Below are 57,671 nucleotides of genomic sequence, written 5' to 3'. Positions count from 1 at the left end.
AGTTGTAGTTTTAGTTAGGTGATACAGCAATCGACTAAAAAAATTGCTTGTTTTTTAATGAAGTAAAAAGTAGAAAAGCTGTCATTTTTTGATTAAAAGTAGCCTATCTTTTTTTGTTTTAAGCTTCTGCCAATGCTTCTGCACCACTAGTGATTTCTGCTAGTGCGCTTGTAATCAATGCTTGTCTGCTTCTATTGTAGCTAATACGGAGTGTTTTTAAAAGGTCGTCTGCATTGTCGGTTGCTTGGCTCATCGTAACCATCCTTGCTGCATGTTCACTGGCACTGGATTCAATGAGCATATGGATGATTTTATGTTTAAGTACTTCGGGCATAAGCTGTGCGATAAATAGCGCTTGGGAAGGTTCGTAGATATAGTGGTGTGTTTGGAGGGGGGGGGGGGTATATGTTGCTTCTATATCAGGTAAAAAAGGTAAAAAGGGCAACACAGTTACGCCTTGTTTGCCAGAGTTTTTAAAAGCAGTATACACCAATACCACTTCACTATAGCTGTTTTGCTGAAAGGCTTCTATACAATAGGTAGTCAGCTTGGCACTGGCTTGATCATTCGGTTTTGCTAAAAGATCAACATAGTCTTCTATAATAGGTAGATTGGACTTTTTAAAAAATTGATGGGCTTTTTTACCAATTGGCAACACTTCTACAGCGATAGGTGACGCTTGTTGGCGTCTTTTGATATGTGCATATGCAGCGCTGAGTACATTTTTGTTAAATGCACCACACAATCCTCGATTGGAGGCAACTACTATCAATAATAGCCGTTGTTCTATCTTTTTTTGGCTTAAAGGGTGGACTGGATCGGTCTTATCCATATTTTGTAGTGCAGCATGCAACAATGCATCATGTTGCCTGGTATAGGCTTTTAAAGGTAATAGCACCTGCTGAATCTTATGCAATTTCGAAGCAGATACCATTTTCATCGCTTTGGTAATTTGTTGGGTAAAGGCGATCAGATTGATGCGGTCTACTACTTCTTTAAGATGTGCCATAGTGATAAGGTTGCTTTACGCTTAATTTAATCTGGAAAGGTGCTTCCATCGCCCTCTTTTTTATTTTAAGCACTGTATTTTATTACAAGAGGCGCTACTATTGCTACTAGTACTTCGGTCATTTGCGTTTCCCACTTTCCTGCTGTAATACTGGCAAGAATAGTAGGGTGTTGGCTGCGCAATAGGGCTAAAAACTCTTTTTCAAATGCTTTGACCTGATCTAATGGAACGGTATCCAAGTACCCATTCATAGCTATATATAGAATGGCAACTTGCTCTTCTATCGGCATAGGCGTATGCAAATTTTGCTTAAGCAATTCTTGGTTTTTACGACCTCTGTCGATAGCTTTTTTGGTAGTCGCATCTAAATCGGCACTAAATTTTGAAAAAGCTTCTAACTCAGCAAATTGTGCTTGGTCCAATTTTAAGGTGGCGGCTACTTTTTTGATCGCCTTGATTTGTGCAGCACCGCCAATGCGGGATACAGAAATACCAACGTTAATGGCAGGTTTGATGCCTGCATTGAATAAATTCATTTCTAAAAATATTTGCCCGTCTGTAATGGAAATAACGTTGGTGGGAATATAAGCGGATACGTCACCCATTTGGGTCTCTATAATGGGCAATGCGGTAAGTGATCCGCCGCCTTTGACTTTCCCAACTAAAGCATCAGGAATCGCTTCCATAGAAGCAGCCATTGCATCGTTGGCAATAATGCGTGCCGATCGTTCTAGTAAACGGGCATGTAGGTAAAAAATATCACCAGGAAAAGCTTCCCGGCCAGGTGGCCTTCTTAATAGTAGGGATAATTCTCTATACGCGACAGCTTGTTTGGAAAGATCATCATAGATAATCAGTGCATCTCTGCCTGTGTCTCTAAAAAATTCACCAATAGCTGCGCCTGCAAATGGGGCAAAAGATTGCATAGGGGCAGAAGCAGAAGAAGGGGCTGCTACGATCGTGGTATAGGGCATTGCACCATGGCGGGTTAAGGTGTCTACTACATTGGCTATAGCCGATGCTTTTTGACCAATGGCTACATAAATGCAATAGATAGGCTTCCCTTGCTCAAATAAGCTACGTTGATGGATAATGCTGTCTAGGGCAATGGAGGTCTTACCAGATTGCCTATCTCCAATAATAAGTTCTCTTTGTCCTTTTCCAATTGGAATCATTGCATCAATGGCTTTTAGCCCTGTTTGGAGCGGTGCATCTACTGGTTGACGGTAGATTACACCAGGACCGTTCCGTTCTAGCGCCATTTCAAAAGTTTCCCCAACAATAGGGCCCTTGCCATCTATCGGTAAGCCAAGGGTGTCTACCACACGACCTAGTAATCCTTCGCCTACTCGAATAGAAGCGACATTTTTCGTTCGCGTTACTACATCGCCCTCTTTGATGGAATTGGCTTCTCCTAAAATAACGGCACCTACCATATGCTCTTCTAAGTTTAACGCCAATCCTTTGGATCCATTCGAAAAAGATAGCAACTCTCCTGCTTGTGCATGTAAAAGACCGTAAATGCGCACTACGCCATCACCAGATTGAACAACTATACCTGTTTCTTCTAGTTCAGCTTCTGTTTTAAAATTGGCTAGTTGTGCTTTGAGTATTGCGGTAAGCGCATCTGTATTTATTTGTGCCATTGGTTCAAGTATATAATTTTTTCTGTTCCATAGAGTATGGTTGCATTTAACTAAGCCTGTCTATTTATCATAACTACTATAACCCTACCCCAAACGGCTTTGTAGGGTATGTAGCGCGTGCTGTATACTTCTGTCTAATTTTAATGTGCCCATTTGAAGAATATAGCCTCCAATAATAGAGGGATCAATTTGTTGTTTCATTACTACTTCTTTACAGGCTACCCATTTTTTTACCGCTTCTGTCAATTGTTTGATCAGCGCCTCTGGTAAAGCCGTGGCAGTGGTTAAAAGGGCAGATTGAATGCCTATATAGCTACGATAGGCTACCAAAAAAGCAGTTAAAATTTCCTTTAGTAAGCCAATTTGATTTTGATCAATGATGATTTCGAGAAAGCTCCATAGCATAGGGCTAAGGGGGTGCGTACAAATTGTTTTAAGTAGTTTTCGTTTCCCAGAACGGGGTATAGTAGGATTATTGAGTAATCCATCTAGTAGAGGATAGTCCCTAAACTGATTTTGCAAAAAAGAAAGGTCATTATGTATACTTGTCAGTATCTTATTTTGAATGGCTTGTGCTAAAAACAGACTGGCATATCGTGCTGCTATCTTCTTTTTTTTTAACATAGATCAGGGTTTGTTAGGCAGTTCGCTTGCCATGAGCCGTTCTATTAGCGCCCATTGAGATGGATCTTGACTTAATTCTTTGACCAATAATTTTTCAGCAATTTGAACGACTAGTGATCCAACATTGGCTTTAACGTTTTCAAGGGCATGTTCTTCTTCTCTAGTTATTTCTACTTTAGCTTCTGCCAACAAACGTTCTTTTACCACTAAAGCTTCTCGATGTGCTTGATCAATAATGGCCCGTTGGGTAACCAGCGCTTCACCAATAATACGTGCCCGTTCTAGATGGGCTTCTTCCGTAAGCTTGGTTCGGTCGTCCTCTAGTTGCTTGATTAATACTTTTGCCTCAGTGATTTTATATACCGCATGGGCGACTGCATCTTCTCGTGCTTGTAGGACTTCTAAAATAGGCCTCCAGGCAAATTTAGATAATACCAAGAGAACGACTAAAAAAGTTATGCTTTGCCAAAATATAATACCAAAATCTGGCGTTATTAAAGTCATAAAAGCTATAGTTGTAAGAAAATAGACTAGCCAAGTTGACTAAAACCATACTATTTGGTAGCGATTAAAAGACAAATTAGTACGCCAAATAGCGCAACCCCTTCAATAAGTGCACAAGCAATAATCATCGCAGTTTGAATCTTTCCGCTCATCTCTGGCTGTCTGCCTATAGCTTCCATTGCAGCGGCTCCAATTTTACCAATCCCAATGCCTGCGCCTAAGGCAATAATACCTGCACCAATACCCGCACTAAATAAATCTAATAGAACCAACATAAAAAATTTTGTTTAATTGTTAAAGAGGATAGGTAAATATATAAAATATTAACCAATACAACCCTATTAATGGTTGCCTTCATCAACAGCTTGTCCCAGATAAATGGCAGAGAGCAGTGTAAAAACATAGGCTTGTAAAAATGCAACGAGCAATTTGAGCAAAAACATAAAGGTTCCAAAAGGTACACTGACTATAAAGCCAATAGATATACTTTTCATGCTAAAAACAAGTCCTATAATACTTAATAAAATAATGTGCCCTGCTGTAATATTGGCGAATAACCGGAGCATAAGAGAAAAAAACTTCGTTAAAATCCCCAAAATTTCTACTGGAATCATTATAGGCAACAACCAATTTGGTACCCCTTCTGGCTTAAATATATGGCGCCAATAGGATTTGTTACCGTTGAAAATAGTGGTAAGCATGGTAAAAGCAGCCAGCACCAATGTAACTGAAATGCTTCCTGTTACATTGGCACCACCTGGCAATAGTCCCAAGAGATTATTAAGCCATATAAAGCAAAAAATGGTTAATAGATAAGGTAAAAATCTTCTACAGTGTTGCGGGGCTATATTAGGCATGGCTATTTCATTTTTTATAAAAGATATGATCAAATCTATACAAGCCAACCATCCTTTGGGTGGAGCAAGTGGGGCCCGCCGATAGCTGTTTGCCATCCATAGCAGTCCGCTTATTAGGAGTGTCATACTTAAAAACATAGCAGCTATGTTTTTTGTAATGGACAGATCTAAGACAGATCGGCTTGGATCTAGAGAATGAATTTTTTGATTCGAAAGAAAGTAGCCACGAAATGGAGTAGGCTGGTGGTTTTCACCATAAAAATGGGCAGAGGAGAAACATTCTATACCTTTATCTGAAGAATACAGTATAACGGGTAGGTATAGTTCAATATGTTTTCCAGCAATGCTGGCAAAGTGCCAACTATGCGCATCTGCAACATGCTCCATAACTGAATTTTCAGCTTGTGGCGCTGTGGCATGGCCACTAAAAGATGGCCAAGATAGGATAAAAGCCAATAGGTATTTTACCCAAGCAACTTTTTTTGATCCCATTTGTTCCTTTAGCATGGCATGAAATAGGCTAAATAATCTATACGGTAACATAAGCGGTCGCGGCTTAAAAGATAAATATTTATCCATGCTAAGGTACGCAGTTGCAAGGAATTTTTCAAAAAAATATTACGTGATCATCTATTTAACTTTGGCACACTACTGTAAATATAGACCATTAATCAAAAAAAGACCAATGGATACCAATGTCTGCTGCCTTTTTAAGTCCAGGATAAAATGGTGTGGCAAAGTAGGCAGATGGCTTATGCATAAAATCGTTGATAAAGCTGTATTTCAAAGAAACTTTTAAGTTATTAATACGGATATTGTAAAATAAGTCTATAATTGGGCGTCCTTGTGTAGCAAATTGGTTTTGGCGGTAAAATTGCTGTGCGATTACATCGTAACCATCTCCATAGTAAAGCTCTTTAAAATGCACATTGACACCTGTTTCTATATCCATCTTTTTATCGTAGGGCTGGTGTGCATAATAATAACGACCTGTGTACATATAGGGGGGTATATAGCCTTGAAAATTTTTTTTTCCCTTGCTGATATCCCATTGTATGGTAATATTCTGATCAAAATGGAAATAGGAAAAGAAGGAAAAATTTAAGTTCCCCTCTAAAGAAAAGAGGTAAATAGGGGTAGTGACCTGTATAGGCTCCGATATACAATGGTCGGTTCTATTTGGTAGTATGGCCTTGCGGTAGCAAATATAGTTGTTTAGCTTTTTAAGCGATAAAATGGGATGGATGCTTATATGAGGCCATTTATACCATACTGCTGTATCTATTGCTTCTGCAGATGGGGCTACAAAATCCTTATTCCATAACCTGTGTCTGCTGTAACCATAGGATACTATGTAAGGCACCTTATGCTTAATCGTATGACAGGAAACTTTTAAAAATTTATCTTGGTAAGCTATGTTTAATCTATGATAGCCTCCTTTTTCCAATAGATAAGCGCCATCTACATAAAGCGTACGATGGTTGGTAAAGTGCAACCGTGTATTAGCTCCCAGGTAGTGTTCTTTTGCTGCTTTTTCGTCCTTTAAACGACGATCATATGTTTTTGCATCATTCCCAGAGAAGTTATATGCTAGATCAATGGATTGGATTTTATAATGTACTGCATAGAATAGATTAGGTTGTTCTATATCTCCTTTAATGCCTATTTCATGGCCAACGGATTTTATGGCCACACGGTCTTCCTCTTTACCATCTTCATGGTCTTCTTCAGAGATAAACCCCAGTACTGTTTTGTCTAAATTTTTAATGGTACATAGATTTTTTGTACGGTTATAGTTCAACTCATGGTATAATTGTAGTGGTTTACTGAACTCGTAATGATGGTAGAGGTAAAAATTATGTCTAAGATCTTTATGCATTACTTTTTTGTCTATTTTGTTTTGCATATATGCCTCTTCTAACAAAGGAAAAGAAGAGGCATACCGTTTACTTGGACTTTTTTCATCAAACTTAAATTGATCTTTATCTTTCGTTGAACGTACGCCCCCCGTTTCTTTGGTCAGATACTGCTTATTCGACCCACTCATAAATAGATGATAGCGCTCATCTGAACTTTTAATATGGGTAAAAATATCAAAATGGGGAAAGCTGTTGATGATTTTATCATCTTTGCTATGGGGCCATTCTTTTTCTGTCATAGCACCATGCAAATTGATCCCTATGTGCCAGTTTTCAAGCAGCCGTTGGGTGTAACAGCCATCAAAGAAGAAACTACCTAAATTGGCCAGTACAATATTAAAATAGGCATATGCTTTGGCAGTAGAGTAGTAACGTATGTCTTGAGGTGATTGAAAGTAAAAGTCATAGGCTGAAAAGCCATAGATTGCACCTATATGCTGCGGTAACCTGTAAAATAGATGTTGAGCGGCTGTCCAGTGATTACCAAGATCTTGAAAATTGTAGTGATGACGTTCTGCAGCTGTAAAATGGTCCATCTTAGTGACCGATCGGTCGATGCGGTGATACTTTCTGTAATTTTGTTTTACGGCACGTGGTGTTATAAAAAAAGTAGTACTGGCTTCTACCTTTTTTTCTTCCGTTTTTTCAAAAACTTCTTCTGCTTTTTCACTTCCATAGGCACTAAATGATAGGATAAAAACCAAAAGAAATAGATTATACCGCCACTCAATCGAAAGATTTGCCATATTAATATTTTTAATACTGAAGTTACAAATATAATGACTTGTATGGAGCTACCATGGTATAGTGGACTAAAAAAATTGGACTAAAAAAATAGGAATTTTATTGGCTCTGTCGCGTCTGTAGTTGATTTTGTATAGGTTTCTCCTTAGTGTTAAAGTTTGGTTATTATGCGGCCATAACATAAGCTTAGCGAAGTTCTCAAAAGTAGATACCTGTTTTTTAGTTCCGATTAATTGTCTTTTTTGAATTATTCTAATATTTTCTATCTTTGCGCCTCTCATAGGCATCATCTCTTCCAATGGCATGGGTGGATATCACGTAGCGGTTATTTAAGCAAACTTGCAAAATTGTCTTTTGATAACTTGGCACATATTTTTCTTCCATCTGGTGTATACATGGTATTAGTAGATGAAAATAGTTGTGCCAACAGTGCGTCTATCTCGATTCCATTTAGTTTTATACCATGTGGTATACTGGCTTTTTTGGCTAATGCTCTGATAAAACATTCTGAAATTTCTAATTTTTGCTTGTTGTTGTTCCATTTAAGTTGTTCTATTACTCCTTCTAATAATTGCTTTGCTGAATGCTGTTTTAGTTCAGCTGGACAGCCATGAATAATAATAGTAGATTCCCCAAATGGATCAATGATAAAGCCCAATGAACGCAAAATAGCTTTATTGTCTAATAGAACCATATAATCTACACTGTTTACGCTTAGATATTCTGGCATAAGTAACTGTTGCGATGCACCATTTTTATTTTGAAAGTGGTCTATAAATTTATCATACAGCACCCGTTCATGAGCCGCTTGTTGATCAATTAACAGTGCACCAGACTGTACTTGAACTATAATATAGCTGGTATACAGTTGTATAGATTTACCTGCTCCCTCTTCGTAATGAACCGTTCCAATGTTTTGGCTTAAAGAAGAAGTTTCAGTCTCTGCTTTGTGATCCGGAAATAAACTTTGCCAATCTTTAGGTGATGTAAGGGATGTAGTAGAACCATCTACTTTAAATTGTGTATAATTTCGTTCTTTTGTTGAATGTGTAGAGGCTGATTCTACTTGGATAGGATTGCTAAAACGCAGCAAAGAAAAATTAGTATCTTGTTCAAAATCTAAAGAATCGACTACATGATGGGTAGCTAAACTTTTTTTAATCGCTGCTTGCAAAATTGCATAAAGTGCTTTTTCATCTTGAAATTTAATCTCTGTTTTAGTAGGATGTACATTTATATCAATTAGTTGAGGGTCAATGGTTAAATAGATGGCATAAAAGGGGAAACTATCTGCTGGTAACAGTCTATCGTATGCATATTTAATTGCATGATTTAAAAATGAACTTTTTACAAAGCGCTGGTTTACAAATAAAAACTGTTCTCCTCTTGTTTTTTTTGCTTGTTCTGGTTTTCCGATATAGCCTTGTATAGCCACAATATTGGTAGTTTCTTTACAGGGTATCAGTTGTTTTTTATAACTTTCTCCAAAGAGATGCACCATTCTATGGCTTAATTTTTCTGTTGATAGGTTATATATTTCTATATCATTGTGGTAGAGTTTCCATCCAATTTCTGTTCTAGCAAGTGCTGCATGTTGGACTTCTTCTAGGATATGTTTAAATTCTACTGGATTAGATTTTAAAAAGTTTCTTCGTGCTGGAACGTTATAAAATAGATTTTTTACACTAATCTTAGTCCCTGGTGATGTAGCGATTGCTTCCTGTTTTTTGATTTTAGATCCCTCTATAGCAATAAAAACTCCAGTAGTTGCTTCGTGTAAACGGGTTTCCATTTCTACTTGTGCTACCGCTGCAATAGAGGCCATCGCCTCTCCTCTAAAACCCATAGTTTGGATTTTAGATAAATCATCTGTATGGGCAATCTTGGATGTAGCATGCTTTTCAAAACACATTCGAGCATCAATTTCATCCATTCCTATCCCATCGTCAATCACTTGGATAAGTTGTTTACCAGAATTTTTTATAATAATTTTTATGTTTTTACTTCCTGCATCTATTGCGTTATCTAGTAGTTCTTTGACTACAGAAGCAGGGCGTTGCACTACTTCTCCAGCTGCTATTTGATTAATCAGTAAGTCAGAAAGCAGGTGAATGGTATGCATGGTAGTAATTGAATAGGATCAAGGATATGTGCGATATAAAAACAAATTCTATTTGCCCAATAGGTTGGACTTTAACTACTTATTGTAATTATATGGTTGGCTATTATGCCATATGGTGTTGCTTTTTACTGCATGTGATCGAAAAAATTAAACATGCTGTTTTGCACAATATAATAGCTGAGCATAAAACATTATAAAAACGCTTTGTCGTAAAAAGAGGCTGTCAACGGTTGGACAAGTTTTTGTAAAAAGCTATATAAGCTTGCAGCTTCTAGTTTTTTTTCGTACCATAAAGTTATGGCTTTTAGCTATGAAAGATAATCCTTTCTAGGAAAATAAAGGACAAACTGTACTTCCTAGTTTTTTTATTTTTAAGGTTATTTGGAAGGATTTGATATAACCTCTTTTATCAGCTCGTTTGGAGACCTACTTTCTATATAAGTAATGGTTTTTATATATAGCGCTTTATGATGCGTTATATATTATATATTTTTGATCCGTTTGTTTTAATTCCAGCTCACATATAGCAAATGGATTATTTACCCAATGGGCACAATGCGATCTGCAAAATGACGGTTAGGAAAAATCTATTTTGTGGGGCTGGTTTAAAATTTTATATGTTAATAAAAAATAAATTTACATGCACCGCAATATAAACAAAGTAAAATTAATACGCAAAGGAAATATTGGCAGAAGCCTATTTTTATCTACTATGGGTACATTTTTATTTGCTTTTAACTGTAATAAAGATGCACATGACTTTCGTGCAAAAGCAATTCAAAATCGTTTGGATCCCAATTTTAGATTATTTAATGAGCCATCAAGGGATCATCTTAGGTGCGCTTCTTCTATAAAAGAAGCGCACGATAGTGGGGTTATCTATAATGGTGCTATACAACGAGTAGTTGACTCAAATCCAAGTGAGTTATCTCAAGTAGTAGTGGCGCTTACAGATGATCTGAAAGAAGAGGTTGGAACTTGTAGCATAGCGATCCAAACAGATGATCTGAAAGAAGAGGTTAGCACTTGTAGCATAGCGATCCAAACAGATGATTTGCAAGAAGAGGTTGATTGTGATAGTCATAAAGATGAATTTTCCGATGGTGAGTGGGATCCTAAAGGTGATATAGATAGTTATCTCTATTCTGAACAAGATGAATATTTTCTTTGTTGATGACTTACCAGTTGATGAGCTATCTGCTTCCTTGATACAATATGATAAATAAAATCATGTTTATTGTTATCCTACAAATGTGGAGAATGCTCTGGGAACCTGAACTCTAATCCAGAGTTCAGGTATTTAATAAAATTTCATCTGACTTTTTTATCCTAAAATCTAAAAATATATTGCAACGGTCTCAAAATTTAAGACAAGGGAGAAAACTATATAAAATCAAATACAGACGCGACAGAGCCGTCTTATAACCCCCAATCTTATTCTGATGCAGAGTCAGCCATAACCAGTGTAGCCAGAAAAGCCAAGAAAGCTACATAACAGGCAGGTGCTATAGGGCTATGATAGCTATGAAAAAGATAGAAACAAATGGCAGTAGCAGATTTACCAAATAAACTGGTACCCAATACGGTAGCCAATCCTATGGTAGTATAAGGTGTTTCTATAGCTACTTGTTCTTTTGACCAAATGGTCAAAAAACAGCTAAAAACAACTCCTAAAAAAATGAGCCAACAATGTACTACTATTATATAAAATATAGAAGCGTTTTGTAATCCTGCAAAAAGGGGAATAATAGATAAAGCGATTAGACCACTGGCTACTCCCATAAGGTTATTGTGGTCATATCTTTGACCAACCTTACCGATCCAGCTCATGAGCAAGATATCCAATACCATAAAGATGGGGAGGTATTCCATCATAGTTCTATAGGTAACGGTAGTAACCATAGGCACAAAACTACTCATAAAAAGAAAGGGAATCGTATAGGCTACGTAACCAAAGCCAGAAACTATAGCGATGCGCATAATGGCTTTACGTGCTTTCCAAAGTGGTAGATAGGCGCATGCTTTTGGCGCCATAAAGTTGGATTTTTTTCCCGTTTCTGTTGCTTTTTTGCTAAAAAAAAGAATGTTGCATAACGTAGATAAGGCAGCTATTAAAAAGGGCAAACGCCAATATGGAAGTGGATCATCGATCCATGCAAAACAAATACTTACGGCACCAGCTAATAAAATACCCATCATTGAAGCAACTTCATAAAATGGTGCTAGCCTTTTAGCCTGTTGCAGGGTTACATCTTTCAGTAGGTAGATTTTGGAAATATTATATGCGCCAGCTGCACATAATTCTGCGCAAGCCCTAGCGAACCACAATAACACAACAGTCCATAGGGAGCCCTCTGTATAGGTGGGCAAACAGCCTATCCCCATTAAACTGATCCCTATACCCAAAAGGGTATAACGCAATACAACCATTTCTTTTTTATGGTGGGCCATATTGCTAAAAAAGAGGAGACCAAAAGGCTTGGCGACAAAGGAAATAACAAAAGGGCTATAGCCCCATATCAATTGGACCAATAGCTCTTTTTGGGGGAAAAAAAGAGGTGCCATAATCGGTACCAAGTAACCATATAACGCATTATCAAAATGGATCAAGAGATTTGCCACTCCTATACATAGTTGTTCTTTAGATAAAAGTGGCTTCTGTCGATCTGCCATTGTAGAAATGAAAATTTGATTGTGTAGAAGTCAATATTTGATCTTACAGAAAGTAAAAATTATAGTTTAATTTTTTGAAAAATTTATTATTCGAATAAAAAATTCTATATCAGTAAAAAATAATATTATATATAAATATTTTCTGCTGCGGAATATGAGTTATACTATATAGCTTTCATTTTTTTATAAATTATTTTTGTAGCGTTTCTGTTCAAACTTCACAAATAAATAGTATTTTCTTTACAACAAACAGGGGAGAACCAAACAGAATTTATAACACATCGCCTAGAACAATTCAAATGTGTCATTTAATCCATTCGCTTTGCTCGAACGAATGACAAATTGTTCCGGTTGACCGATAGAAGGAGGCATATCCGCATCCATAAATTTCATATATCGTCCCATAAATTGCAGATGAACCTGATCTAATGCACCATTCCGATGCTTCGCGATAATAACTTCTGCCAAACCGTGTGTAGGATTACCTAATTCATCCTCTGTTAATCCATAATATTCTGGTCTATATAAAAACAAAACTAGATCTGCATCCTGTTCAATAGAACCAGATTCACGTAAATCAGATAATTGAGGCCGTTTGCTTCCTCCACGGGTTTCTACCGCTCGACTTAATTGAGAAAGTGCTACCACAGCAATATCCAATTCTTTGGCTATACTTTTCAGTGCACGTGAAATCGAAGCAATCTCTTGCTCACGATTGCCTCCCCCTCTATGGGCATCGCCAGACATGAGCTGTAAATAGTCAATAACCACTAGCTGAATATTATGCTTAGCCTTAAGTCTTCTGCATTTGGTACGCAATTCAAAAACGGATAGTGCAGGCGTATCATCTACATAAATCGGGGCATTGGAGAGAGCAGCTGTCTTATGAAGCAATTGTTCCCACTCATGATCCATTAGTTTACCTTGTTTTATTTTTTCACCAGCTAGTTCTGCCTCAGATGAGATCAATCGATTTACCAATTGTAATGCTCCCATCTCTAAAGAAAAAATAGCTACAGGTGTCTTATGGTCTATAGCTGCATTGCGTAAAGCAGAAAGTACAAAAGCAGTTTTACCCATACCAGGTCTAGCGGCAATAATAATTAAATCAAACTTTTGCCAACCAGAGGTAACACGATCTAAAGCAGTAAACCCACTGGGGATACCGGTAAGTCCATTGGCAGATGTACGACGATTGGACAAACTATCAAAAGCTTCTACCAATAATGAACGCATTTCTAGATAACGTTTGCGAATATTTCCATCAGAAACCTCAAATAGTGCTTGTTCGGTACGATCTAACGTATTGAACACATCCATAGTAGGATCGTAGGCATACTTCTGAACCATAATAGAAATTTCTATTAACCTTCTGCGCATGGCATATTCTAAAATAGCTCTAGCATGAAATTCGATATTGGCTGAAGAACTAATACGTGTGGTTAGGTAACTTACATAATAGCTTCCCCCTACTGCAGCTAATTTACCATCTTTACGCAACTGATTGACTACTGTAAGCATATCTACTGGTTCTGAGTCATTAAACAGTCGTACTATGGCTCGATAGATTTCTTGATGAGATTCTTTATAGAAACTCTCAGGTCGTAAAAGATCAATAACACTCACTAGGGCCTCTTTTTCTAGCATCAATGCACCTAACACCCCTTCTTCTAAATCTAAAGCGTGGGGAGGATATTTTGCATTGACTGCGAGCGTGTCAGTCGTAGAAAGACTAGATGGTTCTACTTCTAAGTTTTTAGTATACGTGGTCATAATAGATGATACTTAAACCAGCCCAAAATTAGGCATGACAGATGATTGGATTATTTGCTAAAGCTCTTATTTTCACGGTTTTAATCATATGTGCCAACCCACTAGCACGCTGAAATCCGATCAATGTGTTTATGCCAATCGCTTCTATAAAATAGAGATCTGCCTCTATAATATCTTGCATAAATTGGCCAGACAATACCTTCAATAACAAACTAATTAACCCTTTTGTAATGGCCGTATTGCTGTCTGCTTGAAAAAATAGTCGTTCTGCTATAAGTGTATCGACTACCCATACCTTAGACATACAGCCTTGTACCAAATAGTGGTCTGTCTTATATAACGGATCGATAGGGGCTAATGTATGGCCTAAATCAGTAAGGTAGTCTAGCATAGCGACTCTATCACCCGAGAAAGTGCTAAAGGCATCTATGATTTGCTCTTGATGTTGATGAATGGTCTTACATGCTATTTTTACCATATGAGCGCTTTCCTTTATGAATAATTTGTTGCAATGTCTCTAAAAATAGATCAATTTCTTCAATGGTATTATAGACCGCAAAAGAAATGCGGACTACACCGTCTATCCCAAATCTTTGCATAAGTGGCTGCGTACAACAATGGCCTGTACGAACAGCAATACCTTCGGCATCTAAAAATAGACCTACATCTAAATGGTGCATATTAGTCAAATTAAAGGCAATAATAGGTACTTTATGGCTGGTCGTTCCGACCAATCTTACTTCTGGCATACGAGCCAAACCAGCCAATGCGTAAGCAAGTAAGCTTTCTTCATGAGCAGCTAGTTTCGTATACCCTACACTTGAAATAAACTTGAGTGCTTCTGAAAAAGAGATAATTGAAGCCAATGGTGGTGTCCCTGTTTCAAATTTATAAGGAGGAGCATGATAGCGCACTTCTGTTAGGGTAACTTGTTGGACCATCCCGCCACCTGTTTGGTAGGGCGGCATCCTTTCTAACCACTTTTTTTTGCCATATAGAATGCCCAACCCAGTTAGACCATACACCTTATGGGCAGAAAAGACAAAAAAGTCACAATCTAAGTCGGTAACATTAATGGGCATATGGGGCACGGCCTGTGCGCCATCGATGACGACAATGGCACCTTCTTGATGTGCTTGGTCTATAATGGTTTTAATGGGATTAATGGTGCCCAATGTATTGGACACATAGGTTAGTGTAACGATTTTGGTGCGGGGCGAAAAGGTACAATGGGTTAGATCCAATTGTCCTGTATCGTCTATAGGGATCACCTTTAAAGTAGCCTTTTTCCGTTTGCAAAGCAATTGCCAAGGAATGAGGTTGGCGTGATGTTCCATTTCAGAAATAACTACTTCATCCCCTTCACCCACTGCCATCGCGCCATAAGTGGATGCAATTAAGTTGATACCTTCTGTAGTACCTGAAGTAAAAACAATATTTTCTACCTCAGCCGCATGTACAAATTTTTGCACCGCAGAACGGGTTTGCTCTAAAGCGGTAGTGGCACGAGCAGCTAAGGCATGCATCCCACGATGGATATTGGCATTATCCTTCTGATAAAAATGGCACGCAGTATCTATAACTGAAAAAGGCTTATGGACGGTAGCAGCATTGTCAAAATAGACCAGCGGTTTGTTATAAACTTTCTGATTTAGAATAGGGAAAAAAGCCCTAATTTGATCTATATCTAAGGGACGAGCAGAAAACATCGAGGGCAATTTAGTAGGTTAATAGCAAAAATATACTACAATTTTACAAGCTTTGCTACGAGCTTATCGTATACATAATCTTGTAATATCGGTAAAGAAACAGAAGCAATGATGCTGCTACCAAACGCTTCCAATAATAATCTTTTGGCTAAAGGAGCTGGTATGCCACGTGATTGCAAATAGAATAGTTGTGCAGGATCCAATTGTCCAGTCGTTGCACCATGCGAACATTTGACATCATCTGCATAGATTTCTAATTGTGGTTTGGCATAATGGTGCGCCGCATCGGATAGAATAAGGGCATTATTGGTTTGATAAGCATTGGTTTTCTGTGCGGCAGCTGTGAGGTAAATTTTACCACTGAAACTGCCTGTTGACTGATCACCTAAGATGGATTTATACTGTTGTTGGCTAAAGCTATGCGGTTCACTATGGATCACTTGGATCTGGTGCGCTGCTTTTTCTTTTACACCAAGTGTTGATAACCCATATAGCATAGCACGGGCATGACTACCATGCATTTGCGCCTTAAGATGCATGCGCAACATAGCAGTACCAAAGGCGAAGGTATGATGGGTAAACGTGGTATGCGCTTTTTGATTGCAATAGAGGGTATTGAATTGGTAACAAGATGGGGCATCTGTATAAAGGGTATGATACGATAGATGGGCCGCTTCTTCTAATAAAATATGGGTAAAATAGTTGACCAAAGCATGCGGCTTATGCGATAAGGTATACCAATTTTCTATTATGGTTGCTTTACTGGCTTGGCTTACGCTAATCATCAGCTGAGGTACTACATGGCGGGCAGAATCGGTCAAAATATGTTGCAGGACAATCGCTTTTTGTATATCTGCTGTAACCTCCAGTAGATAGCTCTCTTGAGACAACATTCTATTCAATAGGACAAATAAATCATCACTCGACCGAATATCATCCATATAAGCCGTTAGTACCTCTTTCTGTTTTAGCAGTGGCAGATCTAGTAACTTGTGCAACTGCACGCCCTGAGGGAGACCATGAAAATCCGATGGGACGTATATTCCATCTACAAAAGTAAGCGTTACACTTTGGATTACATCAGCATATCCACCTACTTCCACTGGGGAACAAGTTTGCTTAGCTATGGGATAGCCGTAGGGCTGATGGATCCATAACTCAACCATTTCACGCAGGTTGTTATAGTGTTCTCTTTGGCTGGTTATAAAACCAGGCTGGTTGAGCCTATGAAATGCCCATAGTCTTTCTGCATAGAAAGGATCCGTAAGAGAAAGATTTTTAAAAATATCTGTCAACCAATTTGTAAATGCCTTCATAGATGGTAATTAGGTGCGTTGTGCAATCCAGCCATATCCTTCTTTTTCCAATCGTTTGGCAAGTGTACAATCACCGGATTGTATAATCGTTCCATCATAGAAAATATGCACAAAATCTGGAACCACATGATCCAATAGCCTTTGGTAATGGGTAATCAAGACCATGGCATTGGTTGGACCACGCAACTGATTAATGGCTTGTGATACAATGGTTAACGCATCAATATCTAGACCAGAATCAGTCTCATCCAGGATGGCCAAAGAAGGCTGTAACAGCGCCATTTGCAACATTTCATTTCTTTTTTTTTCGCCTCCTGAAAAGCCTTCATTGAGTGAACGCTGTACCAAGGTATCATCCATACGGAGCAGTTTTCGCTTCTCTTTTAAAAGTTTTAGAAAAGCAACGGCATCTAAAGGGGGTAAGGCGCGCTGTTTCCTTATTTGATTGATGGCTGTTTTTAAAAAATTAGTAGTCGTTACACCTGGAATTTCAACCGGATATTGGAAAGCTAAAAAAAGACCAAGTGCTGCTCTGGCTTCTGGTGCTAGCTGCAATAGATCGTGACCATGCAGCAGTATACTGCCTTGTGTAACCTCATACCCAGCTTTACCAGCTAAAACAGCTGCCAAGGTACTTTTACCTGCGCCATTAGGTCCCATAATAGCATGTACATGACCTGCGCTTACTTCAAGGTTTACGCCATTTAATACTTTTTTACCCTCTATGTTTACATGTAAATTTTCTATGGTGAGCATGATCTATTATCCTACTGTTTTAAAATTAAATCGTATGGTATTTTCCTAGACTTGCCTACTATCTAGGGAATCCATAAAAGATTTGGGCAATTTGATTATAATTTGCGTTCATCCACTATACAGCCATTAGATCTGCCTCTTTTATCGTTAAAAGATGGTTGATTTTATCAATATAGCCATCTGTAAGATCTTGTATTTTTTTTTCTGCTCTTTTTATAGCATCTTCTGGTATACCATCTTTTTGGGTAGCTTTTAATATTTCTTTATAGTCACGGCGAAGATTTCTAATTACTACTCTTCCTTTTTCTGCTTCACTTTTAATGAGTTTTACCAAAGTTTTGCGTCTTTCTTCAGAAGGAGGCGGCAAGGTAACCATTACGATGCGTCCGTCATTTCTGGTAGAAAATCCAAGTTGACTTTCTGCAATCGCTTTTTCTATATGGGGAATCGTACTTTGTTCCCATGGTTGAACAGTCAAAGTACGCGGATCAACGGTAGCAATCGAAGCCAATTGGTGCAATGGCGTTGGATGGCCATGATAGCTTACCATCAAATGGTGTAACATAGTAGGAAGTGCGCGTCCAGCATTAATTTTTGCAAAAGCATCTTGTGCATGTATATAAGCTTTATCCATATTGCACTCAGCTTGATCTAAATGTTTTTGAATCATTTCCATAAATTAGTAATGTATATAGCAAGAAAAACTACCTGAATAAGCTATTGAACCTGTTACCTTACGACCAGCCGTTTATTTGAATAGGAACAACAACGTTATACTATTTTTTTGTTATAGCATGTAACCATTTAAATGCTACATTTCATCTATATCCATTTCTTCTTCATTTTCTCGTAGATCTATTATTTCTAAGTCTCCATGGGCATCCATATCAAATGTAAAGTAAGTATCTGATAAGGGAATATTCACAGAAAAACTACAAACTGTACAAATATACCTTGTTTCTTCGTTTTGTACTACTTCCCATCTATGAATTTGTGTGGTAGTACGATCGATCTCCAACGTAATACTTTTACAGCTGCTATCTTCATGAAGAGGCGTTAACTGGACTATGTCTCGCATTATATTTTTGGCTTTATGTACGATACGTTCCCCGATATAAACAGATAAATAGCCTTCTTGATAGATATTATATAATTCAGCAAAATTCAGATCAGAATCTGTTTTAGCATATTCGCTAATGGTGACTTCTTTTAACGCTTTATCGTATACCCAGACCGTCTCTCCATCTGTTATAGTTTCTTTTTGGTCATAGGATAATCTATATTGTGGTCCTCGAGCAGTGATGCACATTTTAGCATGCCGAATCGTGTCCTCTTCTGGATACTGAATGGTCAAATTATAGGTTGCACTAAAGTTCTCTAGGCTTTGGTAGTAAGCAGAAGTTTTATCTAGAATTTCAACTGCTTTTTCATCTACTGCTGCAAAAATAGGGACTATTGAGATAAAGCAAGCTAACAGTGATCTACATAACTGTACTACTAGAAAGTGATAGCGCTTAGTGATTTGCATAACTGTTCATACAATATATTACTTTAGTAAGTATACTAAAAAAGAATAGATCTGAGCAACGAAAAATTAAATAGATTATACTATACTCTATATGACCCTGTGGAATATTCCAATGGAAAGTAAACGCCAATCAATAGATCGTTCATTGAAAAAATAAATCTTTTTTCATTGAGGCAACGACGCATTTATTTCAGTTTTTGCTTGATCAAGCTTTGATGTAAAAAGTGCAAAAAAAAGATGGCCACCTTGAAAAGGATAAGATTTATCCAATAATTACGCTTTAAAAATTTTGCTTGTCTTCTGAGACAGAAGTGCGTAACTTATACAGAATATTTTCTGTAAGCAACCAAATGATCATTATAATTCTTTTTGATGGATGGCATTATATAATACCTCATAACATTCAGGATGATTGTTCCAGTTAGCCGCATCAAACGAGGTTCTTCCATATTTATTTTTTACCATGATCTGAATACCTTCACTAGCTACCAATAGTTCAACGAGCTTTAAATGACCTTTAGATGCTGCATAATATAATGGCGTATTACCATGATGGTTTGTGATGTTGATATTAATGTTTTTGGTTGCTAGCAAGGCATTAAGTACTTCTAAATGCCCCTCAAATGCAGCATAATGCAATGGCGTATTTTCATATTTATCTTTGATATTCACATCAATATTTATATGTTTTAGCAATAGCTGTGCCATCTGTAAAGAGCCGTTGAATGATGCATAATGGAGGGGAGCATAGCTATCTTTATCTATTGCATTTACATCAATAGTGGTTGATTCTTGCAACAATACTTTAATCAAGGCTACATGCTCCTCAGCAACGGCATAATGTATGGCAGTGTCATAATGGTTATTTTTTGCATTTACATCAATTTTTTTATTCTGCAACAATAGTCTAACCTGTTGCGCATTACCTTCAAAAACTGCCAAATGAAGTGGCGTGTTTCCATATCTATCTCTTTTGTTTATATCAACATTTGAATTTTGTTTTGGCATTTGCTCTCGCATATATTTGTGATTTAAAGAAGTTTTGCCAGTATAATAACCTGGTTGAGCCATTTAAAATATATTAAAAGCAACCAACTAAGACTGTGCCCATTTTGCTGGATTGGGAAAAATAATTTTATTTGGTGGATGCCTTTAAATCTAATAAATTTTTTATAAATCTCAATTTAGATGCGATTGCATTGCCCCTATCAAGGCGGGACCTATCTAGCCGTTTTACGATGGTAGGTCTTCAATGCTTGTTGGGCTGCAGTAGTTAATGCCTTTGCTATCTCAGGACCCAAATACTTATTTGCCAGCTTAACATCCACAATAAGTGTTTCCTGAGCCATATACTTTACTTCTTCCAGCATAATATAACCTTCCGAGTGACGTAAGTCATAGAGCCGTTCTGCCAATTTGATAAAAAGAACAGAAAGCTGTATATGGTCTTTTTTAATAGCTTCCTTTAAGTGATTCTGAACATAAAGCAACGAAGGATGGTCTAAATCTTGCCGTTTATCTACGTTTAGCACATTTAATACAAAAGCATAAACACCTAAGTTGTAATGATCCTTGATATAAGAAAGCGGTACACAAGTATGACGCACCAATTCATATAACAAAGAAGCATAAATCACTTTAGGTGAATGGAAAACCCATTCTACTACCAATTTGGCAATACCTACTACACGTACATAAAACAATTGACCTGAGAAATGGCGTTTAAAGCCGAAAGACTTCCTGAGTAATAAAAGTAGATTTGAAATCGTTCTAGCATCAATAGGATCTACTTCATGGGCAAGTTTGCAGACATAGTCATGGAACTGCATTAATACCATCATAGAATCAGCCTGCTCTTTAGAGGTAACAGGAGTCTCTGAGGTGAGGCAATCTATAGGCAGTTTTACCATCATCTTATCACGAATTGCTGCCCCATCAATAGGAAGTACCAACAGCATGGCTTGTTGTTTCGTATTAAAAGGATATTCCAAATAGCCATAGTGGGCACGAATCATACTAGATATGGTTTCTTGTTGCAGATCTATAGATGGTGGTACTTCTTGCTGCTTTTCACAACCCATTACACCCATTCTATCATCGTACAAAGGTTTGACCTTGGGAAGTATCTCAGAAGTAATTGCACCACTACGAATGACTAGTCCAATAGCCTGAAACAGCATAGAGGTAGGATGTCCATCTCCTATAGGATCTGATTGCTTAAACTGCAAAGCAGTCGCATGCAGTTGTATGCCAACCATGGGTGCACTGACACCATCTAACTTGCCGCTCACCCGTAAAACAGCCTGCACCAATGAGTAGATAACTTGATGAATATCACATATAATATAAGAAAATGGTGCGCTACTACTCCCTTTTATTTGCTCTACAAACATCGTAGGTGGATCATCAACTTCTTGACACAACACAAACTCTACTTGATCAATCAATTTATCTAAGCTAATTTTAGTAAGCTTCAAAAGTGCATGGTCCTTAGCCTTTTCTCTTTTATTGAAATAGGCCACCCAGTCATAAAGTTTATTTATAATACTCTGAAAATCTTGCTTATAAAGAGGCATATTGCTGTCTAAAAAGGAGATAGACTCCTCGATTTTACGCACTGCTTTTCCTAAGATAGAACCATAGCCTTTAGGCGCACTACAACTTGTAAAAGGAACCATAGCTGCGTCATAAAGTGCTTCTTTAAGTTTTTGAGCAGTTCGGATTTTTTCTCTATCCTTGAGATAGTTTACCTGTTGAAAACAGCTATGCATTTTAACTTTAAGGTTAATAAAAATGCCGAAAATAAGTAATCCCAATCCCAACCAGAGCGGCAGTAGCCACGCAACGGCTAATGGAGATAGGACCAGCACCAATGGCTCAGTAGAATAGAAAATACTCAAGTAGATAGCTATGCATAACGTCACTGTTACAACAGCTAGACCCAGATATAGTGGAAGAACGAATAAGGTTACCACCAAATGGGCCAAAAATAAACCTAAGTTTAAGAGTAAAGTAGTTTTATGCCACCAATGCCAAAGCACATTGATAGGCAAACAAAAAGATAAACCGATTAGCCAAAATAGCGCAACCATCCAACCTGGAATAGCTGTTATTTTTTTAGAGCGAAATGTGCTATACCCTAAAAAGCAAGCACCTACTAAGAGTTGTGGTATCAGCCAACAGCTATGGTCGATAATAGAGGCTATAAAGTAAGCCAGTAAATTAGTAATGACTACATAAATCCCCATCCATGTGAGCGTTGTATGGCTAGGTTGAAGCTTAGCTAAAGTATCTTTAATATGCATGAACCCATTTTTAATCGCTTCTTTTCGTGCTGCCTTTTTACGCATATGCACTTGTTGCATTTGCTTAGATGCATCATCCGTCAGTGGCTGAACCCAACCTGTACCATCTGGTTGTTTGAATAGATAATGCGCAGCCATCATAGCTATACCATTGGCTAACATGCAAATAAAAGAACCATTGATGCCCGTTATGGGTTCAATCCATTGGTTCCAAGCTAAAATAGATAGTATGCCTGTTGCCATACCGATCAAAGCCGTACGAGAGGTCCCCCGAAAGCCCAAAACAGCTAAGACAAAAGGAGCAGTTGCTATAGGAAGCGATAAGTCTAAACTTAATTTGAGCAAATTCAATAGATCATTACAATAAAAAGTCAATAGCATGGCCAATAGACCAATTATTACACTGGTCCATGTAGCCAATCGGAGCTGGTGCACATAAGGCGCTTGCTTTCGGCCGCGTATACTTTGCAGCATATCATGGCTAATCATAATGGCACAGGCATTGAGTTTAGAATCAGCTGTAGACATAGCCATGGCTAGTAAACTGATGCAAACCATTCCTTTAAAAATAGGTGGTACATTAGCCATGATATGTCCCCAAATAGCTGGCACTGGTAATTCTGGTGCACTTACAAAGACAAATAGACCAATTAGAATGATAAAAATGGTGATAATAAAACTGAAAAGAGTAGAATAGAAAAAAACTTTTCTAGCTTGAATCGAGTTAGCAGACATATAGATGCGCTGCATAGTTGGAGGTTCTATATAACCCATTAAAAAACTGAGCAAAAGACATCCCATAGCCACTAAATTCGTATCAAAATGAAATAATCTACTAAATTGAAATTTTTCCTGGCTTTGTAAAAAAGGAATGATTTCTAGAATTGATTTACCTGTATTTTTAAAGATAAACCATGCTAAAATAGGAATAATGACGGTAAAAGTTATGAATTGCAATAAATCTGTAAAAACAACTGCACGAATACCGCCGAAACTAGAATAAAGGATAAGGATTAGGGAAACTACAATGGTAATCGCTTTAGGAGGCACGCCATCTAAACACATATTGATAGACAAAGACATGGCACTGATTTGCGCAGCAATCATAGCAATCGCATCGCAAATGCCAGATAATGCTGTAATCATGCGTGGATATTTACCATATACGCTACCCATGGTTTCAGGCATAGAAAGGTGATACATAAACCGACCCATATATAAGGCCAACCGACTGATAATATAAAGATCAAATCCAGCCAAAAGCGTTAATATGATCCAGTAAAGGCCAAGATTATGCACTTGCTGTACACTACGTATCAAACCACCCCCTCCATAAGCAGTAGCTAATACAGTAGCCACTAAAGTAGCAGTGGCAAATTGTTTATCACCTACAGCATATTGCCGAAAAGAGGTAATTTTTCGACTAAAGTAAATACCTACTACTAAAGTTAATACAAGAAAAGAAACCACCATGCAAAGTGGTACGTTGAGAAATGGTGCCATAGTTCAATTGGTTACAAATTAGTACTATAAAACGTATTTTATACGAATTATAAGTACCAATTTGTATATATACAATACATTGTTCACTTTTGATAAAAAAATAGACCTAAATAAGACATTTTTGTCATTATTTTTTATATTTCTAGAGATAGAATTATTTTTAACAGGCCAATGTTTCGTCTGCCCTGAAATACCATATAATTATTTGTTAATCAGTAAAAAATTATTAAATTTGTGTTGGTTAATCATCAAATTTTGAGTTGTTTTGTATAAAAACCTTGCAAAATAATGCAGCCAATTAACCACTGAATAAAACTGTTTTATTTTTCTGAGATAGAAAAAAACTTTATTTTTGTAGAAGGAGTTATTTGGAGTGGTGGCCGAGTGGCTTAAGGTGCCCGCCTGGAAAGTGGGTGTACCCCTAAAAGGGTACCGGGGGTTCGAATCCCCCCTGCTCCACCCAATTTGCTTGTAGATCAGAGCTGTTTTGGCTTATCCTATTTGTTGAAGCATTTAAAATCGTGTGTGGCACTGCTACAATCTAACAGTTGGTACTATTTTTGCGGTTATTGGGGGGTTAATAGATACCAAACGACCCAAATACTACTAAAAAAACCATTGCTTATAGTTCTATTTTTTTTGACTGTAGATATTCTTTTATTCTACATTTTTGCCAGTTTCCCTGGCCAACGCCCTAAGTCAGCTATGTATGCCATTCATCTTTTCAATCTAAATAATCTTTATCAGCCCCTATGAAAATAATCGAACAAAGTTTTTCCAGCCATATCTTTAGCAATTACATACATGACACCACCTATTTTTCACAAAAAGGACACGAACAAGTGGTCTATTTTCAAGATCAAGCAACCGGTTTACAAGCAATTGTTGCGATACATGATACTACATTAGGACCTGCTGTTGGGGGGGTACGTTTTTTTGAATACCAAGATGAAAGAGAGGCCCTTAGGGATGTACTCCGTCTTTCCCGGGGGATGACCTACAAGGCATCTATAGCTGGGTTAGACGTCGGTGGTGGTAAAACAGTACTGATGAAGCAAAAAGGGACTGAATTGACCGAACCATTGCTCCGTAAATATGGCGATTTTATCGATCGGCTAGCTGGCCATTACATTACTGCACCTGACTACAATACCACCATGGAGCATATGGTATATATTGCCAAATCAACCCGCCATGTTGTAGGCCTTCCGCGCGCATTAGGTGGCAGTGGTGATCCTTCAGAACATACCGCCTATGGCGTCTACATTGCCATGAAAGCAGCTGCAAAAAAAACTTTTGGTACAGATAGCTTAGCGGGAAAAAAAATTGGTATAGCGGGGGTAGGTAAGGTTGGCTATTGCTTGGCACAATTATTATGCCAAGCGCAAGCGATTGTCTATGTAGCTGATATCTGCTCCAATCGGCTTCAAGCGATAGCAGCAGCCTGTAAGGTAGAAGTAGTAGCTATTGAACGTTTGCACAACTGCCCTTTAGACATATATGCTCCATGTGCTTTAGGCGCAGTTTTAAATAGTGAAACCATTCCGATGCTGAATTGTGGCGTTGTAGTCGGTGCAGCCAATAATCAATTAGCCAATCAAGAAGAGGATGGGAAACGGTTGCTTGAAAGAGGTATTGTATATGTACCAGACTTTTTGGCGAATGCAGGTGGATTAATTAACGCCGTTACGGAATTAAAAACAACTTCTCCAGATTTGGTCAAACAACGTATAGAGCAGCTTTATACCATCTGCCTTGATGTATTAAATCAAGCTTTAGAAACCACACGTCCTACACAAGAAGTCGCACAAGATATGGCTATAGCGCGCATCGGAAAGATAAAGAACGCCCAACTGTGTCGATAAAGCAGCTGTATTATAATGAAAAATTTTCTTATTCCTAGACGCTTTGTTCGTATAAAAGCATTACAAAATCTTTATGCATATACGATTGCAAAACAAGTCCATGAAAAAGAGGCTATAGAACAGATAAAAAAAGATTTTGTATGGGATTGCTTTCTAGATGAGCCTAGTCAAAAGGAACAGTTGACCAAAGCACAAACCAAGGCCGTTGCCCTTTTTCAAGCAGCAATAGCCACTACGTTGCCTACCCATACTTTTGTCTATAAAGAAAATAAAGAAATTGCAGAATCGGTATATAAGCAGCTTGCTTACTATGTAAAAGCATTAAAAAAAGACCAAACTTTTTTACAGCATGGATTTAACCAGTCAAAGGAATACATTTACATAATCCTTCTTTATGTTTTGTTATTACTGGTAGAATGGTATAAATTGGCCAAGGTCGTGCATCCTTCATCTGAAGAAACCGATCATTCACTTAAAAAGCAGCTGGCACAAAATCCTTTGTTAGAAGAGTTGTATCACAATAGCAAATGGATCAAAATAATCTATAAAAATGGTATCAGCTGGGCCCACGATCAAGACCAAGTACAAAATTGGTATAGACAATTTATTCAATCCGAAGAAGCACCAAAAAGCTATCTACTACATCCAAATAATAGTATAAAAATTTTGGAGTACGTTGTCCAGCATATTATATTTAAGGAAGGGGCAATAAATGATTTTTTGGCTATGAAAGATCTCTACTGGGACGAGCATAAGCGGATGGTAAAGAAAATTTTAATCCATATCTTTAAGCTGCTCTATACAAAAGACTTTGCTGCGTTTACGCTGTTTTGGGATAATTTAGAAGAAAAATGGGCGACAGAATCAGAGTTTTACAGTCGTATTTTGACCATCGTCATAGAGAACCACATCCGTTATGAAGAGATGATTGGTGCCCAAACTCAAAAGTGGGATAAGGACCGTATCCTATTAACAGATAAGTTGATACTTAAATTGGCCTTAGCAGAACTGATTGAATGTAAAGAAATACCTTTTAAAGTATCTATAAATGAGTATATTGAAATAGCTAAATGGTACGGCAGTGCTAAAAGTGGCGCTTTTATAAATGGTGTATTAGAAGGTATTTTAAAAAAACATAAAGAAAATTAAAAATAAGCTATTCAACCATTTAAATGATCCAATCATGGTAAAAAGAACTGAAAATTTAGTCATCCTTGGCTTAGGTTTTTGCTTAGGTGCTTTTGTAGGCATCCTTTCCGCACCTACAAAAGGATCAGTAGCTAGGGACGGTATGATGTACAACTTAAAATCATGCAAAAGAAAGTTGCAATCTTTTATTCTAAAAGTTGCAGGGTATAAAAATGATATAGCCAACGAAGCTAAAACTACTGGTAAAGAAGTTATTACGGATGTCGTCGCTGCTGCCCAAGAGATTCTAAAAGAATTGGACTTGCTTGCAACGGAATTAGAACAAAAAACCCAATAGCAACTAGATAAGACCACCCTTGATCTGGACGGGCGATTCGGAAAGTCAAAGTGCTTCTATTGGGTAAGTTAAGGCAACTTATTGGTTCCAGTTTGGCTAATCTCCTGAAAATAACGCCATATGCGTTATGACCCACTATAAATTTTTAGACCAGGTTAAAGCTTTTTTACTATCTGGCTTTAGAAAAATAAATGGTATACCTAATTTTTTGATCTTTGGGTAGTAACGCAATGGATTGGTTTGTTTGGTATAGATGACCAAGTGTTTAACACGCCATATTTTATATATAATGGTCATATTATGAAGTAGGTTTTCATCTATCAGTAGGTAGTCTACGTCCAGCTTAGCCCCACGCCATCCGTGCCAATCAGACGGAATGGTATGAAGGGTAAGGATTACCTTTTTGTACCAGGTAGCTATAATGCCTCCAGTATAGTGTCGTAATATACTGCTGTTGGATGATGGCTCATCATGGCGTAACGATCTGATCCCATCCTTTAAAGTAAAGGATAGTTGATGATTGTTATAGCAAATTATCTTACATTTTTTTTGGGTCGCTATAATTGTTTTGATATGGTATACACTATATAATGTTGCGCAGAGGCTGGTTATAATAAGATATATAAGATTTTTATATTGAAAGAAAAGCCAAATCGAAAGCAGCACAATATACAGTAAGTAGACAGTCCGCCTATTTATACAGCAGAATGAAAGCGTACCCATGGGCCATTTTGCCAACCAATAGACCAGTGTATTGGTGGCAAAAATCAATTTTTCAAGGGTAAAACCAAGTAATGTATTAAGGATGGGACAATAACTACTTACTAAAAATGCCAAACTAAGCATTAGGATGGCAAAAATAGCAGGTACGACCAGCCAATTGGCAATAATAAAATAAAGCGGAAACTGCTTAAAGTAATATAGAATCAGTGGTAATGTACTCACTTGTGCCGCAATAGATAAGGTAGTAGCCGTCCATATTTTCCGTAGGCAATAATGTTCAAGTTTTATAACGCGATGGAGCGGAGGCTGGAGGTATAGTATCCCTATCGTTGCCAGGTAGGAAAGTTGAAATGCGCAGTTAAATAATAAAGATGGATCCCATAATAATAAGACAAAAGCAGAAACAAATAATCCATTGTAACGATCCGATCCTCTACCGATTAGTAAACCTATTCTAGCAATAGTAATCATAATCGTTGCACGTAGTATGGGTGGTGCAAAATGACAAAGCCAACTATATAGCCAAAGCAAGAGAAGTGTACAAAGATCTGGTAGGATAAAAAAGCTTACGTACCTACATATATATTTAAAAATAGTCTTTAGCAGGATGTATAACATACCTACATGTAACCCAGAAATGGCCAATACATGAATGGTACCTGTATCGGCATAGGCTTTTTGTAACCCTGGATCTAAAGTTTCTTTTGCACCCCATAGAAGCGCTGAGATGAGTGCAATGGCTTGATCGTCTTGTAGTTGCTTGTGGAGTCTTTCAGTACACCATTCTGTGATCATGGCTCTCCAGTTGCCATTTTGATTGAATACCTCGGTAGTTAGTAGCTTAAAATCTCCATCGATTTGTTTTAAAATATGACGATATCTAAAAGGATGATAGAAAGCGCTATCATCCTTTGCTAGTTGGATGCGGTCAAGTAATAGAATCCGATCAGGTCTCCCATGAATTAGTAACTTATCTCCTTTTTTAGGATTATAATCATATGATTTAGAAAAATACAATTGTATAGATCCCCTACTATTGTACCAACCGGAGTGGTCTTTTATATGGGTTATAGAGGCTTTACAGCTAAGTGGAGCATACACTTTTTCGATACAAACGGTATATCCTTCTATCTGTTGGTGAACCTCCATCCACCGCATTGCTTTTCTTTGTTGTGCGGTCTGTAACAATAGATTGCTATAGCCTACTAAAAAAATAAGCAGTAGTCCTATAAAGTTTAACCATTCAAAGGTAGTGACACCAGCATGTAGCGCAGTCATCCAATATAGTACACCCAGTGTCAGCAAAAGCAAAAGTGTAGTAAATAAGTCTGTTGGGTAATAGATGGCCAATACAATACCACTTATATAAAAACATATGAGGCGGAAGAGTGGTAGCGCAGTAGCGGTTAACATGTATTGATTAATTGTAGAAGTCAAGATATAGTGGCTCTAAAACATCGGACAGTTATTTATAAAAAATGTTTCCTTTTTTTTCTTAAGATTAAATCTAAACTACTAACCTTTACATACTTCTAAGGCCTGTTTAGCAGCTGCTTCTAATGCCTGACCTATTTCTGGTCCCAAATATCTATTGGCTATTTCGAGATCTATAGTAAGTGTTTCTTGCGCCATGTGTAACATTTCTGACAGATGAATGTAACCAGCTGCATGACGCAAATCGTATAGTCTTTCAGCTAGTTTTATAAATAGAACAGAAAGTTGTACATGCTCTTCCTTAATGGCTTGTTCCAAGCGATTTTGTACATAAAGCAAAGAAGGATGATCTAGATCCTTACCTTTGTCTATCCCTACCACATTGGATACAAAAGCATAGACACCTAAATTATAATGTTGTTTGATATAAGAAAGAGGCAAGCAAGTACGACGCACCAATTCATATAGTAAAGCAGCATAGACGACTTTAGGGGAGTGAAAAACCCAATTTGTTACTAATTTTGCAATTCCTACTGCCCGTACATAAAACAATTGTCCAGAGGCATGCCGTTTAAACCGAAAATGCCTCCTGAGCAATAAAAGTATATCTGAAACAGTTTTTACATCAATCGGATCTACTTCACACGATAATTTATAAACATGGTCATAGAACTTCATTAGTTCCATCATGGAATCAGCTTCTTCTTTAGGAGTAATAGGGGATTCTACAGTTAAAGCATCTATAGGAAATCCAGCCGTCATCTTATTCATAATATCGGTTACATCTCTAGGCAATACCATCAGCATAGTGGGTACTTTTTTATCAAAAGAAGCTTCGAAATAGCCATAATGTGCACCGACTATACTGGATATGGTGTCTTGCTCAATATCTATAGAGGGTGGTCTATCCTTCTTTACTTTAGGATCTACAAAACCTATTTGATTATAGCATGACTTGACCTTTGGCAAATACTCATTAGAAGTAGTAGACTGGCTAATTATTAGAGCAATAGCTTTAAAATCCATCAATACAGGACAGTTGTGATCAATAGAATCGGCTTGTTTGAATTGTAAAGAGGTAGGATGTAGTTGTATGCCAACAATTGGTACATTGGGTCCTTCTGACTTACCAATGCGTAAAATTGCTTTAACTAACGAATAGGTTAGTTGATTGATATCGCATACTATTTCGGAACATAGCTCCTGGTTAGTAGAGCTTATTTTTTCTACCAATATTTTAGGGGGATCCGACATATGTTGGGATAAAACCACCTCTACTTTCCGAATCAACTTATCTAAAGTGATTTTATTAGGTTGCAGTAGTGCATGATCTTTAGCCTTTTCTCTTCTATTAAAATAAGTAACCCAATCGTAAAGCTTGTTAAAAATGCTTTGAAGATCTTCTTTATAAAGAGCGGTATGGTTGTCTAAAAAAGAGATAGATTCTTCAACTTTATGCACTACCTGGTTCAAAATAAATCCATAGCTTTTAGGAGGCATAGCACTAGTATAGGGAACCAAAGCTGCTTCATAGAGAGAGGCTTTGAGTTGTTGAGATGTTCTAATTTGTTCTTGTTCTTTTAGGTAAATATTTTCTATAGTAAGGTTAACCACCTTTATTTTAAAGCATAAAATCAAAATAAACAGAAATATACCCATCATAAATAGTGGGAATAAGGAACACAATACTGGATACGATAATCCAATATAAATTGGATAAATTGACAATAATGAAGTAATTGATATAACTGTTATACTTAGATATAGAGGAAATATCCATAAGACTAAAGAAAAATGGGCTAAAGATAAAAATAGATTAAAGTTTGGATCTAAAATATGAAACCAGTTCCACAGAATGTTTAAAGGAAGATAAACGACTAATCCTATTATAGAACCTAATCCATTTGGAATGGACCGTATCTTTTTGGAATTATCATATAGAAATGGATAACCCACAAAATAAGCTGATAAAAAAAGTTGCAGAACAAGTAAATAGACATGACCTAGAGTAGGCGCTATAAAATAAGCCAACAAGTTAGTAACAGCAATATAACATCCCAGACATACTATTGTAGTATGGCTAGGTTTTAGTTTAGTCATAGTCATTTTTTTATTTTCCCAAGACTTTCTAATAGATTCTTTTCGTTCTTCTTGCTTACGAAAATTCTCTTGTTGTATTTGTTTAAAGGTGTTATCGGGTTTGACCCATCCTGTATTTTTGGGTTGTTTGAATAGATAATGGGACGCCATCATAGAAAGGGTATTAGCTAACATAGCAAGAAAGGAACCGTCTATATCAGTTGTTGGTTTAATCCATTTGTCCCAAGTTAAAATAAATAGTGCACCTGTAGCCATACCAATTAAAGCAGTACGAGAAGTACCCCGGAAGCCGAGTATAACCAATATAAAAGGAGCAGTAACTATAGGTACAGCGCAAGTAAGAGACCAATACATTAATTTTAAGAGATCTGTACAATAAAAAGCTACAAGCATAGCGAGTAGCCCTACCACCAGAGTATTCCATTTAGCTATCGTGAGTTTCTGTTTGTCATCTATGCCTTTCCACTTTTGTAGGGATTGCACAATATCATTGCTCACCATAACCGAACAAGAGTTTAAACAAGAATCAGCTGTAGACATAGACATAGCGAGTAAACCTATACAAACCATACCCTTAAACCCAGATGGTATACTAACCATTATATAATTCCAAATCTCTTCTTTCTGTAAATCTGGTGCTCCTGCAAAAACAAATAAGCCAACTAGAATAATAGAAGCAAATATACACAAATCGAAAATAGCTACATACGAAAAAACTTTTTGGGCCTGAACGGGACTAGAAGACATATATACACGCTGCATAACTGAGGGCCTTATATGAGATACTATACAAGATAAAACTAGTAGAAAAAGACTCAATAGCTTGATATTAAATTGGAAAAGGTTACTAACTTGAAACTTAGTGTATTCTTGTAGCATAGGAAAAATTACTGATACTGGGTTACCTACTTTTTTAAAGATAAACCAACTAAACAGGGGAATCATAACGGAAAAGGTTATAAACTGCAATACATCTGTATAGGTAACTGCACGAACACCTCCATAGGTGGAATAGAAAATAAAAAGAAAGGTAGCAATTACAGATACATATATTACATAGGTATGATCTATATTCATACACATACTAATAGCTTGGGAGGTTACTCTGATTTGAGTAGTAATTGAAACAATGTTAAGACAAATACCAACCAAAGCAGCTACAATTCTTGGATACTTTCCATAAATATTACCTAGTGTCTCTGCTATAGAGAGGTGTTGCATAAATGGACCCATACGTAACACTAACTTACCAATTAACCAGGAGCCCAATGGCCCTAAAAGACAAAAGACTATCCACCATAAACCAAGGTCATGCACACACTCCACATTACGCATCAAACCTCCTCCTCCCCACGTAGTAGCCAATACCGTAGCTACCAAGGTAGCAGTAGAAAACTGTTTATTCCCCACCGCATATTCTCGAAATGTGGTTTTTTTTCTACTAAAGTAAAGACCTACCAGTAGTGTTAACAATAAAAACGCCCCTATTATTACGATAGGCATATTCAAGAACATCATAAATAAAGTATTTAAAAGAATATAGAACCTACTATAAATGTGTTATAATAATTTATATAGTAAGAATTTTTTATAAAAATCTTTTAAAGCCAACTATAGATTTATTTTACTGAACTAATATTTCTACTAAAGAATTAGATGTTTTACTCGTATTCCGCAGCAGAAAATATTTATATATAATATTATTTTTTACTGATATAGAATGTCTTATTCGAATAGTAAATTTTTCAAAAAATGATATAGTGTCTTACATATACAAACTTACGACGACATAGATGCGACAGGGTCCTATGAACCACTGGATGGCGTCAACGCATAATTTTTAGTTTATCCAGTGCTTTTCTATATTTATAGCCATTTTTTAAATGTTCTGTATGAGAACGGGCAAAATAATGCAATCCTGAAAAATCTTCTTTTGCTGAAAAGAAAAGGTAATCATGTGGTATATAATTCAGTACCGCATCAATCATTGTCACGCTAGGCAAACCAATAGGTCCAGGTGGCAACCCTTTTTTACGGTAGGAATTATAGGGAGAATCCATATAGGTATCCTGTTGTAGGACTCTTTTAATACTACATTGCTTTTCTTTTAGCGCATAGACAAGCATTGGACAAGATTGAAGCGGCATATGGCGTTTGAGTCTATTTAAATAGACGCCTGCAATCTTAGCGGCTTCTTGTAGGTTGTTTGTTTCTGCTTGAACGATAGAGGCTAAAATAGAGACCTCTATTGCACTTAAGCCTATTTTTTTAGCTTTATTCAGACGTGTTGCATGCCAAAAACGTTGGTAAGCTAGATGGATTTTCGATAGCAACTGTTCTGCGGTAATCGTCCAGTATATTTCATAGGTATCTGGAATAAACATAGTTAATACATTTTCTGGCGTAAAGCCGTAGGCCGATAACTTTTCTGCATCATTTAGCAGCGCCCATAGTGGTTCCTTGGTGATACCTACAGAACGGACGAGCTGATCTATTAAGGAAGCTTTATTGGCGGCAGTAGAAAAAGTAAGCTTAACGGGATGTTGCATGCCACCACGTAGCATTCTAATCATTTGCCAATTATCCATATGCTCCATTATTCTGTATTGACCAGGCCTATTTTCAGGATGATACCTGAATAAATAGGTTGCCCATAAAAAAGTAGTTCCATTTTTTATGTAGCCTTCATTTTTTAGTTTTTCTTTGAGTTGGGAACGGGTACATTTATTTGGAATCACCAGTAAACGACTGGGTGGGTGTGTATTAGGAAAAGCCAGTATCGCATATAAGCCAACGCAAATTAAAAAACCAACTCCAATCATCCATTGCCGCTTTGTTTTTAACAAAAAAAGAGCATAAACGAAAGAAAGATCTACCATAGATCGGTTATTCATTAATAAAATAGCTGCAAACTCAAATGGTATACAGCTGTGCTTGACAGGTGATTATAGGCTGGTATACTTATATTTCCAGTGTGCTGCCTCACCATATTCTGCTATATAGTCCATGCGTTCTGTACGTATTTGTATCTCTAATTGCCCATATTTATAGGTTTCAAAGGTAAGATGGAGCGACTCATATCTACTATCTCTTGGTATACTGATCCAATCCCTCATAATATTACATATTGGTTTATATAGATTACTAATGATACTAAGTATTTTCCAACAAGCTACTTTTTCTTCTTGCAACGTTTTACCATCCATATTGGTTAAAATGATTCTAATAGCCGTAAGGTCATGGACTTGATCAAAATCAATCTTTAGTTTTTGAATTTTATGCCAAATAGAATAAACCGATTTAATCCGTTTTTTTATAATAAAATCAATGCCGCGTTCTTTCACAGCTGCTTGCACTTCTTCAGCAACAAGATTTAATTTTTGCTGCCTTTTTATTTTTGTCATTCCAAGCTTGGCGGTAATGGCATAGTAACTCAATGTGTCTGTATGTTTTAACCAAAAATCTGCTAACTTGGTTTGAATATCATACAAGCGCATTCTATGTGATAACGGGATATAAAAATGTTTGAGCTCAAGTAATAGTTGGGTGTTAGAAGGGACCAATTCTGTATCTATATTTTCGAATGTTACGCCACTACAATGTACGTGAACAATGTCACAAATTTGTAGCAAAATGGCTAAAATATGGTGGCAATTTATGTCAGGATGATTTGGATAGTTACGAATGGTATCGTTACGTAATCTGTAATCCTTTAAAATAGCCAGCTCCTGTAGTATGGAAGCTGTTTTTAAACCAAATTGTTTTTCAATAGCTTCTTTTTCAATAAGTTTTGCTAAAAAAGCTGGTGTTAAGAGGACAACTATAACGGTAGGAAGATCTAAAGACATCTCTGTAGAAGCAATCATGGCTACTTGTAGCGAATCTTTTACACAACGTTTGCATATTCCTTTATCGATTTTTTGTTCAAACTGCTCTGCCCATTTATATGCTGCTTGAATCGTAGACCAAGCCTCTTGCGTATCATTTGGGTCTTTGCTTACCGCTCTTGCAAGCTGATGTAAATTCCAATTGTTTACATCAGGTATTTCATGTTTTTTTATCATTTGATAGAATCAAAAAATTGTCAGGTTAACGGAATCTCTACAAGCTTATCTTTTTAAGATTACTGTTTACCGTTAAAGTAAATTTTCTATTCTTAAAGTTACGAACTTATCGTTCCAAGCGCAAAAATAAATACTTATAGGAATAGCAACCTTTCAAAAACAATGCATATAATGCATATTAATTGGACAATTTTACATATGTATTAATACAAAATAATTACTAACTTTGCAAAAAAATACTTTTGTTCAGTTTGTTTATGGAATATAGATTTTCTTAACTTCTACAAAATGTCCTCAAAATTTATTTATCTTCCAATATTTTATACGGATCTAATTTATATATTCACAACCACTAGGATGTGTTTTAGTAGTTTATTTGTATTTTTAAGTGGTCTAATTATTTTTAAAAGGTGTTTAAAGTTTACAATCTTTGATATATGGTTACAACTGTTTCAGAGCGCTATCATATACCAGTGATGCCAGATCAGGTGGTCCATGGTTTGTCTATAGTACCAACGGGCCACTATGCTGACCTTACTTTTGGGGGAGGGGGGCATGCCAAAAAAATAGTCGAATCACTATCTAGTGGCCATTTATTTGCCTTTGATAAGGACCCAGCAGCTGCTAAAATGGCCCAATGGTTTACTGGTAAACCTTTAACCTTTATTAGGGCATCCTTTCGGTTTGTAAAGGAATTTATAAATTTTTACGGTATTGCACAACTAGATGGTATCCTAGCAGATTTAGGCACTTCTTCTTACCAAATAGATACGCCAGGACGTGGGTTTTCTACTCGTTTTGATGGTACACTGGATATGAGGATGGATCCAAATTCTCTTCATTCGGCCCAGCACATAGTAAACAGCTACACAGTGGAGCAGTTGGCCGATGTATTGAATGGTTATGGGGAAGTAGTAGGCGCGATGGCCATTGCTGAAGCTATTATACAGGCACGCAAGCGTGCACCTATTGTAACAACCCATCAGTTGAGAGCTATTCTTGAAGCATTTGCGCCTAAAATAAAAGTAAATCAGTATCTTGCAAAGGTGTTTCAAGCCATTCGTATTGAAGTAAATAATGAGCTTGTTGCATTAGAGCAACTACTAAAGCGTAGTGTTGAATGTATTAAACCTAAAGGGCACCTGGCCATTATTGCCTATCATTCTTTAGAGGATCGATTGGTTAAAAACTTTTTCAATACGGGTAATGTATGGGGTAAAATACAACAGGATGCTTATGGCAAGCTATTGCGTCCTTTTGTTCCACTACAAAAAAAACCCTTTACGCCCTCTATAGAGGAGATAAATAGAAACAATCGTGCGCGAAGCGCACGGTTACGGATAGCAGTACGTGTGGCATAGCGTTATGCAACGAATCGATATGCACACGGGTCGTTTTTAACCATCATGGATTGATAATGATTATCGAGTTTTTTGCACTTTTTCTTTCCGCATTACTAGGTGGCCTTTTGGTGGTTACACACTGTTCGCTACGCATTTTGCCACGCTTGCTAACTTTTTCGGGAGGTTATTTATTGGCCAATACTTTCTTGCATTTAATGCCTGAGCTTTTTCTGTCCAAGGTAGTGCCGCTGTATGTAGGGGGGTGTATGATGATTGGATTTTTTTTGCAGCGTTTTATTGAAACCTTTACCGCTGGTGTGGAGCATGGCCATTCTATGGCGCCAACTTCAGGGCATGCTTGTCCAAAAGATTATAAAATGTTTTCGTTTTTAACTTCTATTGCGTTGCATGCGTTATTAGATGGCACCCTTTTAGCCCATGGTCATCCCGGTCATCCTACCCAAAAAGGGCTTTTACTCGGTATGATGCTCCATAAGTTTCTGGAGGCTTTTGCTTTAACTAGTGTGTTGCGTGGTTTTAACCTATCTATTAGGCACATGTTACGCTATTTGGTGCTATTTGCTTTGGCTTCTCCAGTAGGGTTGTGGCTGAGTGACTATGCCCATCATTATATTTCTGATGGTGGTAGCGTTGTATTATGTGCTATTGTAACCGGTAATTTTTTGTACATTTCATCTACTATGCTTTTTGAAGCGAGTCCCAATCATCATTCGAATCAGTTTACTTTGTGGGTTAGTTTACTTGGGGCTGGATTGGCAGCATTGGTCCAATTTGTATGATAGGGGGTTGCTTTGCCGCTAAAAAAATAGCTTCTCTTTTAATATGGAGTGAATAGTCTATGGCGCCATCTGATATCAGTAAAGAGATCAAACGTTTGGTAGATGTAATTCGCTATCATAATGAATGTTATTTCCAAAAAGGGATTTCGGAAATTTCCGATTATGCATATGACCAACTATTGGAACGGCTAACCCGATTGGAGGAAGCCCATCCGCATTTAAAACTGCCTGACTCTCCAACGGAGGTAATTGGACAACAACCTTCCAAGGGTTTTGAAGTGGTTTATCACCAAACGCCTATGCTTTCTTTGGCTAAAACCTATTCAGAAGTAGAAGTGATTCAATTTGTGGAAAGGGCAAAAAAAATGTTTCCTGCTGCGACGATAGATTTTGTATGTGAACCTAAAATAGATGGTGTGGCACTAAGCATCCTTTATGAAAAGGGGAGGTTGATACGTGTGGTGACACGGGGTGATGGTGAAAAAGGCGATGATATCACACGCCATGTGGCCCAATGTTTGCCCTTACCCCAAAAAATTCAAGCTGCACCATGTGACGCATTTGAGGTGCGCGGCGAAGCCTTTATGTCCAAGACAGTTTTTAAAGCATTAAATAGTGCACGGAAGGCGAAAGGTGAACCTTTGTGGGCCAATCCCCGTAATATTACAGCTGGTACATTAAAAGCATTGGATGTAGATGCGGTTAAAGATCGTCAGCTGGCATTTTATGGGTATGGTTTTTATGGGCCATCCTATATTTGTCCTACGCAACAAGCGGCGTTGGCGTTACTGGTTGCGTTGGGGTTTTCTGTGCCACCTACCTATAGGGTATGTCACAATGGTATGGAAATAATGGCGTATGTCGCTTATTGTGCGGAATATAAAAAGGATTTACCAGTGGAGGTAGATGGAGTAGTCATCAAGGTAAATAAGTTGGATCAACAAGATAGAATGGGTACAACTGCTAAGTCGCCGCGCTGGGCCATTGCCTATAAATATCAACCAGAAAGGGCATCCTCTATCTTAGAGGGTGTAACTTTTCAGCTAGGAAGAACGGGAATAGTAACTCCAGTTGCCCATTTTAGTCCGCTTCCATTGGCAGGCACTATGGTCCGTCGTGCTTCTTTGTATAATGCAGATGCGTTGGCTAGGCTTGATCTTTGTTTGGGCGATACGATTTTTATTGAAAAAGGTGGGGAGATTATTCCCAAGGTGGTGGGGGTAGATAGCGCCCTGCGCCATACGGATAGCCAGCCTATTCGTTTTATCTGTTCTTGCCCTGCTTGTGGGACATTACTCCATCGGGCAGCAGGCGTAGTTGCCTACTACTGCCCCAATAAGCAGCGCTGTTTACCCCAATTAAAAGGTGCTTTACTCCATTTTTCCCATCGGAAAGCGATGGATATTGATACCTTAGGCCCTAAAACGGTTGATGTTTTATTGGAGGCTAAATTGGTCCAAACGGCAGCAGATCTTTATGCATTGCGTTATGATGCAGTCAATGACTTAGAGGGCTTTCAAGCGCTATCCACGCAAAAACTATTAGCTAATATTCAAGCCTCCAAAACAAGACCTTTTGATAGGGTGTTGTTTGCTTTGGGTATTCAGCATGTTGGGGAAACGGTAGCCAGGAAACTAGCACTATACTTTAGGTCTATGGAGCGGTTGCAAGCGGCTACTCAAGCGGAGCTATTACAGCTACCAGATATTGGAGAGAGGATTGCGCAGAGTATACTGGATTACCTGCAGGATCCTTACCAACAAACCATTCTTAATGCGCTTCAATCTGCGGGGGTGCAGTTTGCCTTGCCGGAACCTGTGGATAGTTTGTTGCCATTTTCTTCAAAAAACTTTGTTATATCGGGTACTTTTCAAAAGTTTACAAGGGCAGAATGTACTAAATTAATAGAAGAAGCAGGCGGCAGGGTGTTGTCTGCTATTTCTACTAAAGTGGATTACTTCGTAGCAGGCACTAAAGTTGGTCCATCCAAGTTGACGAAGGCTATGCAATGCGGTATTCCCATTTTGGAGGAAGATGAGTTTATAAAGATGATGGCATGATACGTTTATACTTAAGTGCAAAGCTTTTTATTTTAGGCGTTGTGACCCGCTTGGCCTCAAAAAATAAGAGCGTGCCACGCAGCAATGTAGGATTGAACAAAGCAACCACTATAGGTGTACTGTATAGTTATGAAAGTCCTGCCAAGCATGAGGTGGTACAACGTTTTATTCGAGATTTAAAAAATTTGGATAAGCAAGTTGCTGTGCTTTGTTACACTACAAAGAAAGATCGTATCCATATCAGTAGCCATTTGCGCTATGCTTTTGACCATCATGCCATTACTATTTTAGGGAAGGCAAAAAGTGACCGCATACAAAAATTTATAAAAAGTTCTTTTGATTATTTGTTTTATTTAGATTGGACGGTCCATCCAGTGTTGGCATCTATTCTAGCCCAACATCATGCCAAATGCCGTGTGGGTCATTTTGATCCTACGTGCAGAAATTTCTTTGAAGTAATGGTCAAAGTAAATCGGACCACTCCCATCGAAGACATCAAAAAATTGGCCAGCCAGATGTTGCACTATACGAGATGTATGGAAGGGCAATGATATGGTTGCCGAAGGATAATAGAAGGTACCATTCGTTTACTCACCCACCTAGCTTATACACTTTAGTATGGATATCTACTTAGATCATGCCGCTACTACAGCATTAGATCCAGAAGTATTGAATAGTATGCTGCCTTATATGGCCCATTTTTGTGGCAATCCCTCTTCTGTACATCGCCATGGTTGTCGTGCGAAAGCAGCCGTTGAAAAAGCTAGAAAAAAAATAGCCACCTTATTGGATGTAGCGCCTTCTGAAATCTTCTTTACCTCTGGTGGTACAGAGGGGAACAATATGCTGTTAAGAGGTGTTATAGAGGCGATGCAAATTGCCGATGTGTTGACTTCTCCATTGGAGCATCTTTCGGTTCGGATGCCTCTAGAAACCTTGGCCAGACAGGGTAAAATTACCTTATCCTATGTCCAGGTTGACCAATATGGCGGCTTTATGTTGGATGAAGTAGAACAATGGTTAAAAAAGCATCCGCATGCTTTGGTGAGCTTTATGCGGGTCAATCATGAGATAGGGAATATAACAGATGTCGTAGCCATTGGAGCGCTTTGTAAAGCATATGGGGCATGCTTTCATTCTGATACCATTCAAAGCATCTATTGTGGCCTTGCTGACTTCCAGTCTTGTCACCTTGCCCTTGGTTCTGGGCATAAAATACATGGACCCAAAGGGATTGGCTTTGTCTATATAGATGCTAAAGCATCGGTGGCACCACTCATTACGGGCGGTAGTCAAGAGTTAAATATGCGTGGAGGAACTGAAAATGTTGCCTATATTGTTGGAATGGCCAAAGCATTGGAAATTGCTTTTGAGGATAAGAAAAAAGTGGTGGCACACTTATTAGCCATTAAGCAGTATATGATCGGGTTATTGAAAACAGATATGCCCGATGTAACCTTTAATGGAAAGAGTGAAAGCTTAACGCAAAGCAGCCCCAACCTATTAAATATTTCATTGCCTGACTGGGATGGGCGCGATATGGTTGTCTACCATTTAGATATTCATGGTATAGCTACTTCTACAGGCAGTGCCTGTACAAGTGGTAGCGCTATAGGTTCATCGGTTGTAGCCGCTTTGCAAAAGGGAAACAATCATGCGATACGTTTCTCTTTTAGTAAAAATACTACCTTTGCAGAAGTGGAAAAAACAGTTGATTTGCTAACCCAGCTTTATAGGAAGTAAGCCGTATGAGGAAGGGGATCTAAGGTCCTAACCAACTGTATGGCAGTCTTTGTTCAATGGGTTATTGGTACAAATCTCTAGTGCGGCCTTGGCGGCTTCTTCTAAGGCTGCACCTATCTCTGGGGTTAAGTATTTATTGGCTAGTTGCACATCTATGATTAAGGTTTCTTGTGCCATATGGTGTACCTCTGGTAGATGTACATAGCCGGCTGCATGGCGCAAATCATAGAGCCTTTCGGCTAGCTTGATAAATAGAACGGAAAGCTGTACATGCTCTTCCTTGATCGCTGCTTGCAAGCGGTTCTGTACATAAAGCAAGGAAGGATGATCTAATGCTTGTCGTTTATCTATATTTACTACATTCCATACAAAAGCATGGACCCCTAAATTATAGTGTTCCTTTACGTAAGAAAGAGGCAAACAGGTATGGCGTACCAGGTCATAGAGCAAAGAGGCATAAATCACTTTAGGAGAGTGAAAAGCCCATTCTACTACTAGTTTGGAAATCCCTACTGCCCGTACATAAAACAATTGGCCTGAGCCATGCCGCTTGCTGCCAAAGCGTTGCCGCAGGAGTAGCAGCAACCCTGAAATGGTGACTAGATCGATGGGATCATTTTCATAAGCGGATTTGCAGACATAGTCATGGAATTGGATTAAAGCCATCATAGAATCGGCTTGCTCTTTAGGGGTGACAGGGCCCTCTATCGCTAAAGCATCTATAGGTAGCCCGGCCGTCATGTGACCCAGAATTTCAGTAATATCAGTAGGCAATACCAGCAGAATAGTTTCTGTTTTTCTATTTGGAGAAATTTCTGCATAACCATAGTGGGCAGCTACAATAGTGGACATGGTGGCCTGCTGAAGGTCCATCGATGGCGGAGGTTGCTGCTGCACTTGAGGTCCTACAAGATCTATCCTGTCATCATAGCATTTTTTCACCTTGGGAAGCGCTTCAGAAGGGGTAGCAGCTTTGCTTATTATCCAGGCAGTAGCTTCAAAAAGAATCGACAGTGAGCAATGGCTTTCAACAGCATCTGTTTGCTTAAATTGTAAACTGGTAGTCTGCAGTTGTAGTCGGATAATAGGGGAATTCGCTAGGCTACCCACCCGTAAAATAGCCTGGGTCAATAAATAGACTACTTGGTTGATATCGCATATGATATAGGGGCATAATGCCCCTATATCATTTATTTTTTCTAGTAGTAGCCTAGGCGGGTCGGACCTCTCTTGGGACAAGGCAAATTCTACTTTATGGATCAGTTGGTCTACATCAATTTTAGTGGGCTGAAGCAGTGCATGCTTTTTAGCCTTTTCTCTTCTATTAAAATAGGCTACCCAATCATAAAGCTTATGGATAATACTTTGAAAATCTTGCTTATAAAGGGGCATATTTTCGTCTAAGAAAGAGATCGACTCTTCCATTTTGCGAACAACTTGTGCTAGAATAGCGCCATAGCCCTTGCACTGGTCAGTTGAAGCAGCTGGTATTATAGCGGCATCATATAAAGAAGCTTTTAGTCTTTCCGCTTCTTTAAGCTTTTCTCGATTTTCGAGATAAAGAATTTTAGTTGTAGAACGGTTTAATCTGACTTTAAAGTAAATAATAATAGCAAATATGACTAGGATCGCTACACATAGCGTCAGTAGGGGAACTAATTCGGGTAAAAAGTATCGAATGGACATAGAAAGTATTAATAATCCGGTTGTTGCTACAACCTTTGTCCCTAAATAGAGAGGTAATGTCGCTAAAATAATGGCGCAATGGGTTAAAGACAAGGATGCAGTAAAAATTGGGTCTGATGCATACCAACAGTTCCAAATCAAATCTAACGGTAAATAAATCGTTAGGATGATGAGTGTAGCTAGGCCAATCAACCAGTTCGGAATTGTTTTCCTAAAAAAAGTTTTAGAGGCTACAAGCAGGGCACCTACACAAACTTGGCCTATGGCCCAACCGATGGCAGTTGGATTCATCAACCAATAATCCATAATAGAAGTAACCACCATATAGAGTCCGATTAAGCGTAGAATAGTATCATTGGGAGTCAATTTACTCAAAGTTACTTTTCTATTTTCCCAGGCCATTTTAATCGCTGCTCTTCGTTCCGCACGCTTCCGCGTACGTGCTTGCCGTATCTGCTGGAACTCATCATCTGGTTTAGACCAGCCCGCGCCTTCTGGTTGTTTCAGTAGATAATGGGCCGCTAGCATGGCCAAGCCATTGGCCAACATAGCCACAAAGGAACCATCCATTCCCGTGGATGGCGCAACCCACTTGTTCCAGATTAAAATAGTGAGTGCACCCGTAGCCATACCGATCAAGGCTGTACGGGAAGTACCCCGAAAACCAAAAATAGCAAAAATAAGAGGAGCTGTTATGATAGGTACAATGGAATCAAGAGACCAGTACATTAATTTTAATAGATCTTGACAGTGAAAAGCTACTAGCATAGCTAGTAGTCCCACTATCAACGTGGTCCATCTAGCTATTTTAATTTGCGATACATCAGTCATTTCTTTTTTCTTTTGCAGGCTCCCTGCAATATCGTGACTTACCATAATGGCACAAGCATTTAAGTAAGAATCAGCTGTAGACATGGTCATAGCAAGCAAACTAATGGCAAGAAATCCTTTAAATGAAGTAGGAATATGAGTGGTTATATACAGCCAAACATCTTCTTTAGGTAAATCGGGTACCCCTACAAAAACAAATATACCAACTAGATTGATAAACAAGAATATAATGACACTAAAGAGAGTTGCATACGAAAAGACTTTTCGACTCTGAGTCGGACCAGAAGCCATATATACTCGCTGGATAGTATTAGGGTTTATCCAGGATAGCATACAAGATAGAAGTAATAGAATTGTTCCTATTAGTTCGGTATTTAACTGAAATAAGTTGCTAAATTGAAACTTAGGATAACTTTGTAGTATAGGGATAATTTCAGAAACTGGCTTGCCTATTTGTACAAAAATAAACCAAGCTAAAAGCGGAATTATAATGGAAAAAGTTAGAAACTGAAATACATCTGTATAAGTAATAGCCCGAATGCCTCCAAAGGTAGAATAAAAAATAAGGACTAAGGTGGAAAAAATGGTGATTACAGGAGAGCCCACGTAACCCAAAGCCATACTAATCGCTTGGGATATTACATTAACTTGGATACTTACACTAACTATGCAATTACAGATACTAAACAGAGCTGCCACAATCCTTGGATACTTACCGTAAACATTACCTATCGTGTCTGCCATAGAAAGGTGTTGCATAAATGGCCCCATACGCAAGGCTAATTTAGCAATGATCCATAGGCCGAAACAATCTAATGTAAGGACGATCCACGGTAAGCCAAGTTCATGAGTACACGTTACATTACGCATCAATCCTCCCCCACCAAATATAGTAGCCAATACCGTAGCCACCAAAGTAGCCGTAGCAAATTGCTTATTTCCAATTGCATACTCCTTAAAAGTAGTTTTTTTTCTACTAAAATAAATACCCATTAGAAAGGTTAATCCTAAAAAAGCTGCCACTATATATAACGGCATATTAAAATGTATCATAAGATCAAGCCGTTAAGAAGTTAAAAAATAGGCATAGCAGTAGCGCTACACTTTATAATACGAATTCTTATGTAAAAATCAAAAGTCAGGAAAGGGACCTGTTGTAAAGAATGGTTAAAGGGAGAGATAGGGCATTATTTTTTTTCCCCAATCTGGATGGTAGCCCGGTAGTGTTTGAATGGCACGAAAAGTAGTAAATTTTCCTTTGCGTTTTCTGTAATCTATAATGGCTTGCGCCATACTGTATGAAATATAGGGATGGGAGGCCAAGTTTTTACGGGTTGTCTGGTTTAAGGATACTTTTTTAGGTTGATAACCTTTTCGTATAGTGGTGTGCTGGATGAGTTTGACGCGCAGGTGGTTCGATAGCCCATATACTTCTTTGTATTGGTCAACGGAAACAAACCCACCCAATTTGTCTCTATACCGTAAGATTCTAAGGGCAAGTGGTTGGGTCATCCCTTCTATGGCTAGTAATGGTTCTGCCGTAGCGCTGTTTATATCCAATGGGACAAAGCTATTGCTATTTGCTTGCAATAAAGCCAGCTGTTTTTCCAATAACGCAATGTCTGCACGATGGTCCAATGGTTTATGGATATAGTATAGCTGTACTACTTTAGGTGCCATAACGGCAAGTAGCATAAAGATAATAATGGCTAGTAAGCTATTGCTTTCCCTATTGGAAAAGTGAAAGGCTTGTTTGATCGAATGTTTTATCTTGCGCAACATGGTCCATACGAGCGGTATTGTATTTTTCCCATTTCTCTATGAGTTTAACAAAATTTTTGGGTAAAGGCGCTTCAAAGGAGAGTGGTGTTGCCGTGACCGGATGGTTAAAGCCCAACACCGCTGCATGGAGTGCCTGGTAAGGCATTAGTTTAAAGCAGTTGCGTATAAACGCCTTATAGGAAGCATATCGTTGACCCTTAACGATTGCATCACCACCATATTGCGGATCACCGAAGACGGGGTGACCGATCTGTTGCATATGGACGCGAATCTGATGGGTACGCCCCGTTTCTAATCTACAGGCTACAAGGGCAACCTGCTGTAGTGGCTTGATGACCTGATAATGGGTAACAGCCTTTTTTCCATCTGGGAAAGCTAAGCTTTTTTGATGGCGGCGGCTTTTCCCAATATTTAAATCGATGGTGCCGCATCCATTTTCAGGGTTGCCCCAAACCAATGCATGGTAAATCCGTTTGACCGTATGGTTGTAAAATTGACGGGATAAATTGGCCAAACTTTCTGCTGTTTTGGCGACTACCAATAGACCAGATGTATTTTTATCAATCCGATGTACCAAGCCAGGCCGGGTCGGCATATCGTCTTTTAAAGGTAAATTTTTATAGCGATGGAGCAATGCATGGGCCAATGTTCCGCTTTGATGGGCGGTATCTGGATGTACTACCATCTGGGCCGGTTTGTGGACAACTAGTAGGTGGTCATCTTCATATACAATATCCAATGCTATTGCTTCCGGAGTCAGCGTAGCTACCTCCGTGGCAGTAGGTATATTTGCTAGGATTGCATCTTTAGGCTGAACCTTATAATTGGATTTTATAGGCTGACTATTAACGGAAACCCATTCGTGTGCAATGGCTAATTGGACTTTATGGCGGCTTATATTTAAAAAATCTGATAAAAATTTGTCTATACGCAGATTACAATTTTCACTTGTAACGGTAATCAGATGCGTCTTTAAAAGCGTTTGAGATGGGCTGTATGCATTCATGTGTAAGTAGTAGGAAGAAGTATAAAAATGGCTTCGTGCAATCTGCTATAGGTAAGATCAGATTATATAGTCTTTTCGTTTCATAAGTGCATCCATCAGCAATCCATTTTTAAATAATTTTCGTTTGCCGATCAAGTGGGCTTTTCGATCTACGCTGGGAGTAGGTTTGGAGGAGCTAGGATGAGCCGCTGCTTCTTGAGGCAAAGCTGTCGCTTGAGGTTTTCTGGGCGCCACTGCTCTGGCCATAGTAGAAGAGATAGCTTGATGATCTACCTCTTTCTTTGCTTCCTCCTCATAATCGTCGTCTTCTTCCTCTTCATCATAATCATATTTTTTGTTATGGGACATTGCATTATCTGAATCCCTCCGATGGATATAGAACCATCGGATAACCGAAAAGATTAAAATTATAAGAAACTTACCGTCTACTTTAGATAGAAATGTATAAAATACCATTGGTTGACCTTAAAAATAAGTAAAAACGCATTTCGTACGAAACTATAATGGATCAATTTACTATAAAAGGACTAATATATGCTTTTTTGATCAAGCAAAAAGTAGCCTATACATCCCTTAATTGTTTGCTCCCATAAAATTGTGGTATATTGTACAAACCAATAGATCATTTCCATATAGGCTTGTATACTTATGGGTTGGATTTTAAATTTTAGTAATGGATGCGGATGATATGGTACAGATACAAACACCACCAAAAATAGAAGCCCCTTTCCCACTGATTGGTGCCCATACCTCTACCCAAGGAGGACTCCATAATGCGTTATTACATGGTTCAGAAATAGGTGCTACTACCATACAACTTTTTACCAGGAACCAACTTCAATGGGAAAGCACTACACTCCAGCAAGCAGAACTAGATACATGGCACCATACGTTAGAAGTTACTGCTATGAAACAAGTGATGAGTCATGCTAGTTATTTGATCAATCTGGGCTCCAACAAAGCATACTTATTGGCCAAAAGTTGTGAGGCTTTTTTAGAAGAAATAGAACGTTGCTTAGCTTTAAAAATCAGCTATTTAAACTTTCATCCAGGTGCTGCAACAGGAGACAGTGCACTAGCGTGCTTAGACCGAATTGTGCAAAGTTTATTGACCTTTGAGCGACTTTTTCAACCAGAAACTACCTTGCGTTTGCTTATAGAGACTACTGCAGGTCAAGGTTCCGTAGTGGGCCATTCTTTTGAAGAGTTAGCCTATATAATCGATCGAGTCAAAACAGTAGTACCGATTGGGGTTTGTATAGATACGTGCCATATTTTTGCAGCAGGCTATGACATCCGTACAGTAGATGGATGGGCAAATACATTGGCCAAATTTGAATCAATCGTTGGCCTAAACCACCTCTATGCGCTACATGTGAATGACTCTATGGCGCCACTTGGTTCAAGAAAGGATCGACACGCTAACTTAGGAAATGGGGCAATAGGTATGGATAGTTTCAAAGCCATGATGCGTCATCCAAAACTTCACAGCATTCCCAAATATTTGGAAACACCTAATGGTGCAACCATGTGGACAAAAGAAATAGAACTACTGCGTAGTATTTATTAAAGCTTATTAGACTGTGTAGTACTTAATAACGAATTAGGTAAAGGAGACTGACTAGAGCCATAGTTAAAATGGCGGTCTAAATCTGATTCTAGCGAATTCCAAAAAATAAAATAGTGAATTTTAACATAAAAACTTGCCACAGCAATGGATAGTTTTTGATATTTGTTTATATTATCGTTTTTTAGCTATTGTAATAGCATAGCAACTATTTTTTTTACACAACGCTTCAGTAAGGGTTTGGCTACAATAGATAAAGTAGCCCTTTTTGTTCGGTCATAGATCTGTCCCTTAGATTTTGTTTTTTGTCTATTAGACATAAAGCGCCATACTAAAAGTCCCCCTAAAATCGCTCCAAAATATAACAATAATTTTTTAAACATAAACTATAGGGATGATAAAGCGTCCTAAAGCAATAAAGAAGCGGAGAAAGGTAACTTTTTGGTTGCTTCTATGCTGCTATAAACCTATGTAAGCTTATTCCATAGTATGGACGGCTTCTTCAGACAACGATTTAATGCAACCCGATAATTTTTTTGCCTTGCCTTGGATCGCTTTTGTAATTTTTTTCTTAGTATTATCGCAAACTAAAATGCCCAATATAGCACCTAATACCACACCTAATGATAGGTAATACACATTTTTAAACATAACTTACTTTAAGTTTAAAGCATTTAAAACGCTAAATAAAATTGAACCAGTATGCTAAATTTACAGACTTTAAGTTAATAAAGCTATAAAAAAATAAAATATTCAACCCTAAGAACATAATCCATATAATGGAAATAAAACAAAATTTAAATATCCAATTTAGCATATTTGGCATAACGTTCTATAAATTCTCTACGAGGGGGCACTTCATCCCCCATTAACATAGAGAAAAGATGTTCTGCCGCCAATGCAGAGGCTATAGTTACCTGTCTTAGGTTCCGACGTGTTGGATCCATAGTAGTATCCCAAAGTTGGATTTCATTCATCTCACCCAAACCTTTATAACGTTGAATAAATACAGCATCAACTTTTCCATCTTTAAGGCTAAGTTGTGTGACCCATTCTTCTTTTTCTGATTCTGTCCAGCAATAGTGCTCTTCTTTATCTCGTTTTACTAGATAGAGTGGGGGAGAGGCAATATAGAGATGTCCTTGCTCTATAATATCCCGCATATAGCGGAAGAAAAAAGTTAAAATAAGGGTACGAATGTGGCTACCATCTACATCTGCATCAGTCATAATCACAATTTTGTGGTAACGTAATTTATCTAGATTAATGGCTTGCTCGCTACCATCTGTACCTATCGCTACACCCAGTGCAGTGATCATATTTCTGACCTGTTCATTATCATATATTTTATAGGCTTGTGCTTTTTCCACATTCAAAATTTTACCTTTTAAAGGAAGAATGGCTTGGAATCTTCTGTTCCTACCCATTTTAGCAGTACCACCAGCAGAGTCACCCTCTACCAGAAAGAGTTCACAAAGCGTAGGGTCCCGTTCGGAACAATCTGCTAATTTACCAGGCAAGCTGTTACTCATCAATACATTTTTGCGTTGTACCATTTCACGTGCTTTTCGGGCAGCTTGGCGCGCTTGAGCGGCTACAATCACTTTGTTAACAATCAGTTTTGCTTCCTTGGGATGTTCTTCTAAGTAGTAATGTAATACTTCAGCTACGCAGCTTTCTACAGCGCTTTGTACTTCTGCATTCCCTAGTTTGGTTTTTGTTTGTCCTTCAAATTGAGGTTCAGCTACCTTTACAGAAATTACAGCAGTTAGTCCTTCCCGAAAGTCATCTCCAATGATCTCTATTTTTGCTTTTTCCAATAAGCCAGACTTATCTGCATAGTTCTTTAAAGTGCGGGTTAAAGCTCTTTTAAATCCAGTTACATGCATACCTCCTTCAATCGTATGAATGTTATTTACATAAGAAACTACTGTTTCAGAATAGCCTGTATTATACGTCATTGCAACCTGTACCCCTATATTATTTTTTTCTCCTTCTACAAGAATGGGCGTGGGCATAATGGAAGTTTTGGTGCGTTCTAGATGCGAAACAAATTCTAGAAGGCCTCCTTCAGAGTAAAAAGTTTGTTGAAAAGGATTACCTTGTTCGTCTTGTTCACGACGATCTTCTAGTTGCATCTTTAGCCCTACATTTAAATAGACCAATTCTTGCAGTCTATTGATAATGGTATGTAGGTTATAGACCGTAGTGGTAAAAATAGAACTGTCTGGCGTAAAATGAACGGTGGTGCCGCGTAGTTCTGTGGTACCTATTTCTTTAACAGGGTAACATGGAACACCTTGTGCATATTCTTGTTTGTAAATTTTTCCGTTTCGGTATACGGTAACCGCTAAGTGAGCAGATAGTGCATTTACACAGGAAACCCCTACACCATGCAAGCCTCCAGAAATTTTATAGGTACCTTTATCAAATTTACCACCAGCATGCAGTATGGTCATGACCACCTCCAAAGCTGATTTTTGTTCTTTTAGATGCATGCCAGTGGGAATACCACGACCATCATCCCATACAGTAATCGCATTATTTTCGTGTATAATAATTCCAATTTTAGTACAGTGACCTGCTAAAGACTCATCAATAGAGTTGTCTACTACTTCCCAGACAAGATGATGTAATCCCTTTATACCTACATCCCCAATGTACATGGCAGGACGTTTTCGAACAGCTTCTAGCCCTTCTAAGACTTGGATATTATCTGCTGAATAGTCATTAATGGTAGAGGTCATTTTTAAAAGCTGTTTTAATATTTTAAATAAAAAATTTATATACCAAGATAATAGGTTTAAAGGAAAGACACACTATATTTCAACTATAGTCATGCCGGCCATACAGTGTACAGGACTTTGCAGGGTTATTCCTTTTACCAAAGGATGGTCGTTTAAGTAATTCCGTACGGCACTACGTAAAATGCCTTTTCCTTGCCCATGGATGATTTTTAATCGACAATGGCCTAATAGCAGTGCATGATTTAGAAATTTTTCTAATGCATATAGCGCTTGAGCTTTGTTGAAACCATGTAGATCAAGTATTGGATCAGTTTGATTTTTAATCCGTACATAGCTACCAATTGCAATGTTCGAGCACATATATAAAGAATTTAAAAACTAAATATAAAGTTCTTTTAAAGCCTGATAAACTTTTTTATAAACTTCAAGTGCCTTTTCTGAAGAATCTTCTAGATAATATTTTATACTTTGATTGAAAGATTGTGCGTCTATCCTATATAGTGCTAATATTTTTTCATAGTTTTCACGACGTAATATAGATATAGTTGCTTGAGGATAATAGCTATTGAGTAACCAACTATTGAGCAACTCCAGATCTCTTATCATATTTACAAAAACCTGTTCATGGACTATAGACGTAGGTGGATGGCTGGTAGAAGCTGTTGTGAACGGTGCGTTACGGATCCAGTACAATAGCAATAGTGCGAAAAGAATAGTAGTTATTTTTTTCATGCTATAAGCGCGTTTAAGTGATTCACTTTATGTAAAGTTAAGTAAAAACTCCTATATTGGGTAAATGTAAAGTAAAAATTAAATACATTAGGTTAGGTGCCTATTTGAAAAAAGTAACTATTATAGCAACTATAATTAGGATACCATAGGGGAGCAATCTTTTAATCTGTCTATTCCGTAATAACCAGATAAATTAGATATACTATAATCACAGGTCAAATATAAAGCCACTCGTTAGGAGTTAAATGGGTTTTGCAAGGAATTTTATGTCCTATTTTTATGTAGGTAACGATAGCTCATATAAAGATTGATTATGGAAGTCTTCCCAAAAAAAATTTTTTCTGTTGTTCATCCAAGCAAATTCAATTTCGATAAAAGTATCAACTACCATTTGTCTATTAATATAGGTTATGGTTTTATTAAGGTATGTTGTATAGAAAAGACTACTCAAGCATGTCTATTGCTAGCTGTATATGCACTCCCTCTGGATAAAAATCACCCAAACTACATCAAAAGCTTAGAGCAATTTTATAATCAAGAATTTTTTCTAATTAAGAAAAATTGGTTTTCTGTTACTTTATCTATTTCAAATCAAAAGTTTACCCTTATACCTCATTTGCTGCTAAGCGAGAAAGATTTGTTTACCTATATGCACGTTGCTTGTGGTGTCGATCCACATCATGAAGTGATCTCTTTTACCCATGCATTTAAAAAAATGTCAGTTGTGTTTTCAGAAAATGCTTCTGTATTAGATTGGTTCAGAAAACGTTATACCGGCAGCAATTTTCATATTATCCACCAAGCTAATGCTATTATAGAAGGATTTCAAATAGAATGCTTACATAAAGCAGAATTATTCGTCTGGTTGGCAGAAGACTATTTGTACATAGTGGTCCATAAAAGAAATCTGCTCTATTGTAATCTGTTTTCTTATAAAACAGCTGATGACTTTTTGGGATGCCTATCAGCTGTAGTCCAAGTTAGGCAATTAGAGCGTGCTTCGTGTACGTTATTGGTAGGTGGATTGATTGAAAAAAAATCATTGGCTTATCGTCAGTTGAAGACATACATTCCAAAGACTACTTTAAAAACAAAAATTGGTTTTTTTAAATCAAATCCATATGTTTTTAAAGCAAGTAACACCTCTCCTATGTTGTATTTTGATTTAATGAGTGCGTTACTCTGTCATACCCATAGCAGAGTATAGCGATAAATATAGTGTCCCGAAAAAATCGGATAGTTATATGAAAATCGTTTCCTTCCTTTTTCCATTTGCATAGTTTATGTACTACTTTAGGTAGGTAATTTGGTTGTGTCAAAAAAGGACCGTTTGATGAGACAGATTTATTTCTAAAATATACAATCTTATTCAGGTAAGATAAGAAATTTATAAACTTAGATTAAAAATGTAACTTTCTTCCGGTTCGGGCCCGCTGGTCCATATTCCAGTATTTCATACTTTTGGTGCGTTACATCTCAAATATATCCTGCTATTGCCTTAACTTACTTATTGTCTTCTTTTTTCTTAATCTTACAAACCTCCAATGCCTGTTTAGCCGCTTTTTCTAATTCCTGAGCTATTTCTGATCCTAAGTATGTATGCGCTATTTGCACATCTATGGTAAGTGTTTCTTGCGCCATATGCTTTACTTCTGATAGATGAATGTAACCAGCTGCATGGCGTAGATCATAAAGTCGTTCAGCTAGTTTTATAAATAGAACAGAAAGCTGTACATGTTCTTCTTTAATAGCTTTTTCCAAACGATTTTGTACATACAGTAATGAAGGATGATCTAGATTTTCTCGCTTATCTATCCCTACCACATTTGATACAAAAGCATAGACACCTAAATTATAATGTTCCTTGATATAAGAAAGAGGCAAGCAAGTACGACGCACCAATCCATAGAGCAAAGCAGCGTAGACCACTTTAGGAGAGTGAAAAACCCAATCTGTTACCAATTTAGCAATCCCTACTGCGTGTACATAAAACAGTTGTCCAGAGGCATGCCTTTTAAACCGAAAATGCTTCCTGAGCAATAAAAGTATACCTGCAACAGTTTTTATATCAATAGGATCTACTTCACAGGATAATTTAGATACATAGTCATGGAAATTCATTAGTTCCATCATAGAATCAGCTTCTTCTTTAGGCGTAACAGGGGATTCTACGGTTAAAGCATCTATAGGAAATCCAGCCGTCATCTTATTCATAATATCTGTTACATCGTTAGGCAATACCATCAGCATAGTGGGTACTTTTTTATCAAAAGAAGCTTCCAAATAGCCATAATGCGCACGGACCATACTGGATATAGTTTCTTGATGAATATCTATAGAGGGTGATTTATCTTTCTCTACCTTAGGATCTACAAAATCTATTTCATTATAGCATGACTTGACCTTTGGCAAATACTCATTAGAAGTAGTAGACTGGCTAATGATTAGCGCAACAGCTTGAAAATCCATCAATACAGGAAAGCTGTGTTCAATAGAATCAGCTTGTTTAAATTGTAAAGAGGTAGGATGTAGTTCTATGCTAATAATTGGTACATTGGGTCCTTCTGACTTACCAATGCGTAAAATTGCTTTAACTAACGAATAGGTTAGTTGATTAACATCACATACTATTTCGGAACATGGTTCCTTATTAGGAGATCTTATTTTTTCTACCAATAGTTTAGGGGGATCACTCATCTCCTGGGACAAAGCTACCTCTACCTTACGGATCAACTTATCTAAAGTAATTGTATCAGGTTGCAGTAGTGCATGATCTTTAGATTTTTCTCTCTTATTAAAATAAGCAACCCAGTCATAAAGCTTGTTAATAATGCTTTGAATATCTTCTTTATAAAGAGCCGTATGGTTGTCTAAAAAAGAGATGGATTCTTCAACTTTACGTACTACTTGGTTCAAAATAGATCCATACTTTTTAGGAGAAATAGTATGATTAAAGGGAACTAGAGCTGCTTCATATAGAGATGATTTAAACTGTTTCAATGATATATTATCTATTTGGTCCTTTAGGTAAATATTTTGTGTAGTAAGGTTACATACTTTTATTTTAAAGCATATAATCAAAATAAACAGAAATATACCTGCTAAAAATAGTGGTAATAAGGAGCATAATACTGGATATGGAAGTTGAATATATATAAAATACATGGATACCAATGAGGTAACTGTTACAATACTTATTCCAATATAGAGTGGTAGTACCCATAAAATTACCGAAAAATGTGTTAAACATAAGGACGTGGTCAAGATCGGATTTCTTATCTTCCACCAGTACCAAAGAATATTTGTAGGCAAAAAAAAGGTTAACCAGACTACCCAAGATAATCCAATAGACCAGTTTGGGATATCTTTTATCTTTTTTAATAAATCATATAAAAATGGATAGCCTATAAAACAAGATGATACCAAGAGTTGAAATACAAGCCATAAATTATGATCCATAATACGCTCCATAAAATAAGTAAGCAAAGTAGTGATTGTAGTATACAATCCTACACATACCATGGTAGTATGACTAGGTTTTAGTTTGGCCATAGCCATTTTTTTATTTTCCCAACCCCTTCTAATGGCTTCTTTTCGTTCCTCTTTCTTACGGAAATTCTCTTGTTGTATTTGTTTAAACGTATTATCTGGTTTGACCCACCCTGTACCATCTGGCTGTTTGAGTAGATAATGGGCCGTCATCATAGCTAGACCATTAGCTAGCATAGCAATAAAGGCACCATCTATATCAGTTGTGGACTTAACCCATTTATTCCAAGTTAAAATGGATAATATACCTGTAGTCATACCGATAAAAGCGGTACAAGAGGTTCCTCGAAACCCAAAAATAGCTAATATAAAAGGAGCTGATAGAATTGGCACAATAGAATAAAGAGACCAAAGCATTAATTGTAACAGATCTCTAGACTTCAAGGCTATAAGCATAGCTAATAAGCCCACTACTAGTGTTGTTAATCTAGCTACTTTAATTTTACACAAATCAGGTATTTCTTTTTCATTTGAGACTATACCTTTAACTATATCATGGCTCACCATTATAGAACAAGCATTCAAGTAAGAATCAGCTGTAGACATAGCCATGGCTAGTAAGCTAATGGAAAGAAATGCTTTAAAAATAGGAGAAATATGGGTAATTATATGTCCCCAAACAGATTCTTTCGCCAAATCTGATGTGCTTACAAAAACAAATACACCAATTAAAATTATAAAAGATCTTATAATGAAACTAAAAAAAGTTGTATATGCAAAAACTTTTTGGGCCTGCATAGGTCCAGAAGACATATAGACCCGTTGAATAATACCGGGACCTATATACGGCACCATACAAGATAAAATAAGTAATAACATATCCATTAACCGGGTGTTAAAGCAAAATAGTTTACTAAAATGGAATTTAGTATGACTTTGTAGTATAGTAACGATTTCTGAAACTGGGTTGTATATGTTTACAAACATAAACCAGGCTAAAAGAGGAATAATAATAGAAAAGGTCAAGAATTGAAGTACATCTGTATAAGTAACGGCACGAACACCCCCAAACATAGAATAAAAAATCAGTAGTAATGTGGAAAATATAGTGATTACATTTGGGTCAATCGACGTTAAGCAAATACTAATAGAACTAGAAATTACAATGATTTGCATAGTAATAGTGCATATGGAATTACAGATTCCAATCAGAGCAGCCATAATCCTCGGATATTTACCATAAATACTTCCTATTGTTTCTGCCATAGAAAGATGTTGCATAAACGGACCCATACGCAATACTAACTTACTCATAATCCAGAAATCAACTACTCCTAACAGTATAAAAAATACCCAGTATAACCCAAGATCATAAACACACTCTACGGTACGTATTAACCCTCCGCCTCCAAAAGCAGTAGCCAACACAGTAGCTACCAAAGTAGAAGTTGAAAATTGTTTATTTCCTACGGCATATTCTCGGAAAGTAGTCTTTTTTCTACTAAAGTAAATCCCTACTACTAGTGTCAAAAACAAAAAAGCTCCTACTATAACAATAGGCATATTCAAAAAAATCATAAATCAACTAATTAAAAAGATAGAGACAATACCTACAGATATAGCATAATTTATATAATAAAGATTTTATTCTAAAAAACAAAAAATGGATTATAAATTAGTAGTATCTATCTTTACATGTGTAAAATAAGGTCAGTCGTACGTTCGGCTCACATTCCGAACCAGAGAATATTTGTTTGTGGATTTATTTTTTACTGATTTAGAATACTTCATGTGATTAATATGATTTATAAAAAATGATATAATTTATTATATTGAGTTATGGTAAAAATTTTTATATTGGAAATCAGCTTAATTAAAAATTAATTCAAATTTGAGAAACTGTTATATTATACTCATAATCAATTGTAAATATTTTTAGGAATGTGAGTACAACATATACAAGACAGAGCTCGCCCTATAGTTAAAAAAAAGAACTAATTGAATATTTACATCTATTCTATAGGTATAGACTGCTCATAATTAAATAAATTATCAGGGTCATATTTTCTTTTAATTTTTTTTAACCTAATTAAATTACTACCATAGTACTTGATAGCCCAATCATTCAACCATAAGTCAGGATAGTTACTATAAGCTCCTTCTCCAAATTTTTCCAGTTCTGTGTAATATTCCTTAGACCATTTTAATTGATTATCCTTTTGGCT

The 57,671-nt window shown here is 37.4% G+C and carries 44 protein-coding genes, 1 tRNA gene and 1 pseudogene; 12 read left to right on the top strand and 34 right to left on the bottom strand.

What is annotated here, in order from left to right; all coding sequences use genetic code 11:
• Positions 1–118 precede the first annotated feature (118 nt).
• The 9 genes and pseudogenes from atpG to mutL form a co-directional block, all read right to left on the bottom strand.
• Positions 119–1,009 (bottom strand): ATP synthase F1 subunit gamma, encoded by an 891-nt coding sequence (atpG, locus tag ACRRVD_RS01455; protein WP_432461402.1) that lies wholly within the window; start codon positions 1,007–1,009, stop codon positions 119–121.
• 65 nt (positions 1,010–1,074) lie between these two features.
• Positions 1,075–2,655, bottom strand: coding sequence for a F0F1 ATP synthase subunit alpha (gene atpA, locus ACRRVD_RS01450; protein WP_432461401.1), 1,581 nt, complete (start codon positions 2,653–2,655; stop codon positions 1,075–1,077).
• Positions 2,656–2,739: 84 nt separating this feature from the next.
• Complete coding sequence (atpH, locus tag ACRRVD_RS01445; RefSeq protein WP_432461400.1) at positions 2,740–3,279, bottom strand: ATP synthase F1 subunit delta; 540 nt, start codon at positions 3,277–3,279, stop codon at positions 2,740–2,742.
• Between the two features lie 3 nt (positions 3,280–3,282).
• Positions 3,283–3,783 (bottom strand): F0F1 ATP synthase subunit B, encoded by a 501-nt coding sequence (gene atpF / locus ACRRVD_RS01440; protein ID WP_432461399.1) that lies wholly within the window; start codon positions 3,781–3,783, stop codon positions 3,283–3,285.
• 50 nt (positions 3,784–3,833) lie between these two features.
• Positions 3,834–4,058 carry an ATP synthase F0 subunit C gene (gene atpE, locus ACRRVD_RS01435; protein ID WP_034576826.1) on the bottom strand — a complete coding sequence of 75 codons (225 nt, stop codon included), beginning with the start codon at positions 4,056–4,058 and terminating at the stop codon, positions 3,834–3,836.
• Between the two features lie 66 nt (positions 4,059–4,124).
• A complete protein-coding gene (gene atpB, locus ACRRVD_RS01430) occupies positions 4,125–5,219 on the bottom strand; it encodes a F0F1 ATP synthase subunit A (RefSeq protein WP_432461398.1) in 1,095 nt (364 codons plus the stop codon).
• Between the two features lie 88 nt (positions 5,220–5,307).
• The gene (locus ACRRVD_RS01425; protein ID WP_432461397.1) at positions 5,308–7,305 is read right to left on the bottom strand and encodes a putative porin; all 1,998 of its coding nucleotides are present in this window, start codon (positions 7,303–7,305) and stop codon (positions 5,308–5,310) included.
• Between the two features lie 177 nt (positions 7,306–7,482).
• A pseudogene (locus ACRRVD_RS01420) lies at positions 7,483–7,569 on the bottom strand (IS6 family transposase); the annotation flags it as partial.
• Positions 7,570–7,628: 59 nt separating this feature from the next.
• Positions 7,629–9,425 (bottom strand): DNA mismatch repair endonuclease MutL, encoded by a 1,797-nt coding sequence (gene mutL, locus ACRRVD_RS01415; protein ID WP_432461396.1) that lies wholly within the window; start codon positions 9,423–9,425, stop codon positions 7,629–7,631.
• A gap of 640 nt (positions 9,426–10,065) precedes the next feature.
• Here mutL and ACRRVD_RS01410 point away from each other — a divergent pair.
• Entirely contained in the window at positions 10,066–10,599 is a 534-nt protein-coding gene (locus tag ACRRVD_RS01410) for a hypothetical protein (protein ID WP_432461395.1), read from the top strand.
• A 260-nt stretch (positions 10,600–10,859) separates the two neighbouring features.
• Here ACRRVD_RS01410 and ACRRVD_RS01405 read toward each other — a convergent pair whose 3' ends face one another.
• The 10 genes from ACRRVD_RS01405 to ACRRVD_RS01360 form a co-directional block, all read right to left on the bottom strand.
• Positions 10,860–12,098 (bottom strand): MFS transporter, encoded by a 1,239-nt coding sequence (locus ACRRVD_RS01405; protein WP_432461394.1) that lies wholly within the window; start codon positions 12,096–12,098, stop codon positions 10,860–10,862.
• Positions 12,099–12,383: 285 nt separating this feature from the next.
• Positions 12,384–13,871, bottom strand: coding sequence for a replicative DNA helicase (gene dnaB, locus ACRRVD_RS01400; protein ID WP_432461393.1), 1,488 nt, complete (start codon positions 13,869–13,871; stop codon positions 12,384–12,386).
• A gap of 28 nt (positions 13,872–13,899) precedes the next feature.
• The gene (locus tag ACRRVD_RS01395; RefSeq protein ID WP_432461392.1) at positions 13,900–14,349 is read right to left on the bottom strand and encodes a SufE family protein; all 450 of its coding nucleotides are present in this window, start codon (positions 14,347–14,349) and stop codon (positions 13,900–13,902) included.
• A complete protein-coding gene (locus ACRRVD_RS01390) occupies positions 14,330–15,580 on the bottom strand; it encodes an aminotransferase class V-fold PLP-dependent enzyme (RefSeq protein WP_432461552.1) in 1,251 nt (416 codons plus the stop codon). Before ACRRVD_RS01390 ends, ACRRVD_RS01395 begins: the two co-directional genes overlap by 20 nt.
• A gap of 35 nt (positions 15,581–15,615) precedes the next feature.
• On the bottom strand, positions 15,616–16,896 hold the full coding sequence (locus tag ACRRVD_RS01385) for a SufB/SufD family protein (RefSeq protein WP_432461391.1): 1,281 nt from the start codon (positions 16,894–16,896) through the stop codon (positions 15,616–15,618).
• 9 nt (positions 16,897–16,905) lie between these two features.
• Positions 16,906–17,652, bottom strand: a complete 747-nt coding sequence (gene sufC, locus ACRRVD_RS01380) for a Fe-S cluster assembly ATPase SufC (protein ID WP_432461390.1) — start codon at positions 17,650–17,652, stop codon at positions 16,906–16,908.
• A gap of 115 nt (positions 17,653–17,767) precedes the next feature.
• Complete coding sequence (frr, locus tag ACRRVD_RS01375) at positions 17,768–18,322, bottom strand: ribosome recycling factor (protein ID WP_432461389.1); 555 nt, start codon at positions 18,320–18,322, stop codon at positions 17,768–17,770.
• 141 nt (positions 18,323–18,463) lie between these two features.
• Positions 18,464–19,180 carry an outer membrane lipoprotein periplasmic chaperone LolA1 gene (gene lolA1, locus ACRRVD_RS01370; protein ID WP_432461388.1) on the bottom strand — a complete coding sequence of 239 codons (717 nt, stop codon included), beginning with the start codon at positions 19,178–19,180 and terminating at the stop codon, positions 18,464–18,466.
• Between the two features lie 357 nt (positions 19,181–19,537).
• Positions 19,538–20,188, bottom strand: a complete 651-nt coding sequence (locus tag ACRRVD_RS01365; protein WP_432461387.1) for an ankyrin repeat domain-containing protein — start codon at positions 20,186–20,188, stop codon at positions 19,538–19,540.
• 212 nt (positions 20,189–20,400) lie between these two features.
• Positions 20,401–23,988: a sodium:solute symporter family transporter gene (locus ACRRVD_RS01360; protein ID WP_432461386.1), complete on the bottom strand. Its 3,588-nt coding sequence runs from the start codon at positions 23,986–23,988 to the stop codon at positions 20,401–20,403.
• Between the two features lie 370 nt (positions 23,989–24,358).
• On the opposite strand from ACRRVD_RS01360, the gene ACRRVD_RS01355 reads away from it, so the two are divergent.
• The 4 genes from ACRRVD_RS01355 (at position 24,359) to ACRRVD_RS01340 (ending at position 27,339) form a co-directional block, all read left to right on the top strand.
• Positions 24,359–24,447, top strand: a tRNA-Ser gene (locus tag ACRRVD_RS01355).
• A 293-nt stretch (positions 24,448–24,740) separates the two neighbouring features.
• Entirely contained in the window at positions 24,741–25,853 is a 1,113-nt protein-coding gene (locus ACRRVD_RS01350) for a Glu/Leu/Phe/Val family dehydrogenase (protein ID WP_432461385.1), read from the top strand.
• A 15-nt stretch (positions 25,854–25,868) separates the two neighbouring features.
• Positions 25,869–27,002: a transcription antitermination protein NusB gene (locus tag ACRRVD_RS01345; RefSeq protein WP_432461384.1), complete on the top strand. Its 1,134-nt coding sequence runs from the start codon at positions 25,869–25,871 to the stop codon at positions 27,000–27,002.
• A gap of 34 nt (positions 27,003–27,036) precedes the next feature.
• On the top strand, positions 27,037–27,339 hold the full coding sequence (locus tag ACRRVD_RS01340) for a YtxH domain-containing protein (RefSeq protein ID WP_432461383.1): 303 nt from the start codon (positions 27,037–27,039) through the stop codon (positions 27,337–27,339).
• 135 nt (positions 27,340–27,474) lie between these two features.
• Here ACRRVD_RS01340 and ACRRVD_RS01335 read toward each other — a convergent pair whose 3' ends face one another.
• From ACRRVD_RS01335 to ACRRVD_RS01320, 4 genes are all read right to left on the bottom strand, one after another.
• The gene (locus ACRRVD_RS01335; RefSeq protein WP_432461382.1) at positions 27,475–29,499 is read right to left on the bottom strand and encodes a ComEC/Rec2 family competence protein; all 2,025 of its coding nucleotides are present in this window, start codon (positions 29,497–29,499) and stop codon (positions 27,475–27,477) included.
• A gap of 78 nt (positions 29,500–29,577) precedes the next feature.
• A complete protein-coding gene (locus tag ACRRVD_RS01330; RefSeq protein ID WP_432461381.1) occupies positions 29,578–33,114 on the bottom strand; it encodes a sodium:solute symporter family transporter in 3,537 nt (1,178 codons plus the stop codon).
• A 308-nt stretch (positions 33,115–33,422) separates the two neighbouring features.
• Positions 33,423–34,442: an endolytic transglycosylase MltG gene (gene mltG, locus ACRRVD_RS01325; protein ID WP_432461380.1), complete on the bottom strand. Its 1,020-nt coding sequence runs from the start codon at positions 34,440–34,442 to the stop codon at positions 33,423–33,425.
• 99 nt (positions 34,443–34,541) lie between these two features.
• Complete coding sequence (locus ACRRVD_RS01320; protein WP_432461379.1) at positions 34,542–35,660, bottom strand: HD domain-containing protein; 1,119 nt, start codon at positions 35,658–35,660, stop codon at positions 34,542–34,544.
• Positions 35,661–36,097: 437 nt separating this feature from the next.
• Here ACRRVD_RS01320 and rsmH point away from each other — a divergent pair, with 437 nt between their 5' ends.
• The 5 genes from rsmH to ACRRVD_RS01295 all read left to right on the top strand — a co-directional run bounded on the left by rsmH (position 36,098) and on the right by ACRRVD_RS01295 (position 41,606).
• Positions 36,098–37,021 carry a 16S rRNA (cytosine(1402)-N(4))-methyltransferase RsmH gene (rsmH, locus tag ACRRVD_RS01315; protein WP_432461378.1) on the top strand — a complete coding sequence of 308 codons (924 nt, stop codon included), beginning with the start codon at positions 36,098–36,100 and terminating at the stop codon, positions 37,019–37,021.
• Between the two features lie 56 nt (positions 37,022–37,077).
• On the top strand, positions 37,078–37,803 hold the full coding sequence (locus tag ACRRVD_RS01310; RefSeq protein WP_432461377.1) for a ZIP family metal transporter: 726 nt from the start codon (positions 37,078–37,080) through the stop codon (positions 37,801–37,803).
• Between the two features lie 59 nt (positions 37,804–37,862).
• Entirely contained in the window at positions 37,863–39,863 is a 2,001-nt protein-coding gene (gene ligA / locus ACRRVD_RS01305; protein ID WP_432461376.1) for an NAD-dependent DNA ligase LigA, read from the top strand.
• Complete coding sequence (locus ACRRVD_RS01300) at positions 39,860–40,414, top strand: DUF6913 domain-containing protein (RefSeq protein WP_432461375.1); 555 nt, start codon at positions 39,860–39,862, stop codon at positions 40,412–40,414. Before ligA ends, ACRRVD_RS01300 begins: the two co-directional genes overlap by 4 nt.
• A gap of 67 nt (positions 40,415–40,481) precedes the next feature.
• The gene (locus ACRRVD_RS01295) at positions 40,482–41,606 is read left to right on the top strand and encodes a cysteine desulfurase family protein (RefSeq protein WP_432461374.1); all 1,125 of its coding nucleotides are present in this window, start codon (positions 40,482–40,484) and stop codon (positions 41,604–41,606) included.
• Between the two features lie 27 nt (positions 41,607–41,633).
• Here the strand turns inward: ACRRVD_RS01295 and ACRRVD_RS01290 are convergent, their stop codons facing one another.
• The 4 genes from ACRRVD_RS01290 to ACRRVD_RS01275 all read right to left on the bottom strand — a co-directional run bounded on the left by ACRRVD_RS01290 (position 41,634) and on the right by ACRRVD_RS01275 (position 47,259).
• On the bottom strand, positions 41,634–45,161 hold the full coding sequence (locus ACRRVD_RS01290; RefSeq protein WP_432461373.1) for a sodium:solute symporter family transporter: 3,528 nt from the start codon (positions 45,159–45,161) through the stop codon (positions 41,634–41,636).
• A 129-nt stretch (positions 45,162–45,290) separates the two neighbouring features.
• A complete protein-coding gene (locus ACRRVD_RS01285) occupies positions 45,291–45,905 on the bottom strand; it encodes a ComEA family DNA-binding protein (protein ID WP_432461372.1) in 615 nt (204 codons plus the stop codon).
• A complete protein-coding gene (locus ACRRVD_RS01280) occupies positions 45,853–46,911 on the bottom strand; it encodes an RluA family pseudouridine synthase (protein ID WP_432461371.1) in 1,059 nt (352 codons plus the stop codon). Before ACRRVD_RS01280 ends, ACRRVD_RS01285 begins: the two co-directional genes overlap by 53 nt.
• A gap of 57 nt (positions 46,912–46,968) precedes the next feature.
• Positions 46,969–47,259: a hypothetical protein gene (locus ACRRVD_RS01275; protein ID WP_432461370.1), complete on the bottom strand. Its 291-nt coding sequence runs from the start codon at positions 47,257–47,259 to the stop codon at positions 46,969–46,971.
• Between the two features lie 340 nt (positions 47,260–47,599).
• On the opposite strand from ACRRVD_RS01275, the gene ACRRVD_RS01270 reads away from it, so the two are divergent.
• A complete protein-coding gene (locus tag ACRRVD_RS01270; RefSeq protein WP_432461369.1) occupies positions 47,600–48,481 on the top strand; it encodes a deoxyribonuclease IV in 882 nt (293 codons plus the stop codon).
• 185 nt (positions 48,482–48,666) lie between these two features.
• On the opposite strand, the gene ACRRVD_RS01265 is transcribed toward ACRRVD_RS01270, so the two are convergent.
• From ACRRVD_RS01265 to ACRRVD_RS01245, 5 genes are all read right to left on the bottom strand, one after another.
• Positions 48,667–48,861: a hypothetical protein gene (locus ACRRVD_RS01265; protein WP_432461368.1), complete on the bottom strand. Its 195-nt coding sequence runs from the start codon at positions 48,859–48,861 to the stop codon at positions 48,667–48,669.
• 94 nt (positions 48,862–48,955) lie between these two features.
• Positions 48,956–49,129 (bottom strand): hypothetical protein, encoded by a 174-nt coding sequence (locus tag ACRRVD_RS01260; RefSeq protein WP_432461367.1) that lies wholly within the window; start codon positions 49,127–49,129, stop codon positions 48,956–48,958.
• Between the two features lie 146 nt (positions 49,130–49,275).
• The gene (gyrB, locus tag ACRRVD_RS01255; RefSeq protein ID WP_432461366.1) at positions 49,276–51,225 is read right to left on the bottom strand and encodes a DNA topoisomerase (ATP-hydrolyzing) subunit B; all 1,950 of its coding nucleotides are present in this window, start codon (positions 51,223–51,225) and stop codon (positions 49,276–49,278) included.
• 72 nt (positions 51,226–51,297) lie between these two features.
• Positions 51,298–51,585 (bottom strand): Smr/MutS family protein, encoded by a 288-nt coding sequence (locus tag ACRRVD_RS01250; protein WP_432461365.1) that lies wholly within the window; start codon positions 51,583–51,585, stop codon positions 51,298–51,300.
• Positions 51,586–51,603: 18 nt separating this feature from the next.
• A complete protein-coding gene (locus ACRRVD_RS01245; RefSeq protein WP_432461364.1) occupies positions 51,604–51,957 on the bottom strand; it encodes a DUF4296 domain-containing protein in 354 nt (117 codons plus the stop codon).
• Positions 51,958–52,270: 313 nt separating this feature from the next.
• Here ACRRVD_RS01245 and ACRRVD_RS01240 point away from each other — a divergent pair, with 313 nt between their 5' ends.
• Positions 52,271–53,164 carry a DUF3822 family protein gene (locus ACRRVD_RS01240; RefSeq protein ID WP_432461363.1) on the top strand — a complete coding sequence of 298 codons (894 nt, stop codon included), beginning with the start codon at positions 52,271–52,273 and terminating at the stop codon, positions 53,162–53,164.
• Positions 53,165–53,460: 296 nt separating this feature from the next.
• On the opposite strand, the gene ACRRVD_RS01235 is transcribed toward ACRRVD_RS01240, so the two are convergent.
• Both ACRRVD_RS01235 and ACRRVD_RS01230 read right to left on the bottom strand, forming a co-directional pair.
• A complete protein-coding gene (locus ACRRVD_RS01235) occupies positions 53,461–57,024 on the bottom strand; it encodes a sodium:solute symporter family transporter (protein ID WP_432461362.1) in 3,564 nt (1,187 codons plus the stop codon).
• Positions 57,025–57,458: 434 nt separating this feature from the next.
• Positions 57,459–57,671 (bottom strand): BBE domain-containing protein (locus ACRRVD_RS01230; RefSeq protein ID WP_432461361.1); only part of this gene is annotated, 213 nt, incomplete at its 5' end.

Source organism: Candidatus Cardinium hertigii (assembly GCF_050864915.1).
In the GTDB taxonomy this organism is placed as follows: Bacteria; Bacteroidota; Bacteroidia; order Cytophagales; family Amoebophilaceae; genus Cardinium; species Cardinium hertigii_D.
This window is presented reverse-complemented; position numbering and strand designations above follow the sequence as displayed.

Coding starts and splice junctions, on each gene's coding strand:
- atpG (WP_432461402.1), bottom strand. CDS start 1,009: ATGGCACATCTTAAAGAAGTAGTAGACCGCATCAATCTGATCGCCTTT.
- atpA (WP_432461401.1), bottom strand. CDS start 2,655: ATGGCACAAATAAATACAGATGCGCTTACCGCAATACTCAAAGCACAA.
- atpH (WP_432461400.1), bottom strand. CDS start 3,279: ATGTTAAAAAAAAAGAAGATAGCAGCACGATATGCCAGTCTGTTTTTA.
- atpF (WP_432461399.1), bottom strand. CDS start 3,783: ATGACTTTAATAACGCCAGATTTTGGTATTATATTTTGGCAAAGCATA.
- atpE (WP_034576826.1), bottom strand. CDS start 4,058: ATGTTGGTTCTATTAGATTTATTTAGTGCGGGTATTGGTGCAGGTATT.
- atpB (WP_432461398.1), bottom strand. CDS start 5,219: ATGGATAAATATTTATCTTTTAAGCCGCGACCGCTTATGTTACCGTAT.
- ACRRVD_RS01425 (WP_432461397.1), bottom strand. CDS start 7,305: ATGGCAAATCTTTCGATTGAGTGGCGGTATAATCTATTTCTTTTGGTT.
- mutL (WP_432461396.1), bottom strand. CDS start 9,425: ATGCATACCATTCACCTGCTTTCTGACTTACTGATTAATCAAATAGCA.
- ACRRVD_RS01410 (WP_432461395.1), top strand. CDS start 10,066: ATGCACCGCAATATAAACAAAGTAAAATTAATACGCAAAGGAAATATT.
- ACRRVD_RS01405 (WP_432461394.1), bottom strand. CDS start 12,098: ATGGCAGATCGACAGAAGCCACTTTTATCTAAAGAACAACTATGTATA.
- dnaB (WP_432461393.1), bottom strand. CDS start 13,871: ATGACCACGTATACTAAAAACTTAGAAGTAGAACCATCTAGTCTTTCT.
- ACRRVD_RS01395 (WP_432461392.1), bottom strand. CDS start 14,349: ATGGTAAAAATAGCATGTAAGACCATTCATCAACATCAAGAGCAAATC.
- ACRRVD_RS01390 (WP_432461552.1), bottom strand. CDS start 15,580: ATGTTTTCTGCTCGTCCCTTAGATATAGATCAAATTAGGGCTTTTTTC.
- ACRRVD_RS01385 (WP_432461391.1), bottom strand. CDS start 16,896: ATGAAGGCATTTACAAATTGGTTGACAGATATTTTTAAAAATCTTTCT.
- sufC (WP_432461390.1), bottom strand. CDS start 17,652: ATGCTCACCATAGAAAATTTACATGTAAACATAGAGGGTAAAAAAGTA.
- frr (WP_432461389.1), bottom strand. CDS start 18,322: ATGATTCAAAAACATTTAGATCAAGCTGAGTGCAATATGGATAAAGCT.
- lolA1 (WP_432461388.1), bottom strand. CDS start 19,180: ATGCAAATCACTAAGCGCTATCACTTTCTAGTAGTACAGTTATGTAGA.
- ACRRVD_RS01365 (WP_432461387.1), bottom strand. CDS start 20,188: ATGCCAAAACAAAATTCAAATGTTGATATAAACAAAAGAGATAGATAT.
- ACRRVD_RS01360 (WP_432461386.1), bottom strand. CDS start 23,988: ATGGCACCATTTCTCAACGTACCACTTTGCATGGTGGTTTCTTTTCTT.
- ACRRVD_RS01350 (WP_432461385.1), top strand. CDS start 24,741: ATGAAAATAATCGAACAAAGTTTTTCCAGCCATATCTTTAGCAATTAC.
- ACRRVD_RS01345 (WP_432461384.1), top strand. CDS start 25,869: ATGAAAAATTTTCTTATTCCTAGACGCTTTGTTCGTATAAAAGCATTA.
- ACRRVD_RS01340 (WP_432461383.1), top strand. CDS start 27,037: ATGGTAAAAAGAACTGAAAATTTAGTCATCCTTGGCTTAGGTTTTTGC.
- ACRRVD_RS01330 (WP_432461381.1), bottom strand. CDS start 33,114: ATGATGTTCTTGAATATGCCTATCGTAATAATAGGGGCGTTTTTATTG.
- ACRRVD_RS01320 (WP_432461379.1), bottom strand. CDS start 35,660: ATGATAAAAAAACATGAAATACCTGATGTAAACAATTGGAATTTACAT.
- rsmH (WP_432461378.1), top strand. CDS start 36,098: ATGGTTACAACTGTTTCAGAGCGCTATCATATACCAGTGATGCCAGAT.
- ACRRVD_RS01310 (WP_432461377.1), top strand. CDS start 37,078: ATGATTATCGAGTTTTTTGCACTTTTTCTTTCCGCATTACTAGGTGGC.
- ligA (WP_432461376.1), top strand. CDS start 37,863: ATGGCGCCATCTGATATCAGTAAAGAGATCAAACGTTTGGTAGATGTA.
- ACRRVD_RS01300 (WP_432461375.1), top strand. CDS start 39,860: ATGATACGTTTATACTTAAGTGCAAAGCTTTTTATTTTAGGCGTTGTG.
- ACRRVD_RS01295 (WP_432461374.1), top strand. CDS start 40,482: ATGGATATCTACTTAGATCATGCCGCTACTACAGCATTAGATCCAGAA.
- ACRRVD_RS01290 (WP_432461373.1), bottom strand. CDS start 45,161: ATGCCGTTATATATAGTGGCAGCTTTTTTAGGATTAACCTTTCTAATG.
- ACRRVD_RS01285 (WP_432461372.1), bottom strand. CDS start 45,905: ATGTTGCGCAAGATAAAACATTCGATCAAACAAGCCTTTCACTTTTCC.
- ACRRVD_RS01280 (WP_432461371.1), bottom strand. CDS start 46,911: ATGAATGCATACAGCCCATCTCAAACGCTTTTAAAGACGCATCTGATT.
- ACRRVD_RS01275 (WP_432461370.1), bottom strand. CDS start 47,259: ATGTCCCATAACAAAAAATATGATTATGATGAAGAGGAAGAAGACGAC.
- ACRRVD_RS01270 (WP_432461369.1), top strand. CDS start 47,600: ATGGTACAGATACAAACACCACCAAAAATAGAAGCCCCTTTCCCACTG.
- ACRRVD_RS01265 (WP_432461368.1), bottom strand. CDS start 48,861: ATGTTTAAAAAATTATTGTTATATTTTGGAGCGATTTTAGGGGGACTT.
- ACRRVD_RS01260 (WP_432461367.1), bottom strand. CDS start 49,129: ATGTTTAAAAATGTGTATTACCTATCATTAGGTGTGGTATTAGGTGCT.
- gyrB (WP_432461366.1), bottom strand. CDS start 51,225: ATGACCTCTACCATTAATGACTATTCAGCAGATAATATCCAAGTCTTA.
- ACRRVD_RS01250 (WP_432461365.1), bottom strand. CDS start 51,585: ATGTGCTCGAACATTGCAATTGGTAGCTATGTACGGATTAAAAATCAA.
- ACRRVD_RS01245 (WP_432461364.1), bottom strand. CDS start 51,957: ATGAAAAAAATAACTACTATTCTTTTCGCACTATTGCTATTGTACTGG.
- ACRRVD_RS01240 (WP_432461363.1), top strand. CDS start 52,271: ATGGAAGTCTTCCCAAAAAAAATTTTTTCTGTTGTTCATCCAAGCAAA.
- ACRRVD_RS01235 (WP_432461362.1), bottom strand. CDS start 57,024: ATGATTTTTTTGAATATGCCTATTGTTATAGTAGGAGCTTTTTTGTTT.